Source organism: Actinobacillus vicugnae (assembly GCF_901687125.1).
Taxonomy (GTDB): domain Bacteria; phylum Pseudomonadota; class Gammaproteobacteria; order Enterobacterales; family Pasteurellaceae; genus Actinobacillus; species Actinobacillus vicugnae.
Window position 1 is genome coordinate 1 of record NZ_CABFJY010000007.1, and the last position, 57671, is coordinate 57671.

Genomic DNA, 57671 nt, shown 5'->3' on the forward strand with positions numbered 1-57671 from the left:
AACGCGGTAAAACGTCATATATTGCGCCGAATTTACTCAATCGTGATTTTAATGCGACGAAGCCGAATCAAAAATGGGTAACGGACGTCACCGAATTTCATCTTGGGCAAGCGAAGCTTTATTTTTCGGCGTTGATGGATTTGGCGAATCGCGAAATTATCGCTTATCAATTTGCCACACGTCCCAAATTCTCGATGGTAAAAAAGATGTTGGAACAAGGGCTTAGCCAATTAAGTGTGACGGATTGCCCGATTATTCACAGCGACCAGGGCGTACTTTACGGCACGAGCGAATGGCGGCAGATGCTGGAAGGCAAAGCGATACAGAGCATGAGCAGACGGGGGAACTGCTATGATAATGCGGTGATTGAAAGTTTCTTTGGCATTTTGAAATCAGAGTGTTTTTACAACCGCAACTATACGTCGATAGCGGAACTACAGGCTGAGTTGGAAGAATATGTGATGTATTACAACCAAAAGCGTATTAAAATGGATTTAAAAGGATTGAGCCCTGCACAATACAGAGCTCAATATTTATAGTGTACTAACCTGTCCAACTTTTGGGGGGCAGATCAAAAAGCGGTCGATTTTGGTTAATCTTTTGCAAAAGTTTGGGCAAATTTGACCGCTTGTAAAAAGAAAGGCAGGGAATTCCTACCTTTCATATTAACTTAACATCTAGATTATTCTGCTTCTTCTAAAAGAATCCAACCGCTATCTAACCAATCGCAAATTGTATCTAGTAATAGTTCCAACTCTTCTTGGCTTTTCACTTTTGAAGCGAGTTTATTCCATGAAATCGTATCTCCGTTGGCGATACGAATCAATAAATTTTGTTCCGCTTCATTTAATTCATCGATCCATTCACCGTTTACATAAATGCGCTGTGGATTTTCGGTGTAAAGCATTTTGGCATTCGCATCTTGCTGAATCCATCCTCCTTCTTCCAAGATACCTTGAACTTCGTCTGGGTAATATTCGTTATTTGTTTGCAATAAGTCATAACGGCGTGAACTTACCGCACTCGCAACGCTATGGGTAAAGATTTCATCAAATTGATCCGAATTTTGTAGCAAATCAATTAATTGATGTTTAAGCACCTTCACCATTTTTGGGTCAAGTAGCGCATTGGGCTGTTCATGCGGTGCAAGACGGAATGGAATATTAAATTCAGAGCCAGCAATCATTTCTGAGTGATGTTCTAAAGTTTTGCAGAAATTTTCGAGCAGATCTGCTGCATTTGGATAGCGTAAACCAAATGAGAAAGTTAGCCCATCGGTTTCTGAAACACCGTAGTGCGCCATACGAGAAGGCACATATAGCACATCACCTGGGTTCATAAATTCATCCAACACTAATTCACCCATATCATCGAAAATGCGGATCGGCTGGTTTGGTTTAAATTCGGTTGAAGGATCGCACCATTTACCAAGTTGCCAGCGGCGTTGACCATAGCCTTGCACAAGGAAGACATCATATTCATCATAATGTTTACCGACAGTGCCTCCTTTTGGGGAGCAAGATACCATAATGTCGTCGCGTTGCCATTGTGGTAAGAAACTAAACGCTTGCCATAATACACCGAGTTCTGGCGACCATTGTTCTAGGTTTTGTACCATAACAGAGAATTGAGCAGGTAGATTTTGCAAGTCTGCTTCGCTAAATGGACTTGTTTTTACCGACCATTGCTCGTTTTCACATTTGATTAAGCGAGCAGTGATTTCCTCTTCTAGCGCTAGCTCCATAATATCTTCTGGCTCAAATAAACCAACAATCTGTGGCAGGCCATTGCGGATTAGAAGCGGTCGTTTTTGCCAATAATCTCGCAAAAAGGTTTCTGGGGTAATGTTTTCAGGTAAGCAGAATGGAATGTTCATAGATGCTCCTCATGTATTTTCTCTTTGATTAAAACTATTCTACCTGATAAATGCTTGAATTTCTTGCCCTATATCAGCTAAATGCTCGTTAAAATGTATTGCTTTTGTGATGTAGATCACACAATTATGTAAATTCAATTAATAATTATTCGTATTTATTAAAAGTATACTAAAATAAATATTATTAATTTTGATTGATTGCATTTTTGAGGAAAGTTTATGTTACAAAAAACAAAATTAACTGCAGCTGCACTTGCAACATTATTTGCTTTTTCTGGATTAGCAAATGCTAAGCCAACGGAAATTACTGATGTGTTAGATCGTAAAGTAACGGTGGAATTACCCGCTAAACGAGTAGTATTAGCCTTTAATTATCAAGATTATATGGCGATTGGCGGTGATAAAGCGCTTGATAATGTAGTGGGCTTTTCGAAAGCCGTTTGGTCTGATTGGGCGCCAGCGAGTTGGGTTGAGTTTAGTAAAGTTGTGCCAAAACTTAATCAGTTAGAAGATATTGGTGAAGTTGAAGTAGGCACTTTTTCGGTTGAGAAAATTTTAGCACTGAAACCTGATTTTGTATTAATGGCAGACTGGCAATTTAAAGCATTGGATTCAGATTTAGAGCCACTAGAAACAGCAGGCATTCCTGTGGTAGTGGTGGATTATTTAGCTCAAACGGTGGATAAACACGTTAAATCAACCGAGATCATTGGTCAATTAACAGGGCAACAAGCGAAAGCGAAGCAGTTGAATGATGAATACAAAGCGGTGGTGAAAGATATTCAAGATCGTGTGGCAGCAGCCAATTTACCAAAGCCGAAAGTGTATGTGGAGTTTGGCAATAAGGGGCCAGCAGAGCATAGTTTTACCTTTGGTAAGAGTATGTGGGGGGCGATGCTTGATTTAGTCGGTGCAGAAAATATTGCCAAAAATGCAGTGGAATTTTATAGCCCGATCAATCCTGAATTAGTGGTTGCAGCGAAACCCGATGTGGTGATTATTTCAGGGCGAGAAACCGAACTGAATAAAAATCCTGATGCAATGGTGGCGGGTTTTAATATTGATAAAGCGGAAGCACAAAAACGCCTTGCTGGGTTTGCTAAACGGGCGGGCTGGTCTGAATTACCTGCAATTAAAAATCAACGCTTATATGGCGTGTATCATGCTAACTCTCGCACCCTCTCGGATAGTGCTTCAATTCAATTTGTGGCAAAAGCGGTGTATCCAGAGTTATTCAAAGATTTAGATCCAACTAAAACTTATCAAGAATTCTATCGTAAAAACTTACCTCTCGTACCGCAGGGTACGTTTTATCTCTACCCAGAGAGTAAATAGCTATGAATCAAGTAACGATTGAAAACATCGTTCAAAACCAACGTAAGCTGGAACGCAAGCGTTGGTTTGTTGTGTTAACTTTTCTGGTGATTAGTGCTGTGGGGGTGGTATTTGATATTGTCACAGGTCCGTCAATGCTACCGTTGGACGAAGTAGTTAAAGCACTGTTGCGCTTTGATGACGTAGAAACCACAACCAGCGTGATTGTGTATGACTTGCGTTTACCTATGGCGTTAATGGCATTGGTGGTGGGAGCAGCACTCGGCGTTGGCGGGGCAGAAATTCAAACCTTACTGAATAACCCAATGGCAAGCCCTTATACCTTAGGTTTAGCCGCCGCAGCGGGGCTTGGTGCTTCAACCGTTATTGCATTTGGTGGCTTTGGTTTACCTTCCGCTTTTGCTGTGCCATTTGGTGCATTTGTAATGACCATGCTCGCTTCTGGGGTTTTATTTTTATTTGCTTCAATGCGGCGTTTTAGTTCGGCAATGTTGGTGTTAGTTGGAATTGCATTACTGTTTTTATTTCAATCTTTGTTATCACTCATTCAATTTATTGCCTCCCCTGAAATTTCGCAGCAAATTCTATTTTGGCTGTTTGGTAGCTTAACCAAAGCAACTTGGCAAAATTTGCTGATTGCTACTGTTGTAACAGCGGTTTGTGTTACGTTACTTGCAAAAGATTTGTGGAAATTGACCGCTTTACGTTTGGGCGAAGCACGGGCGCTTAGCTTAGGAATCAATTTACAATCGCTACGTTTAAAAACATTGGTGATTGTGGCGATTATGACTGCAACAGCCATTAGTTTTGTTGGCATTATTGGTTTTATTGGTTTGGTTGCACCACACGTTGCACGTATGTTATTAGGCGAGGATCAACGCTTTTTCCTACCTGGAGCAATGCTAATTGGAGCAGCGTTTTTGTCGGTCGCCTCGGTATTATCTAAAGTGATTGTGCCTGGTGCACTGTTCCCTGTCGGGATTATCACTTCATTTGTTGGGGTGCCTTTCTTTTTCTGGATCGTGCTAACCAAGAAATAAAAAGCGGTAGAATTTATGTTAAAACTTACAAATTTGCATATTCAACGAGGATCGCGAGTGATTGCTGACCAGTTAAATTTATCGCTTGAAAAAGGCAAAATTTATACGGTGTTAGGCCCAAATGGCGTGGGGAAATCTTCGTTATTAAAAACGATTTTTGGTGAAATTAATGGGGTTGGGAACATTTCTTATGCTGATCAAAGCTTAACTAAACGCATGCTTTCGGCATGGCGTAAACGAATTGGGTATATGCCACAAGATACTCAAGTGGATGCCTCGCTTACCGCTTTAGAAGTAATTTTACTCGGCAGAGTGGAAGAACTAAGTATGCATGTTAGTGATGAATTACTGACAGAAGTTGCCTCGATTATGCAACAGCTTGGTATAGCCCACCTTGCGCATCAAGATGTGATGCAGCTAAGTGGCGGACAAAGGCAAATGGTAATGTTCGCTCAAGTGTTAGTGCGTCAGCCAGAAATTTTATTGTTAGACGAACCCGTCAGTGCTTTGGATATGCACCACCAAATCAATTTATTGGAACAGGTGTGTCAATATACGCAACAACATAATTTGATTACGTTGATGGTATTGCACGATCTGAGTCTTGCAGCGCAATTTTCGGATCGCTTGATTTTATTGGGTAATGGTAAATTGCAAGCTTTTGGCGAAGTAAAACAGGTGTTACAAGCTGATCTTATCCGTCAGCTGTATAACGTTGAAATTGAAATTTTATACGATAGCACTGGGCAACCAGTCATTCGCCCGTTGCGTCGTTCTCATAAGGAGTAATCAATGAAAAAATTATTATTTAGTACATTGCTAATATTCTCAGGCGGGCTGTTTGCTGCCGAGTATGAAGTGAAAATGTTAGATAACGGTAAAGACGGCGGTATGGTGTTTGAACCTGGCTTTTTAAAAGCGGAAGTCGGTGACACGGTGACTTTTGTACCGACACATAAAGGGCATTGGGTGCAAAGTAAAGTGGTGCCAGAAGGAGCTGAGAAATTTCTCTCCAAAGAGGATGAAAAATTTAGCCTTACTTTAACTCATGAGGGCGTTTACGTTTATGTGTGCCCACCACATCGAATGATGAATATGAGTGGTATTATTCAAGTTGGTCAGCCAACTAATTTAGACAATGCAACCAAAGAAGTAGAAAAAATTGAGAAACGCACCACTGAACATAAAGGGCGCTTATTTGAATATCTAGATCAAGTGAAATAAGGGTAAAAATGAAAAAGCAGTATTTTAAACACCTTATTGCAAGCTTGTTACTTTTGGCTGGCGTATCGGCACAAGCGGAAGTAACCGTGTTACAAGACGTATTGGATCGCCAAGTAAAAGTGAATGTGCCAGCTAAGCGTATTGTGCTTGGCTTTTACTATCCTGATTATATTGCAGCAACAGGCGCTGAAAATTTCCAAAACGTGGTGGGCATTTCTCGCGAGTTTTGGGAAACATTTAACCCAGGAAGTTGGGCGCTATTTAGTCAAGTACTACCCAATTTAACGGAAATGGCAGACATTGGGAATATTAATACTGGTACTTTCTCATTAGAAAAAACCTTAGCGTTAAAGCCAGATGTATTAGTGTTAGCTGATTGGCAATATCAAACGATTGCAAGCGATATTCCTCGCATTGAACAGGCAGGTATTCCGATTGTGGTTGTGGATTTTAATGCGCAAACTGTTGAGAAGCATACCAAAAGTATTCAACTTTTTGGGAAGTTAGCTGGCACAGAAACACGGGCAAATAAAATTGCTGATGAGTATGAACAAGGCATTAAAGAGATTCAAAAACGTGTGGCGGCAAGCGGTCTAAAACCACCAAAAATTTACATTGAATTCGGTAATAAAGGCCCTGCGGAATACAGTTTTACTTTCGGTAAAAATATGTGGGGGGCGATTGCCGATACTGTCGGTGGAGATAATATTGCAGCACCATTTATTGAAAACTGGGGACCAATTAATCCTGAGCAATTCTTGACTTCAAATCCAGAAGTGGTGATTATCTCTGGCACTGAAATGGGCGCAGATAAAAATGCTGAAATTATGGCAATGGGGATCAATATCAGTGAAATGGATGCCCAAAAACGCCTTGCAGGATTTACGCAACGTGCAGGGTGGTTGAATGTACAAGCGGTGAAAAAGGGCAATGTTTACGGCATTTACCATACTGCTTCTCGTTCTATTACCGATTTAGCCAGTGCGCAATTTATGGCGAAAGCATTGTATCCTGCACAATTCAAAGATATTGATCCAGAAAAAACCTATCTTGATTTTCATCGTCAATATTTACCTGTTATTCCACAAGGTACATTTTTTATTAAGTTAAAATAGCTAAAGGCAGTGATGGTAGATTAGTCATTGCAAAAATTCAGCAAATTTAACCGCTTACGGACGCACTTTAGCGTCCGTAATGCTTTAGGATTCACTGATTTTTTGTTGTAGCAGGTCGAGTAATAATTGGCTCAATACTTGGTAAAAGGTGGTAGTGCTTTTGATTTGGGCTAGCTTTTTAGCCCATTGTGGAAGCCAGCTCAGCAATTGCTGTTGAATAAATTGTTGCTGAATAGCGCAAGGTTGTTCCGTTTCAATTAATTTGATCAATACTTCCAAATAAACACAGAGATGATCGCTAGGCTCTTTCTGCAAGCGGTTGATTTTCAATTGAAATTTACTTAGCCATTGATCCATTTTTAACAAATTCTGCTCAAGATCTCGTTCATCTAAATAAGCTGAAGCGTAAGGCAATGCACTGAGTTTTCCTTCCAATAAAAAGCATTGCGCAAAATCGGCTGCCAGTTCTAATTGAGGTGTATCATAAGCGGTCAATTTTGCGATTTCATTTTGCAAATCCGCAACAGGTGCCTGAAAGCCCAGTTCCGTTAGTATGGCAAAAAATGGAGCAAATTGACCTGTTTGTAACGCTTGCAATTGAGGTGAAGTAAGCTCTTTTGCAAATGCGGAATGTAGCCAGCGATAACTAAATAGGCATTCTTCTTGGCTAAGCGGTACTGTTTTTTGCATTAGCGAGTTACCTCCGTTGCACCACTAAAACCATTCGGCGCAGGTGCATCGCCATGCCATTTTTCTACATTGACCAAGCAAGTACTCACGCAAGTCGCTTGCGATAAACTTGAAGCACCGATATCCAGTGTAAGAGTGTTTGGGCAACCGTAAGTATCAATCGCACCCACGCTTTCATCCAGCGGAGAATACCAAGCCCCCTCTTGTAAGCGTACTACGCCCATTGGAAAATCCTCAGATAGCACTGCACCAACTAACACTTGCCCACGTTCGTTATACACTCGTACTAAATCACCGTCTTTAATACCTAATTTTTCCGCATCTTGTGGATTCATATAAAACGGCTCTCGCCCTTGTACACTATAAGTTTCTCGTAGCGATTGGGCTTCGCATAATTGTGAATGTAAGCGCTTGTCTGGATGCACTGATTGTAGCCAGAATGGATATTTATCTGATTTTGGCCCGCCGTGTGAGCGCTCCGCTTTTTCAAACCACATTGGGTGACCTTTACAGTCAGCATAGCCGAAACTTGCAATTTTACGGCTGAAAATTTCGATAAAGCCAGAAGGTGTACCCAGTGCGTGTAATTCAGGATCTTCACGGAAATCAGCATGGCGCACCCAAGGCTTGCCTTCAGGGAATAATACATAACCTTTTTGCCAAAATTCAGCAAACGATGGCATTTCAAACTTACCACGGTTTTGATTGCGACAATCTTTGTATAAACGCTCTAACCACGCCATTTCGTCCATACCTCGGCAATATTCTTTTTCTTTGCCGAAACGGCGACATAAATCTTTGAAAATTTCAAAATCAGGACGAGATTCGTATAACGGCTCAACTAATTTTTGCATCGCTAAAATGCCTCGGTTACTGTACGAACCGTAGGCATCAATATCGTTACGTTCAAATGGCGTACAAGCTGGTAAAACAATATCTGAGAAACGGCAAGTAGCAGTCCAGCTATAATTGAGCGACACTACCGTTTCCAATTTTTGGAAGGCTCGTTTCATCTTATTTAAATCAGATTGGCGGCTCCATTGGTTACAGCCAGAGAAAATCGCCATTTTATACGGCGCATAGGTAATTTTTCTGCCATTGTAATCAATGGTTTCCCCTGCATGTAGTAACGAATCCGAAGTGCGAGCAACGGGAATCACATCGCTATAGCCTTGATAATCTTTATTGGTATATTTAGCGGTTTGCCCCTCATCTAAATTAGATGGGAAAGCACCTGGCATAGCTGCACCTGAGCTAGATACTCCAATTGAACTATAGTGGTGGGCATAACTGATACCACCACCCGCCAGCCCAATTTGTCCAAGCATCGCAGCCAGCACTGCGCCCATCCAATAAGGTTGTTCGCCGTGTTGTTGGCGTTGGATCGCCCAACCGAAAATCAACTGTGTCCGTTTGCCTGCAAGCATTCGAGCAAATTGACGAATTTCATCAGCGCTAATCCCACAAATGGCTGCCGCCCATTCTGGCGTTTTCTCGATTCGGTCTTCGGTTTTGCCGAGTAAGTAAGGGACAAATTGCTCAAAACCGAGCGTGTACATATCAATAAATGCTTTATCATATAAATTCTCACGATATAGCGTGTGAGCAATTGCCAACATAAATGGTACATCCGCTTGCGGATGAATATAAAGTTGTTTACAGCCAAGGAAGTTTTGCGTTTTACTTTTAACAGGATCAACACTAATCACATTGATTTTTTGTTCAGCTACTTTTTGTTTGAGTTGATCTAAATAAGTGTATGCTTCATGGGTTTCACAGTTCCAACCAACCTGTAAGTTTTTCACGGGATCGCTTGCCCAGAAAATTAAATTTTCGGTTTCCTTTAGGATTATTTCCCACGATGTGCCTTGTGAATAGACTTCAGTCGAACCCAATACATAAGGCAAAATAGTTTGTCCTGCACCTGTTGAGTAATCACTCACCGTACCAACACTCGATCCGTGCATCGCAATTGCACGGATCATATGATTACCACAACTGTGGAACTGACCAGAAGAGCGCCAACCAACATTGGCGGTATGCAAGGCCCAAGGTCCGTAATTTTGCTGAATACGTTCGAGTTCTTCATAGAACAGATCCAGCGCTTCATCCCAACTGACACGCACAAAACGGTTATCACCGCACTGATTTTTATTGCTATTGTGGCGCTGTTTTAGCCAGTCTAAGCGCACCATTGGATAACGAATACGAGCTTCACCGTACACCAAATCTTTGATGCCGTTAATCATTTCAGTGGGGTGCTTATCTAATTCAAACGGTTTAATTTCGGCAATTTTGCCATTTTTAATTTTGGCTCGAACTGCACCCCATTGCGCACCTGTAATTTTCCAATCATTTTCGACCGCTTGTGAGGATGTTTCTGCGTTAGCGCATGGCACTAGGAAATTTGGCATCGTAAATGAAGCTGCCATCAGCGACATATTTTTTAAGAATTGACGGCGTGAAGTTGAAAGTGATGATGACATACTAACTCCTTATTGAGCGGTTTTGAGTTGGCTATCTGAGGCGTGCATTTGCAAATAGCGCAACACTTGTTTACGGGTTGGTTCGTCCATATCCGTAAAGCCGACCATACCACTGAACACTGCAATCCACTCGTTCGCATCGTGCATTTTCGGATCTCGTTGTTTATGGCAAACGCTACATTCAGTTTTATAGGTTTGCTCCGTTTGCATCCAAAAATCAGTAAGGCTATCGGTGAATGGCGAATTTTCTACCCATGCCTGCAATTTAACTTTTTGCCAAATCAAACCTGTAAGTGGATCTTCTTTGCTTTCTAACACTTTAAAATGAGGCTTGTTCTGCATAAATTGCTTATCCATCACCGCATCAGTAATTTGCTTAGAAAATTGATTGTACCAAATACGCCCAAAGCCTTTAGTTTTGCGCCACATCGCTAATTCAACCTGTGAGGCATTTTGCTTGGTTTGTAACAGTTTAATCGGCACACCCGCTTCTAGCCGTCCAATGGATTGTGTTAAATCCTCATCAGCGAAAAGGTGTAATTCGGAGGGGGTATAAGCGGTCGGATTTTGGGCAAAACTTGCAGTACAAATTGCAAACAATGTTACGCCAAATAGCCAAGCAGATTTCATCGCAAACCTCGGATTTTATAGGAAATAATGTGATGATTTTAGCAAAAATAGCTTTAAAGCTATGTTGATATAAATCATAAAACAATAACTATTCTTATTAGCAAAGAAATTTGCAAAAAATTTCCAAAATTAGACCGCTTACAGGCTATAATAACAAGGGCTTGTTGATAATGGTTTCTTATTCGAACGAGAGATTATTATCAACAAACCCTAGCCTTTTTGAACGAATTTTTTAGGAATCGTAAAATGACAACAAAATTTAATGTAAAAACTTTCCAAGGCATGATTTTAGCCCTACAAGATTACTGGGCAAATGTAGGTTGTACCATTGTTCAGCCGTTTGATATGGAGGTAGGCGCAGGGACTTCGCACCCAATGACTGCGTTGCGTGCCTTAGGTCCAGAACCAATGGCATTTGCTTATGTGCAACCTTCACGTCGTCCGACAGACGGTCGTTATGGCGAAAATCCAAATCGCTTACAACACTACTACCAATTCCAAGTGGTGATTAAACCATCGCCAGATAACATTCAAGAACTCTATTTAGGCTCACTTAAAATGTTAGGTTTTGATCCAACGGAACACGATATTCGTTTTGTGGAAGATAACTGGGAAAACCCAACTTTAGGTGCGTGGGGCTTAGGCTGGGAAGTGTGGCTCAACGGCATGGAAGTAACTCAATTTACCTATTTCCAACAAGTTGGTGGCTTAGAATGTAAACCTGTTACAGGTGAAGTGACCTACGGTTTAGAGCGTTTAGCGATGTATATCCAAGGCGTGGATTCTGTGTACGACTTAGTTTGGTCTGACGGCCCGCTTGGCAAAACCACCTATGGCGATGTGTTCCACCAAAACGAAGTAGAGCAATCTACTTACAACTTTGAACACGCTGACGTAGATTTCTTATTCAAAGCGTTCGAACAATACGAAAAAGAAGCAACAGAATTATTAGCATTAGAAAAACCGCTCCCGTTGCCAGCCTACGAACGCATCTTAAAAGCGGCGCACAGTTTCAATATGCTTGATGCTCGCAAAGCAATTTCAGTGACCGAACGCCAACGCTATATTTTACGCATTCGTGCCTTAACCAAAGGTGTTGCCGAAGCCTATTATGCCAGCCGTGAAGCGTTGGGTTTCCCAGGGTGTAAATAATTTTAAATCTCCCCCAGCCCCTCTTTTTCAAAGAGAGGGGGGTAATAAGCGGTCAAATTTCCCCCATTTTTTGCAAAAGGAGAGACGATGAACACACTCGGCATTATCGGCGGAATGTCGCCAGCTAGCACCACAACTTATTACGATCAGATCAATCAGATCGTTAATCAAGCCAAAGGGGGCAATACTACCGCCCCTGTGATTGTGTATAGTGTCGAGTTTGGTGAAATCGTGGCGTGTCAGAAATCGGGCGATTGGCAAAAAGCGGCGGAAATTCTTGGTAATGCGGCTCAAAAATTAGAACAAATTGGGGCAAAAGCAGTGCTGATTGCGACTAACACAATGCACAAAGTGGCAGATGAAGTGCAACGTGCTGTGAACATTCCGCTTATTCATATTATCGACACCACCGCCACAGCGATTAAACAGCAAGGGTTGAGCAAAGTCGCCTTGCTCGGCACAGCTTTTGTGATACAACAAGATTTCTACAAAGATGGCTTGGCTAAACGTGGCGTGCAAGCGGTCGTGCCAAATGAAGCGGATCAAGCCGAAATTCACCGCATTATTTTTGATGAGTTATGTGTAGGCAAAGTGTTACCAGAATCGAAAGCGTTTTTCTTATCGGTGATTGAAAAATTACAACAGCAAGGCATTGAAGGCGTGATTTTAGGTTGCACCGAAATCGGCTTATTGATCCAACAAGCGGACAGTTCCCTGCCATTTTTCGATACCGCTGAACTGCATGCTAAGGCGGCTGCGGAGTTTGTGTTGGGGGTGGATAATTAGATTTTGCAATCAGTGATTGCAAATTTTAAATAGTCCACGCAGTGCGTGGGCAAGAAAGCGAGAGCGGTTTAGTGAGAAGTAGTTTTCCTCACTCTCTTTAAAAGCGTGGAGACATTGATGAACACAGAACTCACAACACTATCTAGCAATTTGTTTAGCCGAATTACTCACGTTATTCACCAAGCTCGCCAGCAGGTTCGCCAAACGATAAACAGTGCGATGGTGCAGAGCTATTGGGAAATCGGACGGTTAATTGTGGAAGATGAACAGCAAGGCAATAACCGTGCGGAGTATGGCAAAGCCGTGCTGAAAAATCTTTCCCAGCGTTTAACGGCTGAATTTGGCAAAGGGTTTGATGAACGAAATTTACGCAACATGCGTCAGTTTTATTTAGCGTTTCCAATTTGGAACACACTGTGTACCGAATTAAGTTGGTCGCATTATCGCCGTTTATTGAGTGTAGAAAACCCTCAGGCTCGAGAGTGGTATTTAAGAGAAGCAGTTGAAAATAACTGGTCGGTGCGAGCATTAGATCGCCAAATTTCGGTGTTATATTACGAGCGTTTGCTTGCCAGCCAAAATAAAGCATTGGTTGCCGAAGAAGCCGAAGAGAAAACCGCTCCGTTGCAAGAGACCATTCAGGATTATTTGCGAGATCCTTATATTTTAGATTTCTTGAATTTACAGGATAAAACCTATCAAGAAAGCAGTGTGGAAGCTGCGATAATCAGTAACTTGCAACAATTTTTGTTGGAATTAGGCAAAGGATTTGCTTTTGTCGAACGCCAAAAGCGAGTTCGGTTTGATGATGAAGATTTTTATATCGATTTGGTGTTTTATAACTTCAAACTGAAATGCTTTTTGCTGATCGATTTAAAAGTGGGCAAGCTCAAACATCAAGACATCGGACAAATGGACACTTATGTTCGCTTATATGACGAACAATTTAAAGGCGAAGATGATAATCCGACTATTGGTTTAGTGTTATGCAGTGAGCAGAGCGAAGCGATTGCGAAATACTCAGTGCTAGCGGATAGAAAACAGATTTTTAGTGCAAAATACCTGCCTTATTTGCCGACAGAATTGGAGTTGAAAGAGCAGGTGGAAAGGGCGAGAGATAAATGCACCCTTACTCAAAATCGTTAAAAGAGCTTTCACAAAAATTGCGTTCTGACCAAACAGATGCGGAGCGTAAGTTGTGGTATCGGATAAATCGAGATCAACTATTAGGTTTTCGATTTAATCGGCAAAAACCATTGCTTAATTACATTGTCGATTTTTATTGCCCAAAAGCAAAATTGGTAATTGAGCTTGACGGTAGTCAGCATTATGAACCAGAGTATCAGGAAAAAGATCGTTTGCGTGATGCCGAATTAAATTCGCTAGGTTTGACGGTGATGCGATTTAGTAATGATGAAGTCTATTTTGAGATTGAAGCCGTAGTGGAACAGATTTATCTGTTTTTGGAGAGTGTGGGAAAGGATGAATAGGTTATTTTCTCCGTAAATTTCTACTGCCAAATCTCCCCTAACCCCTCTTTTCCAAAGAGGGGGACGGCTTTTGAGCGTGATTTAAATTCAGCGGAAAAATTAGAATCTTATTATAGAAGATTTGATAAATATAGAAGGGACTAATAGACTATTTTCTCTGTGAATTTCTACTGTCAAATCTCCCCTAACCCCTCTTTTCTAAAGAGGGGGACGGCTTTTGAGCGTGATTTAAGTGCAGCGGAAAAATTAAAATCTTATTGAAGAACTTCGATATTCACTTTTCAGCTGAACTAATCCCCCTCTTTGGAAAAGAGGGGTTAGGGGAGATTTGGCAGAAGTGATTGGCGAAGTGAGAGAGTAGTACAAGCGGTTATATTTGAAAATATTTTTACAAAATATGAATAATTTACTTGAGAGAACAAAATGACAACACAAAACTTCCTAGCCGAGATCGGCACAGAAGAGCTGCCGCCGAAGGCGCTCAAAAAATTAGCGACTGCATTTGCAGAGAATATGGAAACCGAACTTAAACAGTCGGGTTTGGCTTATGATGAAGTGCAGTGGTTTGCAAGCCCACGCCGTTTGGCGGTGAAAGTGTTGGGCTTGGCGACTTCGCAACCATCGAAAGAGGTGGAAAAACGTGGGCCGGCGGTGTCGGCGGCGTTTGATGCGGAGGGTAAACCAACCAAAGCTGCCGAAGGGTGGGCGAGAGGTTGTGGCATTACCGTGGATCAAGCGGAGCGTGTGGCAACCGACAAAGGCGAATGGCTGGTTCATCGTGCAGTGATTGAAGGTCAGCCGACTAAAAATCTACTTGTGCCGATGGTAGCAAAAGCCTTAGCTGGTTTACCAATTCCAAAAACAATGCGTTGGGGCGATAAAACCGTGCAGTTCGTCCGCCCTGTACATACCGTAACCTTATTGCTCGGTGGCGAGTTAATCGAAGGTGAAATTTTAGGCATTGCCAGCGGTCGCACCATTCGTGGACACCGTTTCCTAGGTGAACCCGAATTCCAAATCGATCACGCCGATCAATACCCTGAATTGCTGAAAGAAAAAGGCTCAGTAATTGCCGATTTCAACGCACGCCGTGCGGAAATTCTTGCAAAATCACAAGCGAAAGCGACCGCTCTTGGTGGCGTAGCGGACATCGAAGACGATCTTTTAGACGAAGTAACCGCCCTTGTGGAATACCCGAACGTACTCACCGCGAAATTTGAAGAGCGTTTCCTTGCCGTGCCTGCGGAAGCCTTGGTTTACACGATGAAAGGCGACCAAAAATACTTCCCGATTTACGACAAAGAGGGCAAATTGCTACCGCACTTTATTTTCGTTTCCAACATCAACCCAGAAGATCCAACAGCGATCATCGAGGGTAACGAAAAAGTGGTGCGTCCACGTTTAACCGATGCGGAATTCTTTTTCAAAACCGACTTAAAACAGCGTTTGGAAGACCAACTGCCACGCCTTGAAACGGTGTTGTTCCAACAACAGCTTGGCACATTGCGTGATAAAACCGCACGCATTGAAGCGTTAAGCGGTGAGATTGCGAAACAAATCGGTGCGAACGAAACCCAAGCGAAACGTGCGGGCTTGCTCTCAAAATGCGATCTAATGACCAATATGGTGTTTGAATTTACCGACACCCAAGGCGTGATGGGTATGCACTACGCTCGCCACGATGGTGAAGATGAAGAAGTGGCGGTGGCGTTGAACGAGCAGTATATGCCACGTTTTGCTGGCGATGATTTGCCGAACTCGCTGGTGGCTTGCTCGGTGGCGTTGGCGGATAAAATCGACACGCTCACAGGGATTTTCGGTATCGGTCAGCACCCGAAAGGCGACAAAGACCCGTTTGCCCTCCGCCGTGCAGCACTCGGTGTGCTTCGCATTATCGTAGAGAAAAAATTACCGCTTGATCTTGCAGATTTAATCGAAAAATCGACCGCTTTATTTGGCGATAAATTGATCAATACTAACGTAGTTGCTGATGTGGTAGACTTTATGCTCGGGCGTTTCCGTGCATGGTATCAAGATGAAGGCATTGCTGTGGACGTAATCCAAGCGGTGCTGGCCCGTCGTCCAACCCGCCCATCTGATTTTGACGCACGTGTGCGTGCTGTGTCGCATTTCCGTACATTAGAGAGTGCCGAAGCCTTAGCCGCTGCGAATAAGCGTGTAAGCAACATTCTTGCCAAAGTAGATATTGCAATTGGTGAAGTAAATCAGGCCGCTTGTGTTGAAGAGGCTGAAAAAGTATTAGCGGAAGCTGTGCTGGCATTAAGGACAGAAATCCAACCGCTTATTGCGAAAGGTGAATATACCGAAGTATTGGATAGGCTAGCGAGTTTACGTCAGCCTGTGGATAATTTCTTCGACAATGTAATGGTGAATGCAGACGATGCCGTGTTACGTCAAAATCGTTTAGCGATTTTAAATACGTTACAAGGGCTATTCTTGCAAGTCGCTGATATTTCATTGTTACAATAAACTACATAGCCCTATGCATTGATATAGGGCTTTTTATTTTGAGAGCAAAACTAAGATAACGATAAATCCCTCTCACAATTTTAAATTTGCGTGTTTTACCAAATTGATAAAGGAGAACTAATATGAATACTGATTCAGGATTAGAATCTGCCTCCGCAGATAAGATTAAACATTATGAATCTTATGCAATTGCACAAAAGACGATAAATGAGAAACTACTTGCGTTATTGCAAGCTCATACACGAAACCATTTTGAAAAAGTGCTTGAAATTGGTTGTGGTACGGGGTTATTTACGGCAGCGTTTTTAACCAAATTTAGCACAGAGCAGTTAGTGCTAAATGATGTATCTGAAAACTATCAGCCTTATCTTACAGAGAAGCTACAACGCAATTTCACACTAATGAAAAGCCAATTTGTGGTGGGGGATGCACTTACTACTGAATTAGGCAGTGATTATGATTTATTGGTAGCGGCTTCGGTGGTGGAGTATTTAGCCTCGACTCAAACATTTATTCAACGTGCAGCAAGTCAATTAAAACAAGGTGGCTATTTGCTGTTTAACGGTGTTCATCCGCAAAATTTACCTGAAATTCGATCGCTTGTTGGTGAAGGTTCTTGTTCTCCGTCTATTTTAGATTGGATAAATCAGCTTGAACAAGCATTTGAGATTATTGCGATTGAGCAAGACGGTTTATGTTTTTTATTTGAATCGCCCCAAGAGGTGATGACACATTTGGCTTATACGGGTCTTTCTCCACTCAATACTGCGCAGTGGACCGAGGATTTCTATCAGGAATTTATTCGCCAATACCAAGAGCGATTTAGCCAAGAGGGCTATGTTTCTCTGACTTATCAGCCATTTTATTTATTGGCTCGTAAGCGCTAACAAAATTATGCTATGCTATTAATCATATAAACAAAATTGCCCGAAGACTTCTGCTATCGGGTAGCTTATTTAACACAACATATCGGCAAAGAGGTAACAAAATGTCAGTTAAAACCGAAATTTTATTTAGTAACCATTGGAATGTACGTGTCAGTGATCCAGGTGAAGAAGGTAATGTAAACCACTTTTTTGAAACGGTATTTCTTACCTTAGAAGCAAAAATTGAGGGTGATAGTATTCGTTATGAATTTACTCGTAAAGTGGAAGAAGATGTAAAAATCCAGCGTAGCTTTACCGATGTAAATGAACTCTTTGAGTTTTTAGGTGATTATTTAAGCCCAGTGGCATTAGGAAATGTTGGCATTCGTATTGGTCAGCTCAATCTTGCATAATTAAATAAGCGGTTAAATTTTTCGATATTATGTAGCAAGTGCAAAAGTGCGAATTTTTTCAATGATATAGGGGCGTGCCCCTACAAAAAATGCCTATGTAACTGCTTCATAATACCGAAATTTTTGTCAAATTTGACCGCTTACTGCTATTCTTTTTATCCTTCCTAGACTGCATTATGTTAAATTCACAGAATCCGCTTTATTTTCAAACCAAGCCGTATTGGGATTTTCTACGCATTGAAAAACAGGCAAGTGTGCATACACTCACTAATTATCAGCGTCAGCTGCTTGCAGCAAGTGAAATGTTTAGCCATGCAGGGATTACTTCGTGGCAAGATGTGAATGCGGCAGCAGTGCGTTGGATGCTTACTCAAAGCCATAAACAAGGGCTAAGTGCAAAAAGTATTGGCTTGCGTTTGGTTGCGTTACGCCAATGGTTTAACTATTTGGTTCAGCAGCAACAAATTAGGGTGAATCCTGCCTTAGGGGTAAAAGCGCCAAAAGCGAGCAAACATTTGCCCAAGAATATTGATGCGGAACAAGTTGGGCAATTATTGAATAGTGAAGCAAATGAGCCGTCTGATTTGCGAGATCTTGCGATGATGGAGCTAATGTATAGCTCTGGGTTACGTTTATCAGAGTTACAAGGTTTAGATGTAGGCGATATGGATTTAGCTAGCCGAGAAGTACGTGTGCTAGGTAAAGGGAATAAGGAACGAATTTTGCCAATAGGTTCGAAAGCCTTACAAGCGTTGAATGCGTGGTTGGCTGTTCGTCCGCAGTTTAATCCACAGAATAATGCGGTGTTTTTAAATAAACGTGGCGGACGGTTATCGCACCGTTCTATTCAGCTCGTGATGCAAAAATGGGGACAAAAGCAGGGGCTAGAAACGCATTTACATCCGCATAAATTGCGCCATTCTTTTGCAACGCATATGTTGGAAGCAAGTGGTGATTTGCGTGCTGTGCAAGAGTTATTGGGGCATAGTAGTTTATCTACTACGCAAATTTATACCAATTTAGATTTTCAACATCTTGCACAAATTTATGATGCGACTCACCCGAGAGCGAGACGCAAAGAAGAAGAGGAATAATTAAGCGTTTGAGCGTGTTTGCGTTTGGCTTTCGGCGGGAAGTGTTTCCATTTTGCAGAAGAAATACCAATACTGGCAAATAACCACTGCAACTAGTGCCAGTTTGCCCCAAATATTCGGCAACACGAAAAATGACATCAAGCAAAATGGTGCTGAAATCATTAAAATTGTGATTTTTTGTTTCATAGTCATCGCACGTTTTTCATCGTAATCTTTTAAATATTTTTGATAGATTTTTGTGTGCATAAACCATTGCTGTAGGCGGGGAGAGCTTTTGCTAAAGCAAAATAATGCAAGCAAAAGAAAAGGTGTGGTGGGTAAGCCTGGCAAGATAGCACCTAAAATACCAAGCCCAATACATAAAAATCCTAGTGAAATATAAAGTAGTTTCATTGTAATAGTATCTGCATTTGATAATTAATCTCAAACGCAAATACTAGACCTATTTTTAGTAATTTTCAACTAATTATACTAAAAGGCTAATTCCACTGAATATTTAACGGTTTAATACCGATTTTTTTGGTTTCAAGACACTGTTTTAATTGTGTAATCTGTTGGCAAATTTTATTGGTTACCGCTTGCGCTTCAGCCATTTTTTCTGGCGTTACTCCTTCTGGCATTTGATTAAATAAAATCGCATTCAATAAACGCTCTGCGTGCATTCCTGCACGACAATAATGCAACACGCCTGCATCCTTAAAGGCAGTGGCAACTGTACTAATTTGAGTGGTTGCGATGCCTAATGCGCCATCTTCTCCGCCTAATTCACGAAAGAGTTGATGTTGTGGAAAGCCTCCGCAAGCAAGAAAAAAAGCACGACGAAAAACGGTATTGCCACCACATGTCATACGCATATGTTGCCAAGCGTAATCAAAATTAGGGTGGCTACTGTAACGTTCATCTATATCAACGGGTTTGAGTGCTAAACGCACCACGCTGATTTCAGGACGAAAGGTGAAAATGCCTTCTGCAATTTGTAGCGCGCGTGCTTCATAGGCGTCGTCTGCATCCAAAAACGCAATAAAATCCGCTTCGCTTTGTAATGCCCCCCAGTTCCGAGCCTTAGCTACGCCACCATTTTTCGGCATTTGTTCCACGCGAATTTTATTTGGCAGTTGCGCCTGTAGGTGTTGAGCAAGCGACAAAGTGTTGTCGGTTGAACCATCATCAATTAACCACAAGGTGCCAAGTTCTGGCTGATTTAATGCACTTTGTACCGCTCGCACGAGGGTTTGCTCTGCGTTATGGCAAGGGATAATCACATCTATCATACAAACTCAAATCCTTGTTGATCAAATTTCAAAACAGAAGCGTAGTCTTCTTTCCAATCGCCTAACACAATACGGGTAAATTCTGGCTCAAAATGCACCGCTTGGCGGTGGGTGTGTCCATGAATTAAATAAGTTGCACCAAAGCGTTGCACCGTTTCAGCGGTAAACGCTTGATTCACATCCATAATTTCCGCTGCTTTGGATTTTTTGTCTTGCTTACTTTTGGCTCGAATTTTTTGCGCAATGCGAATGCGTAATGCAAGTGGTAAACGTAAAAATAGCCATTGGCGCCATTTTTGATGCACTTTACGGCGAAATTGCTGATATTTCACATCATCAATACAAAGCGTATCACCGTGGCACAGCAAGGTTTTATGACCGTATAAATCCAGCACATAATAATCGGGCAGAAGTTCGATCCCTGTTTGTTGAGCAAAGCGTTTGCCGAGTAAAAAATCACGATTACCGCAAATAAAATAGCATTTTACGCCACTGGTGGTGAGAGTCGTTAAGGCGGTTTTGACCTGAGTAATCAGCGGAGATTGTTCATCATCGCCAATCCAAAAATCGAAGAAGTCGCCTAAGATATAAACACTTTCTGCAAGCGGTGCTTTTTCTCGCATAAATTGCAAAAAGTGTTCAGTGATCTTAGGCTGAGCCTCGTTAAGGTGTAGATCTGCAATAAAATAAATCATTTTGGAAATAAAAAACGGTTCAATTTGCAAAATTTTAGCAAAATTGAACCGCTTGTAGTAGGTTATTCGTTGCGGAAAATGCCACGAATCAGTTGTACAGAAAGGAAGAATAATAGCGCTAATACTGCATATAAAATATAACTAAAGATTGGCATTGAACTACTTTCACCTTCTGATAGTGGTTTGATTGAAACAATGTTTCTAAACTCATTTAAGAAGTTGATACGCCAGCCGTAATATTTGATTTGCACTAGTTGTTTTTCATTTGCATAGGCTTGCGCTTTGGCTTGAATATCAGCAGAACCAAATTTGAAATACGGAGGTAAACCCCAGCCTGTGTCTTCGTTACGATAAACCATCACTTTTTTGGTTTCTGGATTTTCAGTAAATAAGAAATATACATCACGTACTTCACCGTCAGCAGGGTTCGCTTTACTGATAATACCATCTTTATCCATACGACGAACTTCCATACCTGTTACCATGGTGGTTTCGTAGCTTGGCATCGCATAATTCACTGCTCCACCCAATACAATAAAGAATGAGAGGGAGACAAGAATGAGAAAATATTTGAACATTGCTTTCATTTGTTTAACCTTTTAATATTTGGATTTTGAATAAGTTTTGCACATTTTGTGTAGTAATGCGAGCTAATTCTTCTGTTGAAACCCCTTTTAATGCCGCAAGATATTCACAGGTTTCGCGCACATAAGCGGGTTGATTCGGTTTACCACGGTATGGAATCGGCGCCAAATAAGGCGAATCGGTTTCAACTAATAAACGGTCGAGAGGCACTTTGCGCACTACATCACGTAATTCCTCCGCATTGCGGAAGGTAATAATGCCAGAAATTGAAATATAAAAGCCAATATCTAGTGCACGTTTTGCCATATCCCAATCTTCAGTAAAGCAATGTAATACGCCACCGCAATTTTCTGCTTTGCCTTCAATCAGCATATCCATAGTATCTTGGCGAGCTGAACGGGTGTGGATAATCAACGGCTTATTCACTTTATTCGCAATCTCAATTTGTTGGCTAAAAATGGTTTGTTGGAGCGCTTTTGTTTCAGGTGTGTAGTGATAATCTAACCCTGTTTCACCAATTGCCACCACTTTTTCATCTTGCGCAAAGCCAAGTAATTTTGCGTAATCAAACGCCTCTTCTTCCACATTCAATGGGTGAACGCCGCACGAAAGTGATACATCGTTACGATGAGCGGTAAGCGCTTTCATCGCCTCAAAGCGCCCGACAGTCGTACAAATTGAAATAAAATGATGCACACCGCGTACTTTCGCATTTTCAATTACCTCATCCACATTTTTATGGCGTGTTTCATAATCTAAAGCATCTAAATGACAATGTGAGTCAATAATAAATAAATCGTTCAAAGTTTTTTCCTACATGTAATGTTTGTGATTCATTCTATTGTTTAGAATACGAACCACGAAAATATAATTTGATTTAATTTGGTAATAAATAGTATGAGATTGGCAAACAAAACTAAAAATATTTAGCCCAATATCCATTAGTGAAATGCCCATTTTGGGAAAAGAAGCGATATTTTCTATGGTATTTTTTAAATGGTTTAAGTATTCGTCTGATTGCTTACGTCCAAATTGCTCTGTGGTATAGTGGGTAATAGCTGTTAAGTCTTGTTTAGCTTTTACCGAGAACTTATACATTTTCTATTCCTCTTGCCTGGGTAATGATTTCATCAAAAGAATCGTTACATTCTCCACTATCAATACCTTCTTGAATGGAATGGCGCAATTGTACTAAATATTGTTCTTTTTCTTCTAACAAACGTAAGGCTGTACGAACAACCTCACTTGTTGAACCATAACGTCCGCTTTCTACCATTTGATTAACGAAATCATTTAACGGCTCGCCTAATGTTACACTTGTTGTTCTTGCCATAATAAATCCCTCTTGTGTGAACTATTCATACAATAGCAGTTCCTAGACAATAAGTAAAACAAAAGGCGATAGATTGTTATCGCCTTACTTAAATATTTATTTTATGTTTACTTTATAGGTAACTTCTTTCGTACAACCGATAGATTTTATATAGGAAATAGGGTTTTGAATTTCCTCGATTTCTCCTTGTTTGTTTTCTAAATCAGTTATTCTAATCAAATAAATAAAAGCATTATCCTCTTTACTTTCTAAAACGTTCCATTCATTTTCTGAAAGGTAAAATACACTATTTTTAGAGCGTAAATTAGATTTAACTTCTATAAACCGTTCTCCATCTTCTGATTTAGAATATAAAACATAACCAGCTACAACATCATCTAAATTATATCTTCAGGGTACACTTCTAGAAAATTAATTTCATCGACTTTATCTAATAGCTTGTTTAGGTTGGTATTCTCTTCAATCCACTTTTAAATTGTTTGATAATCTCTTTGTCAATAGTTTTACCTGGTTTCCACCCTCTACTTAGTACTTTCTTAATTAGTTCCTGGGTATCGATTTCATTATGATTACGATAGTGATCTTTCCGATATGTTGAAAAAATGTTGTTTTAAAAAGCAGAGAATTTTGAAACTGCAAAATAATACTTTTCACCTATTTCAGTATAGAGAAAATATGCGGGATCCTTTCCTAATAAAGTTTGAATTTCATCCGATGATTAAGGAAAATTAATAACATTCTGATAAATATCATTTCCTGATTCTACAAATAAATTTTTCATTACTCAAAAACCTCTAAAACTAATTTTGTTAAACAATCCAGCACCATCAATTCTATATTTACCGCATTCACTTGCTGTAAGTCTTGGCGGGTTTGTTGCAGAATTTGATGACCTTTCAGCAGCGCTTGAGCAGAAAGTTGTTGGCAAAATGGCAAAATGCCCGCCTGCAAATCAGGGTTTATCCAATGACTTGCGATATTCATTTTGGCTTTTAACGCATCGCCAAAAAAGCTATCCAGCCATTCTAATTGCTGTAAAACGTATTCTTTTTCTGTATCAAAGGCAGAAAACAGTAAATACACATCACGGCTTTTAAAAAAGCGCCAAAAGGTTTGCAAGAAGGTTTTGCGTGCTTGCAAGCGGTCATTTTCTAAGAAAATTTTGCAAGTGAGCGGACGCTGATGGCATAAGCGCATCGCAATTTCGCAAGACGCAAAATCAAACTGTGGGGTGTTTGCTTGAAGCCAATCTAGCGCAAGATCGGTTTCTGGCGGATGAATGAGCCAAGTTTGGCAACGACTCTGAATTGTTGGCAACATGGCACTTTGTAATGGGGCTTCAAGCAAAAAGTACACTCGATCGTGTGGTTCTTCGAGTGTTTTGAGTAATGCATTGCTACTTGCTTCGGTTAGCCGTTCAGCACCACGAATATAAACTACCGCATTGCCACCTTGTTGGGCAAAGTTTTGCAATTTAGCATTGGTTTCACGTACTTGATCAATACCAATATCTTTACCATCAATGGGTGTTAACAGATGAAAATCTGGGTGGTTACCGCTTGCAGCTAATAAACAGCTTTTGCATTGTTGGCAGGCTTGCTCTGCTTGTGGGTTTTGGCAGAGTAGCCAATCGGCAAAATGCTGAATCAGATTTTCTGTACCTAACCCTGAATCGGTTTTAAACAATAAGGCGTGATGTCCACGCTCGTGTAAAAACGATTCTGTCAGTTGTTGATAAGTCTGTTGAAGCCAAGGATATAACATAGTTTATTTTGCAATTTTTAGGAAATTTTCGACCGCTTGTTGAATATCTGCACTTACTTGTTCGATAGATTGTTCAGCATTGATAATCACCGCTTTTTCGTTATTTTGAGTTAATTCTAAATAACGTTGGCGGGTGCGATAAAAGAAATCAAGACTTTGTTGTTCAATACGATCTAATTCGCCACGACCTCTTGCACGTGCCAAACCAATAGCAGGATCGATATCAAGGTAAATAGTGAGATCTGGCTCAAATTTACCCAACACCGTTTCTTTTAGGGTTTCAAGCAAATGGCGATCGATTTGACGTCCACCACCTTGATAAGCCTGAGACGACATATCATGGCGATCCCCTAATACCCATTTTCCTTCAGCAAGCGCAGGCTTGATTACATTTTCGACTAATTGAATACGAGCCGCATACAGCATCAACAATTCTGCTTTATCAGAAACGGCTTCTTCTGTTTCGTGCTTAATTAAATAACGTAATTTCTCAGCTAATGGTGTACCGCCTGGTTCACGGGTTTGTACAACATTTTTGCCCGCTTTTGCCAATTGCGACAAAATAATTTGATGAGCGGTGGTTTTCCCCGCACCTTCTAAACCTTCAAGGACAATAAATTTTCCACGCATATTATTTTTTCTCAAGCTTTCTGTTTCGTTCAATTTTGATCCATTCACGAACCGCTTGGTTGTGTTCGTCTAAAGTTTTACTAAATTTATGCCCGCCCGTACCGTCTGCGACAAAGTAGAGGTAAGGCGTGTTAGCAGGTTGTGATACTGCTTTTAATGCCGCTTCACTTGGCATTGCAATCGGTGTTGGTGGTAAGCCATCGATCACATAAGTATTATAAGGCGTTGCTTCTTCCAAATCTTTTTTACGAATATTGCCGTTATAGCGCTCACCCATACCGTAAATTACCGTTGGGTCGGTTTGTAAGCGCATTTTTAAACGAAGGCGATTAATAAATACCGAAGCAACTTGTGGGCGTTCGCTTGCTAGTGCAGTTTCTTTCTCAACAATAGAAGCAAGAATTAACATTTCATATGGATTAGCAAGCGGTAGATTTTCGGCACGGTTTTGCCAAGCATTTTCTAGCGCTTTTTGCTGTTTTTGGTAAGCTCGTTTGAGGAGCGCTAAATCCGTTGAGTTTGGCACATAGCTATAAGTATCTGGTGCAATCCAGCCTTCAAGCTTTGCATGGGCAATGCCAAGCAATTGAGCAATTTCTGCTTCTGATTTACCTTTGAGAGTATGTTGCATATAGCTTGCGTTAGCGAGTTGTTCACGCCATACTTTAAAGGTTTTTCCTTCAATAAATTGCACATTAAGTTGCACTTCTTTTCCCGAGCTAAAATGTTTAAGCAAATCTTCAACGGTCTTTAAGCCGTTGAGAGAGTAAGTTCCCGCTTTAAATTTGCTGAATTCAGGCTGAAAGCGCATCAGATAAGGTAATAGGCTAACATCGTTGTGGTTTACAATCCCTTGTTCTTCTAATAATTGCGCCAGTTTTTGGCTGGATATGCCTTTCTCTAAAAGGAAAAATTGATCAGCCTTAGCTGTGATTGGATGTTTAGCTAAGTCGGACAGTTTGTGATAAGCATAGAAAGCACCGCCTAAAGTGACAACGCCAAGTAGCCCTAACGAGATAAGAAGTTTTTTGATCATTAAATAAAATTCGCTGTAAATGATATGTGAATAATTGCAGTAAAAATGTTATGAATTTTACACTATAAACACAAGATAAGCGGTGATTTTTTCAAGAAAATTTGCAAGTGAATAGATAAGTGGTGGGTCGTGAAGGATTCGAACCTTCGACCAACGGATTAAAAGTCCGCTGCTCTACCGACTGAGCTAACGACCCATTTCAGATTTAACTGATTTGGAAAGTTCTAAAGTGGTGGGTCGTGAAGGATTCGAACCTTCGACCAACGGATTAAAAGTCCGCTGCTCTACCGACTGAGCTAACGACCCTTTAGAAGAGGTTGCAAGTTAAATGGTGGGTCGTGAAGGATTCGAACCTTCGACCAACGGATTAAAAGTCCGCTGCTCTACCGACTGAGCTAACGACCCTTAACGTTGCGTAACAGGCGCATATAATACGGATTTAAAAAAAATGGTCAAGCGATTTTTGGCAAAATTATCTTGTTTGAATGGTTTGTAAACGATTTTGATTATTTTTGAACAGAAGCGTAGCAAATAGGGATTTTTACGGAGGGTTTAGATAAAAAATAAAGCGGTCATTTGACCGCCTCATCTGAAATTATGCGTTAGCTTTTGTCACGTAGTCAATCGCTGATTGAACTGTTGTGATTTTTTCAGCTTCTTCATCTGGAATTTCGATATCGAATTCTTCTTCTAAAGCCATCACTAACTCAACTGTGTCTAAAGAGTCTGCACCTAAATCTTCAATGAATGAAGCTTCTGGTTTAACGTCTTCAGCTTTAACACCTAATTGATCAACGATGATTTTTTTTACGCGTTCTTCAATGCTCATTTTGTTTTTCCTATGTGAAATTCGCCTAAGTGCGAGAGTTAAATAGTGTAAAGAAAAAAACGCTAAATTCAACGCTTTTCAAGTAAGGTCAAACCAGCCTCAATTTCTCACACAAGAATTAAAATAGTTTATCCTGCTTAATCGGACAAAAAAGTGGTTGATATTCTAACACTATGAATAGCCTTTATCCATAGCGTATTATGGTTTGTGAGTGAATTTATCACCAACAGGCGGTCGATTTTGGTCATTTTTTTGCAAAATTACACCGCTTATTCGCCTACATTTGCGCTAATTCCGCACGCATTTGATCGATAACCGCTTTGTAGTCAGGTTGATCAAAAATGGCTGAACCCGCCACAAAAGTATCTGCACCAGCCTGTGCAATCTCTGCGATATTTTCGATTTTTACACCACCATCAATTTCTAAACGGATTGGATAACCACTTTTATCAATACGACGGCGTGCTTCTTGTAGTTTCTCTAAGGTTGCTGGAATAAATTTTTGCCCGCCAAAACCTGGATTTACGCCCATTAACAAAATCATATCCACTTTATCCATCACATAATCTAAGTAACTGAGTGGTGTTGCTGGATTGAATACTAAGCCTGCTTTACAGCCCAAATCGCGGATCATTTGTAATGTGCGATCAATATGATCGGTCGCCTCTGGGTGGAAAGTAATGTAATTTGCGCCAGCTTTGGCAAAATCAGGAATTAAGCGTTCGACTGGTTTTACCATTAAATGTACATCAATTTCAGCGGTAATTCCGTAATCACGCAACGCTTTACAAATGGCAGGACCAAAAGTGAGATTTGGTACAAAATGGTTATCCATTACGTCAAAATGAATAATATCGCCACCTGCTTTTAAGACTTCTGCCACGTCGTCGCCCAAACGAGCAAGATCCGCAGAAAGGATTGAAGGTGCGATTAAAAATGGTTGTTGAGCCATGTTTGTATCCTTAATAAATATAGTCAATCAAAATTGGTGGCTAGCCTATCATAAAATCGTTTAAGAAAAGGCGATCTAAGTCGCAGTTTTGCTATTTAGCTTAAAAAATCGACAAAAAATAAATATCCATAAAAAAATTATAGAAATAACAATAATTCTCAGCTAATATATAACCACTTTTTATTTATGGGAATAAATAAGCCTCTGGAGGATTTAACAATGAAAAAAGGGATTCACCCTGAAAATTACCGCGAAGTATTGTTCTATGATAGTTCGGTGCAAATGGGCTGGATTATTCGTTCTTGTGCAGCAACGAATAAAACGATGGTTTGGGAAGATGGTAAAGAATATCCGTTCTATCCATTAGATACTTCATCTGCTTCGCATCCTGTTTATACGGGTAAACGCCGTGAAGTGAATAACGAAGGTCGTGCAAGCAAATTTAATGAGCGCTTCAAAGGTATGGTTGGTTTAACGACTAAAAAATAAGGATAAAGAAATGAAAATCTTAAATTCATTAAAAACGGCAAAAACAAGACATCCAGATTGTCAAATTGTACGCCGTAAAGGCAAACTTTATGTAATTTGCAAAAGCAACCCTCGTTTTAAAGCGCGTCAGCGTTAATGATTAGCTAAATTTATTCGCGAGATTACTTGAAAAGAAAAACGCATATTCGTTATTGAATATGCGTTTTTTGTTGGAAGGCATAAAGCAAAATTCACTTGCAAAAAATTGCTGAAATTTACTCACAATCCTTATCAGGATTGTTTACGGTTTTACCACCGTTGGTAAAGCCAACGTTCAAAAAGCGTTGCTTTTTGTGACCGCTTGTTGGAAAAGCTATTCAGTTGGTGCAATTTCTTCGATTGGAAGTGATTGCTGATCTTCTGCCACTTCGGCTTTCGTATTTTCTGTTTTGGTTTTTTCTAACGAAATTGCTTCTAACACAGTTGGTTTACTTGCTTCAACCACATTACCTGCGCCTGTACAATAATGTTGTCCACGATCACGCCACATTGGAATCTGGCGGTTTGGATCACAATTAATCATACCGTAGCCATTAATCCCTACCCACTGTAAATTATTCGATTTCGGTAATTTAAATGCAGTAGGTAAAGCACGTTCTAAATATTGCTTATAAACAAATAAAGCTCCACTAGAACCTGTTAAATTGGTATCAGTATTATTATCTTTACCGAGCCATACGGTCGTCACATTTTCGCCATCAATCCCAACAAACCAGGTATCACGTGCGTTATTGGTTGTGCCTGTTTTACCTGCTAGACGCAAATGCGCAAAATCAGCTTGTAAGCTACGTGCTGTACCGCGTTCCACCACCTGTTGCATTGCATATAAGGTTTGAATCGCTGCCTCTGGTGCTAATACTTGCTGGCTAATTTCTTCCACGTTACGTTGATAAAGCGGACTACCGTCATGCGAGGTAATTGACTCTATCGTGGTCAGTGGGGTTTTTAATCCGCTATTGGCTAATACCTGATAAGACTTGGTTACATCGTACGGAGAAATAGAGTAAGAGCCTAATAACATAGACGGGTAAGCTGGAATATCCACTTTATCCCAGCCCATCTCTTTTTGCTTCGCAATTACTTTTTTCAAGCCAACTTTCATTCCGATATTCACCGTTGGAATATTTAATGAACGTACTAATGCATCCATTAACATCACTGAGCCACTGAAGCGTTTATCATAGTTTTTCGGCGTCCAAGGTGGCGAGCCTTTGGTATAAATCGTAATCGGTTGGTTTTGCACAGGGGTATTTAAACGGAAGTTTTTAGGATCCGATAGTGCAATCGCATAAATTGAAGGTTTGACCAATGAGCCAATTTGGCGTTTAGTTTGAATTGCACGGTTAAAACCTGCAAATTGAGTTAAACGGTCACCGACAATTGCACGCACTTTACCTGTTTTATACTCCGCAACCACAATAGCAGATTGCAAATCTTTGATTTTACTATTGGATTCTTCAAGCTTTTCTAAACCATCAATCACAGCTTGTTCTGCCGAACGTTGTTGCTTTCTATCTAAGGTAGTAAAAATTCTTGCACCTGAAAGCTGGGTGTACTTGGTTTCCCCCAGTTCTGCTTTTAGATCGAGAGTCAATGCCTGCATAAATGCAGGTTGTTGGCGATAAATACTACCTTTTTCTTTCACGCCCAGCGGTTGCTTTACCAGTAATTCATATTCTGGTTGGGTAATTGCCTCGTTTTCAAGCAATAATTTCAATACCACATTACGGCGTTCTAGTGCTGCTTGTGGATGACGCCACGGGTTATACAGCGAGGGTCCTTTTACCATACCGACTAACAGCGCCATTTGTGAGGGAGTGATTTCTTGAATCGGGCGCCCAAAATAGAACTGGCTGGCTAATGCAAAACCGTGTACTTGATAGCTACCATTTTGTCCTAAATAGATTTCATTTAGGTAGGTTTCTAAAATGCGGTTTTTTTCATAGCGAAAATCTAAAATCAGTGACATCAATGCTTCATTCACTTTACGCACAATGGTTTTTTCGCTGGTTAAAAACAGATTTTTCACTAGTTGCTGAGTAAGTGTACTCGCACCCTGTACCGTTCTCCCTGCTTGATAGTTCGCCAGTAGCGCACGCGCAATCCCAACAGGGCTAATGCCGTCGTGCTGATAAAAACGCTTATCTTCAGTAAGAATTAACGCTTGAATGAGAAAATAAGGATACTGCTGTAAGCGCAATGCTTGACGCTCTTCATCATTATCTGAATGGAGCATTGCAATTAATTTTGGATCTAATCGGAAGCGGTTAATTAATTTATGTTGAACTAAGTCTTCGATATATGCCAATTTGTCATTTTCAAAGCGCAAACGTAGTACACGTTGTGCCTCTGGTGTTTCAGGGAATGGAAAAGCACGTCGCAATAACACAAGCGTATTATTTTCTATTTTGAAATCGCCTGGTGTCGCAATTTGAGAGACTTGGCGATAGCCATTATCAAGCAACGCCTGTTTGGTTGCTTCAAGCGATAATTTGTCTTCAACGCTAATGCTTTCAATACGGCTATACACTTCTGCAGGCAATTGCCACACCTGACCGTCCATTTTGGCACGAATACGCCCGTCGAGATAAATTCCGTAGAATGCGGCAAAGCAAGCGCCGATCAAGCCTAATTTTAGGCAAGTCGGAATCAAGAACGATTTTTTCTTAGCTTGTATATTTTCTTGTTCTGGCGTTTGAGGTTCGGTTTGGGTATTTGACATAGAAAATTATTTGCAAAAAAGTCAGCGATTTTGACCGCTTGTTAGAGCCTCCCCATTGAGGGAGGCAACAGAAGGCGTAATTATGGATTACGTTTAAATTTACTGAAATCAGGTTCACGTTTTTCGTTGAAAGCGTTGCGACCTTCTTGACCTTCTTCCGTCATATAGAACAACATGGTTGCATTGCCTGCAAGCTCTTGTAAGCCTGCTTGACCGTCACAGTCCGCATTTAATGCGGCTTTTAAGCAACGTAATGCGATTGGGCTGTTTTGTAACATTTCACGACACCAACGCACAGTTTCTTTTTCAAGATCCGCATAAGGTACAACGGTATTTACTAGGCCCATATTTAATGCTTCTTGTGCATCGTACATACGGCATAAGAACCAGATTTCACGCGCTTTTTTCTGACCAACGATGCGAGCCATATAGCTTGCGCCCCAGCCACCGTCAAATGAGCCTACTTTCGGGCCTGTTTGACCAAATTTTGCATTATCAGCTGCGATAGTTAAGTCGCACATCATATGTAACACATGACCGCCACCTACTGCGTAACCAGCTACCATTGCCACCACTGGTTTCGGGCAAGTACGAATATCACGTTGGAACTCCAACACGTTTAAGTGATGTACACCGCTATCGTCTTTATAACCGCCGTAGTCACCACGAATTTTTTGGTCGCCGCCTGCACAGAATGCGTATTCGCCTTCGCCAGTTAATACGATCACACCAATTTTCTCGTCGAAACGTGCATCAGCAAAAGCGTGTATCATCTCTTTAACCGTTTGTGGACGGAATGCATTACGCACTTCAGGACGATTAATAGTAATTTTTGCAATACCGTCGGTTGATTTGTGGTAACGAATATCAGTATAGCCTTCGCTATGATCTACCCATGTAACGGGTGCATAAAGAAATTCTTCGCTTGGATATAACATTGGAGTTCCTTTTAGTATGTATAAAAAATTCGGGCAATTATAGCCGAATTGAGAGGGATTAACGAGAAAATAAGCGGTCAAATTTTGTAAAAAATTTACAAAAATCCACCGCTTATGTTGAGAGATGATTAAGCTTTTGCCACTCGGATAACACCGTTTACTTTGGTCAGCTTCTGAATCACGACGTAAAGATGTGCATTATCAGCAACGGAAATACGCATTTTCACTTGATAATTACCTGTACTATTTGGACGGCTTTCTACCGTACCGATATTGCTATTCATTGAAGCAATTGCATTGGTTAAACTCGCAAGCACACCTGGTTGGTCTTTGATTTCTAACTCAATATCAATATCCAAATGCTCTGGTTTTGCAACTTCATCCGTAGCGTTTTCTACATTTTCTGGATGTTTGAGTGCTGCACGAATTTTAGAACGGGCTTTAGCACTCACAACAAAAGTGAGCCAAGAGCTACTCGGACGTTTAGCAGAATCCGTTAAAATTTCAACGGTTTGTCCAGATTGTAACGGTTGTGAAATTGGGTAAGGGTTACGATCAACAATCGCCCCAACACAGTGGTCACCAATATCAGAATGCACCGCATATGCAAAGTCAATAGCGGTCGCTTTTGCTGGTAATTCTACAATTCGACCTTTTGGCGTAAACACATAAATATCATCTGAGAACAGATCTGATTTAACATTCTCAATAAATTCATCAGAGTTACCCGCACTTTGTTGTAGCTCAATAATACTGTGTAGCCACTGTTGCGCTTTTTGTTGCACGCTGGTTGCAGTGGTTTGATCTTCGGTATAACGCCAGTGGGCAGCCACACCAAGTTCTGCCATCAAATCCATATCTTCGGTACGAATCTGCACTTCAATCGGCACGCCTTTATGCCCGATCATTGAAGTGTGTAATGATTGATAACCGTTGCTTTTTGGTACGGCAATATAATCACGAATTTTATTCGGGCGAGGCTTATACAACGCATGCATTTGCCCCAACACACGGTAACAATTATCCAGATTCTCAACCACTACTCTAAATGCATAAATATCTAAAATGGAGTGGAAATGTTGGTCACGCTGCCGCATTTTTTCGTAAAGTGAATAGAGGTGCTTTTCACGACCGTAAACACGTCCTTTTATTCCCGCTTCGTCTAAGCGTGATTGAATCTCGTGTGAAATAGTTGAAATAAGATCCTGACGAGTACCACGTGCCATATCAATCGCCATACGCAGTACACGATAACGATGCGGGTGCATCGCCTGAAAGCACAAGTCTTCTAACTCATTTTTAAGGTGTTCAATGCCTAAACGATGGGCTAATGGACTATAAATCTCGAGTGTTTCTTTGGCAATACGGCGACGCTTGTCTGGACGTAATGCCCCTAGCGTACGCATATTATGGGTACGGTCGGCAAGTTTGATCAGTACCACTCGAATATCTTTGGTCATCGCCAAAATCATCTTACGGAAATTCTCAACTTGCGCTTCTTGGCGGGTGCGGAATTTCAATTTATCAAGCTTGGAAACGCCTTGCACAATCTCCGCCACACTTGCTCCAAATTCAGTAGCAAGCTGTTCTTCTGTATAAGGTGTGTCTTCAATCACATCATGTAACAGCGCAGCCATGACCGCTTCGTGATCAAGTTTCATCTCAGCAATAATTGATGCCACCGCCACAGGGTGCGTGATATAAGGCTCTCCGCTTGAGCGAGTTTGCCCTTCGTGCGCATCACGCGCAACCACAAAGGCACGTTTTACCAGCTCGATTTTATCAGCAGGTAAATAGCCTTGAATAATGCTATCTAACGGTTGAAAAAGATACACGGTACACCTCAAAATAGAATCAAAAAATGGATAACTGATAATAGATAGTACTACTATTTATTTTCAATTATCCATCAAAATTTTAAATAAAACTGATCTTAAGCGTTCGCTTGAACGTCGGCTAAGAAAGAGATCGCTTCTTGTTCAGCAACTTCTTGTTGGATCGCATCATTATTTTCTAATTGATCCATAATCTGACCGTTGATTAAACCTTTCTCGATCTCACGTAATGCGATAACCGTTGGTTTATCATTTTCTTCAGGCACAAGTGGTTCACGAACGTGAAGTTGTAATTGTCTTGCACGGCGCGCCGCGGTCAAAATTAAGTCGAAACGGTTACCGATTCTATCTGCTGCTTCTTGTACTGTTACACGAGCCATTTTGTTACTCCAGAGTTTTGCGAATTTTGTGTATAAAAAGACGATGGATTATACAGAAATTAGCACCTGCTTACAATGAATAAAAAAGTTGAACTTTTTTATTCAAGCAGTGTCGCTAGCACCTTGTTTTTTAAATTTGAATAGGGAATAGCCTATACTCTATATTGCTCATCCGACCTTAAACATTTAATTAACTGGAGTGCTTATGAAAAGTTCAACGATTGAACTAGCTTTTTCAGTGTTATATCACTATTTAAAAGTAGCTTTCGAACGGCAAAACTTACTTCTTCCTGACTTCCCTATTTCTTCCCAAGAAATTGATAAATCATTATTAGAGAAGGCAGAAAAAATGGCTTTAGGCAGAATGCCCGAAGATAACGGTAATTCGCTTAATTTACTTAGCCTATTTGAAGGGATTGAAAATAATAATAATCCGAAACAATTTTATTATGAATTTTCTTCACTTTCTCCACAAAGCATTTTTCCACAAAGTCAAAATCCAACTAAACGAGTTGTAGAGCATTTACAGGATTTTATTAAGGAAATCAATAAAAATAGAAAGTTAAAAGGAAATTATAAAATATCTATTGAGTTAGATAACGTTAATTTCTCTAGTATTCAGCAGGAACTATTAGCTCTACATTTGAAATAGACAAACCGCCCTCGGGCGGTTTTCTTTTTTAGAATACAAATTTGTATTTCCTTTTACTTATTTTCCCTCTCTCTATAATACGTCTCACCAAGCAAGCAGTCAGATTTAAATAGTATTTTGCAAAATGCTACAAATTTGTAATCTGCCGACAAGCAAATAAAAATTTCCTAAACTACATTTCAACAAATAAGGAGAACGCCATGCTAGAAAGTTTATTCTTAGCCATTTTAGCGGAAGCTCTCGAAGATATGTTCGAGGAATAGCGGAAGCGGGCGTGGTTGATGCCTTAAAATCAACCGCTTAATACAAATTTGCAAATTAAACCAAAAATATAGAAACAGCGTAATATTCACCACCATTAAAACAGTATAGGAGCAACAGAATGATTAAAGCCGAGAATTTTTACGACAACCTTGTTTTTTTACCGCCAGTGCGATTTTAAAGCAAGCAGTTACCCGACTGTAAAAAGGGCGTTGGCGAACGTAAACGCAAATCAGGCAATAACAACAGAGAGGAAAGCGCATGGATGAGTTAATTATCAAAATTTTAGAAATCGTCGTGGACGAGATGAAGAAGAAATAATTCTTCCCGCTGGTTGTGGCGGAAATCACAACCGAAGTAGAACATTAACCCAAATAGAGGAGCAAAAAAATGTGGGAGCGTATTGCAGAAGTAGTAGTGGGGGGGGCAGTAACAGAAATGGTGGATAAGCTAATGGAAGACTAATCCAACGGCTAGGCAAGTGCCGAAAACTTGCCAAAGACAAATCTAAGAGTAATAAGGAGAAAGCTATGTTAGAACGTTTAGCCATTGTGGCGATTGCTACAGCGGTGTCGAGAGTAATAAAGAACACTGCTTCCCGTTAATCGGGCGTTAGGTAGAGCCGCAAATCTGCCATATTTTGATTAACCATATAATAAGAGGAAAAAGCAATGGATGATTTTTTATTAAAAGTATTAGAAGCAATTCTTGATGAATTGAAGAAATAATGCTTCCCGCTCGCTGTGGCGGTTATCACAGTACACGAATATAAACAAAGTAGAGGAGTAAAATATGTTTATGCCACGTCCACCAAAATTACCTTTTCCTTTCCCATTTCTGTAGGGATGGTAGGGCTGCCTGCCGTAGCAGTGATACGGCATAAAAAAGGCTTAGAAAATATGTTCTAAGCCTTTTGTTTTACTGAAAAATCTCGGCAATGTGTTTAACTAAAGCCTTTTGTATCGCTTGCTCTTTTAAAAACGTAAATTCTTTGAGTAATTTATTGCCTATCACGCCATTATTTTGCAATACACTTCGAATAATGCGATCTGCATAATGATTTGGCATATCCACAAGATTTTTAATCGCTTCTCTTGCTTGCTCGTGTTGGCGGAGATATTGGGATTCTTCTCGCATATCGCTTTCAATAACCTTTTGAATTAAACCTGCTAAATAAATTACGTGTTTTGTTAAATTTGGATAACGCCACAGCGGTTCAGCAAGTGAGTATTCATTAAAATTAAGGTTAGATTGAATGCCATCAGCATAAGTATGGTGATGTTTGGTAAAAGTATATCGCCCTTGTAAATTTTCCATCAGAGGTTTAGAAAGTTCATCTAGCACATTGGCATAATTTAGGCGCTCGCTGGCGGATTCCGCAATCACACCTGAAATAGGTAGAATAACGGTGTCAGGTAAAACGCCATCGCGAACCAAAATATCATTAAATAAGAAACGATGTAGACGCCCATTACCATCTGCTAACGGATGTAAATAGACAAATCCAAATGCGATCACGGCACTACGTATAATCGGTGATTGCCCAGCTGTTTTTTGCCAAAACTGCAAAATACCTGACAATTTTTGTTCAAGCGTATCAAATGGTGGTGCAATATAATGCACGATTTCCTTGAAGCGGTAAGTTTGCCCAACAAATACAGGCGATTGCCGAATACCATAATGCTGAATCGCTTTACTTTCACCTAAAATATCTTGTTGTAAATGAGCCAACTTGATTTGTGTAAGCGGTAGATTCCCTTTACCTGTATGCCGAGCAATGACATCAGCAAAACGCTCAATACGGCTTACTTGGTTGCCCTCGCCTTCAATCGCAAAACTTGCCTTACTTTCTCGCAATGTGAGCCAAACGGACGAACGTAACAGCAAATCTTCGCCAAACTCGGTAACCAGCTCATTTAATAATGCACGAATATCAAGCGATGCGCTTTTTAAAAAGCGCTCGTTTTTTAATAACATCGGACAAAAATCAGGCGTGCCCGCTAAATTATTATTGACCCGCCAACGACTATTTTTTTCGATTTTTTCAGCACTTGCCGTAACCACAAACTGATCATTCAGCACATCAACATAATTTCCACCTACATTTTCAGGTACTTGCAATGGATTCCCCGTGAGCCATTCATATAAAAAGGCGGCTCGGCGTGCGTATTGTCCTGTTGGTTCCGCCACTACCCACTGCTGAATTTCTTGTTTCCCCACTTTTTCAAATAGTCGAGCTAAAAATTCTAAATGCGGGATCTCATGTTTTAAATGAAATTGCAAATGGGCAATAAAATCAGGGGATGGGCGAGTTTTTTCTAGGTAAAGCTCAACCCGAAAGCCTGTATCATTATTTTTTTCGGTTGAACGACGAGTTGCAATCCCACTTTTTACCATTAGTGGCAAAAAGGGAGAGACTTGATATTTTTGCATTAGCCATAATGCACCAATAGGATCGAAAATTTCACTCATTTTTGCCTCTCTTTTTGATTTTTTCTCATTGATTCTGGCAAAAAAGGATTTTTATTGCAACTTTTTAATTATTTTTAGTGGTTTTTGTAACTTTTTGATTATGAGTTTACAAATTTGTATTTCCTTCTACTTATTTTCCCTTTCTCTATAATACGCCTCATCAAGCAAGCGGTAGATTTGAATAACCTTTTGCAAAAGGTTACAAATTAAAGTAATAAATAGAGGAAATATATGTGTATATTAATTGGTGAAATTATTGTGGTATGGGGATTCATTGAGCTTTTTTATTATTTTAAAACAAATTGGAAAAATTGGTTTTCATAAATAACGTCATATCTAATTTGCCAGAACGATCCATCGAAAGATTCCGCCCTGCCTAAAAGGGATTTTGCCTTATACAAATTTGTATTTTGTTCTTTTATATCTTCCGCCGTTTATACTGCAAATCATAAAAATAATGGCTAACAAAGGAGGGTATCGTGGAGCTTATTTTGCAATTTTTAGATGCTTTATATAAAAGCCATGACTAGTGAAAACTAGCGGTTCGCAATCCGTAAAATTGCCACGTTATATGTAATATAAGGGAATTTTTATGGGGCAAGCTCGAATTCGTTATTTGGTGGCGTACGATATTGTTTGTTCGAAACGTCGCTATCGCATACATAAAAAATTATCAGCGTATGCGGTAGGTGGGCAAAAATCATTTAATGCTATGTTATCGCTAGGTTATACGTTGCTACATTCGGAAACAGTATTAGCACTTTATGGTGTGGGGCTAGATCCTTATGTTGGCTTTTATCATAGTTTAGATTATGGGCGAGAATCACTAGCCTGTGATGTAATGGAAATTTTACGACCGTAATTTGATGAATGGGTTGTTAGATGCTTTTCAACAGAATGTTTTTTCTGCGAAAGATTTTACGATTCATGAAACGGAAGGCTGTCATCTTAATAAAGCACAGCGGGTAATTTTTTTATAATGAGTTTGAAAAAATAGCAGAAAAATTGCGAAAAGTGCTCAAACTTCAATGCGCTGAGTTGGCTAAAATGATCAGAGAATATGAACTTGGTTATAAACCACAACAAAAAGAACACTCTGCAGTTGAAATATCTGCAGTAGCTTCAAAACATTTTGAAGATAATTATTTTAAACAAACATTATAACGGAGTAATTATGCAATGTTTAATCGGCGATGATATTAGCGATGAAAAACGCTTACAGCGTGCTTATCGCATAATGATAGAATTTGCGATGCCGTTACAATATAGTTTGTTTTTATTTGATGGCGCTAAAGAAGGCTTAGATGACGGTATTAAATTATTATTGAAGGTTATTAATTTAAAAGAGGATGATTTACGAATTTATCCACTTAGCAATCAAAAAGATAAATATTGGAATTTAGGTAAGCCAGTACTCCCAGAAGAAATATTTTTTAGTGCAGTTAAACTCTAGTTTAGCTGATGTTTTACAGGATAAGTAAGCGCTCAAAATTGCAAAAAAATTCGCAAATTTGACCGCTTGTTTGGTTAAGAAGCGTTTACAGCCAAGAGTAATGATTTTGCCTAAAACCTGCGCTTTAATTTGCAAGCTTGCATAATTGCCACAGCGAGTTCTTCGACCGATTGATGGGTGGTGTTGGTGTAGGGAATGTTGTATCGGCGGAACATAGCTTGTGCTTCCAATATTTCACTACGACAGGTTTTAATGTCGGCGTAATTGGAGTCAGGGCGGCGTTCTTGGCGAATATCGTGCAAGCGGTCGGGTTTAATGGTCAGCCCGTATAATTTATTGCGATAAGGTTTGATCATTTTCGGCAAGTCGGTACTAGCTAAATCTTCTGGTGTAAGCGGGTAATTTGCGGCACGAATACCATATTGTAAGGCGAGATAGAGGCAAGTAGGGGTTTTGCCACTGCGTGATACGCCGAGTAGAATGACATCTGCTTGTTTGAGTTCTTTATCTGAGACACCATCGTCATGATTGAGGGCAAAATTGACCGCTTCCATTCGTTCGTCATATTGGGCGACATTATGCACTCGGCTCACAATTTGGTGGCTGGCGTGCATCTCGAGTTCTTGTTCTAATACCGTTAAAAAAGTATCGAAAAAGTTAAGCAACACGCCTTTGCTGGTTTTAAGAATCTCTCGAATTTGTTCATTTACCACGCTCATAAATAGGATCGGCGGATGCGGTTGTTTTTCGGCAACCGTATTAATTTCTGCCACTAATTGATGTGCTTTTTCAGCAGTGTCGATAAATGGGCAAGTGGTACGTTTAAATGACACTTCAGCAAATTGTTCTAATAACGCATTACCAAGGTTTTCAGCGGTAATACCTGTGCGGTCAGAAATAAAAAAAGCATGGCGAGTATTTGGCATTGTTTATCCTTAGTGAGGAAAAACAAGCGGACTAAAAAAGCCGATTTTTTGCAAAGTTTTCGGTATTATGGCGTTGCTACCTCATTGAAACAAATTCGCACATTTGTTACATAATTTCGAAAGTTTTGGCAAAATTAGCCCGCTTGTTTGGCTTATGAGTGTTTAACGTTTTCGGCTAGATACAACCAAGTTTCAATGACGGTATCTGGGTTGAGCGAGATGGTTTCAATACCTTGTTCAACCAACCATTGTGCAAAATCAGGGTGGTCGCTCGGGCCTTGTCCGCAAATGCCAACGTATTTTCCTTGCTTGCGACAAGCTTGGATCGCTAAGCTTAGCATTGCTTTTACCGCTTCATTTCGTTCATCAAAAGTCGCGGCAATAGCACCACCGCTATCACGATCGACTCCAAGCGTGAGCTGGGTCATATCGTTTGAACCAATTGAGAAACCATCAAAATAGGCTAAGAATTGTTCAGCTAATAGTGCATTGCTTGGTACTTCGCACATCATAATCAGACGTAAGCCATTTTTGCCTCGCTCTAAACCGTTCGCTTTTAAGGTTTCAATCACTTGGTGGGCTTCTTGCAAGGTACGCACAAACGGAATCATCACTTCTACATTGGTTAGCCCCATTTCATCTCGTACACGTTTAATCGCTTGGCATTCAAGGGCGAATGCTTGGCTGAATTCTGGCGAAACATAACGTGCTGCACCACGGAAGCCGATCATTGGGTTTTCCTCATGTGGTTCGTATAAATCACCACCGATAAGCCCAGCGTATTCATTAGATTTAAAATCAGACATTCGTACAATCGCTTTACGTGGATAAACCGAAGCGGCAAGCGTTGCTACCCCTTCAGCAATTTTATCGACATAGAATGCAATCGGCGACGCGTAACCGCTTATCCGTTCTTCGATTTCAGCTTGCAAGTCGCTATCTAAGCGGTCAAATTCAAGCAACGCTTGTGGATGCATTCCAATTTGGCGGTTGATAATAAATTCCATACGAGCTAAGCCAATTCCTTCACTTGGCAATTTTGCGAACGAGAACGCTAGCTCTGGATTGCCAACATTCATCATAATTTTTACAGGTGCTGTTGGCATATTATCAAGCGCAATTTCATCGCGTTGTACATCTAGTAGCCCTTGGTAAATCAAGCCTGTATCACCTTCGGCGCAAGAAACCGTAACTTTTTGCCCGCTTGTCAGTATTTCAGTCGCATTACCACAGCCTACCACCGCAGGAATGCCGAGTTCACGCGCAATAATTGCCGCATGACAAGTGCGCCCGCCACGGTTGGTGATAATTGCCGAAGCACGTTTCATCACAGGCTCCCAATCTGGATCGGTAATATCCGCTACTAACACATCGCCCGCTTGTACTTGATCCATTTCTGAGACATCTTTGACTAAGCGCACCGTACCTTGCCCAATTTTTTGTCCGATTGCTCTACCTTTAATCAGTACTTGGCGATCACCTGAAAGGGTATAGCGTTGTAACATATTGCCTTGTGCTTTTTCTTGCGATTTCACTGTTTCAGGGCGGGCTTGCAGAATGTAAAGCTTGCCGTCAACACCATCACGCCCCCATTCAATATCCATTGGCTGACCGTAATGTTGTTCAATAATTACGGCGTATTTTGCCAGCTCGGTGATTTCTGCATCAGTAATAGCAAATTGGCGACGTTCTGCAACAGGCACATCTACCACCTGTACTGATTTACCCGCTTGCGCTTGCTGGCTGAAAATCATTTTGATCTGTTTTGCACCTAATGTTTTGCGTAAGATAGCAAGGCGGTTTGCGTTAAGTGTCGGCTTATGTACATAGAATTCATCAGGGTTTACCGCACCTTGTACCACTGTTTCACCCAAACCGTATGAAGCGGTGATAAAGACCACATCTTCAAAACCACTTTCGGTATCAATGGAGAACATCACGCCTGCGGCACCACTGTCAGAGCGTACCATTCGTTGTACCCCTGCTGAAAGTGCTACTACATCGTGTGCAAAACCTTTGTGTACACGGTAAGAAATGGCACGATCATTATAGAGCGAAGCGAATACGTGTTTCATTGCTTCTTTTACATTTTCTAATCCATTGATATTTAAGAAAGTTTCTTGTTGTCCTGCAAACGAAGCGTCAGGTAAATCTTCCGCTGTTGCAGAAGAACGCACTGCGACTGAAATTTGATCAGAGCCTGCTTGCTCGACCATGGTTTGCCATGCTTGATTGATCTCCGTATCCAATTCCGCAGGAAACGGCGTATCTAAAATCCATTGTCGAATATTTTTCCCAACCTGCGCAAGCGCTACCACATCATCAACATCAAGTTGTGCCAGCGCATCCGAAATTCGTTTATTTAAATCATTATGCGCTAAAAATTTACGATATGCGCTCGCTGTGGTCGCGAAGCCATTTGGCACTCGCACGCCTTTTTCGGTGAGCTGGCTAATCATTTCACCTAATGAAGCATTTTTACCCCCGACGATTTCAACGTCAGTCATACGTAAATTTTCGAACCAGATAATGTTGTTGTTTGACATGGCAATTTCCCTTTAGAAAGTTATTTAATTGTTAATTTAAAGTGAACATAAAGTAAACTTAAAGTGAAGAATAGCACCATTCTAGGAAGCAAAAATTTAAAAGTCATCAGTTTTTTGGCGTAAAATAATAATTTATTTTTTTAATAAAATATCAATTGGAGGAGTAAAAAGAAGCGTGTTGATCTATAAAGGAAAATTATAATTTTAAAAATTCTCCATTTAATCGTTTGCAAAGAAGAAAAATAGCCATTTTTGAATATAAAATATACTTTTGTTGGTTTTTTGTTCTCTAACTTTTGAAAAGCTTTTACATTTTTTTTCAAGTGAAAAATATGGAGTAAAAATTCAAATGTGAAGAGTTTTCGATTACATTTTTTGACAAGGGCGGACACATCAGTCCGTCCCTACCGATCAAATTGGCATTGGGTTGTATCAGATCCCTTCTTTTGCAAAGAGAGGGGAGATTTGATGGCGATAGCGATTAGGTACAAGCGGTTAGATTTCCCGAAATTTTTGACCGCTTATAACATTGCTTTTAATGCTTCGGTAAGTTGTTGATAACGCTTATATTTGTGTTGATATGCCTCGAAAGTATCAGGATTTGGGTTGATTTTTTTCATTTCGGCATTCAGGGCTTGGACTTGGGCTATTTCTGCTCCTGTGCCTTGCATTGCCATCAGCGCTGCACCTAAACAGCCTGTTTCTTCCACCTGTGGGATTTCTAATTGCATTCCCGTCAGATCTGCAAGCATTTGTAACCAAATCGGCGATTTTGTCGGCCCACCTGTAACACGCAATACGTTAGCCTTCGGGAAACGTTGTTTCATTCGGTTTAAGTGGTGCATAAGGCTGAATAACACCCCTTCATAAATTGCTTGTAACAAATGTGCTTGGCTGTGGTGGGCTTGTAAGCCATAAAAACCTGCTTGCATACCTAAACCCGCATTTGAGCCGTATAAAAACGGCACAAATAGTACCGAGCTTGTGGCAGGGGCTAGGCTTGCTACTTGCTGATTGATTTGGGCGTAATCTAAATTCCACTGCTTTACAAACCACTCTAAATTGCCTGCGGAAGTTGGGCTTGCCTCGTGGACGATAAATTTGCCAGCATCCGCATAACGGCCATACACGAAAGGCAAGGTTTGGTTTGAATCAATCGTATCAGTAATGCCACTTACCACCGACCAAGTACCAAGCACTGCATTCAATTTACTTTCATCATCCAAATTAGCACAACGGGCGGTTGAGACCACATCAAATAGCCCCCCGACCACTGGCGTACCTTTTGCTAATCCTGTGAGTTTAGCGGCGACTTCGGTAACATAACCTGCGATTTGATTTGGCTGAATTACAGGCGGTAATTTTTCCAAAATATCGGGCAAACCGAGTAAATCCGCCAGTGTCTGATCGTATTGGCCCGTCGCCATATTGTAGAGATTACTCTCAGAAATATTCGTTTCTTCCGCAAATAATTTGCCCGTCAGGCAAAAGCGCAAATAGTCGTGCGACATCAACACTGAACTCATTTGTGCATAACGCTCAGGTTCATTTTGTTGTAGCCATTTTAAGATCGAAACAGGATGCCCAGTCCACAATGTTTGGCGGGTAATCGGATAAAGCTTTTCAGGAATACCATTCGCTTGCCATTGCTTCACAATCGAAAGCGAACGTTGATCAGAAGATAAAATCGCACGCCCAAGTGGCTGATTTTGTTTATCAAGTAAAAATGCGCCCTTACCCTGTGCAGAAATCCCCACTCCTTTGATAGCGGTCGAATGTATACCACTTTTCGCAATTGTCTGGCGTACTACCTCAGCGCACACTTGCCAAAGCTCTGACATATCTCGCTCGGCATAGCCTGCCTGCTCACTAATCACCGCCACATTTTCACGATGAATGCCATGCAGTTCGCCTGTTTGATCAAAGAGTGCGGCTTTAACAAAAGTACCGCCACAGTCTATGCCTAGGTAGTAGTTCATTTTTTGCTCCAATAATTCAAAATTCCTCGGTAGGATGGAGTTTAACCCATCCTACGTTCTACATTTGTAAATAAATTCATCTTTAGGGTCGGACGAATATGCTCGATCATGCTGTCTCAATACATTTACGGGCACATTGATCTGGATTCTTCAACAGCTCATAATTGCAAAATTTTCTGCAAATCTGACCGCTTGTGGTTAGTTTGCTAATGCATCAATTTGATTGATTAGGCTGTCGCCGTTTTTCTCAATAAATGCTTTACGAGTTTCAGCTTCCACCGCTGCTTTAAATGGGGCTGTGTCGAGGGTTTCGACAAATTCAACGCCCGCTTTTTTCATTTTTTCGATAATACCTTGTTCATTATCTAAATTAAGTTGGCGTTGATATTTACCTGCCTCAATCGCAGCTTCACGAATCGCAGTTTGTTGTTCTGCGCTTAATGCATAAAATTTAGCTTTGTTCATCACTACAATCAGCGGAGTGTAGCCATGGTTAGTCGGACTGAAATATTTTTGTACTTCGTAGAGTTTTGCCGACCAAACAATGCCAATCGGATGTTCTTGCGCATCTACCGCTTTAGTTTCTAATGCGGTATAAAGCTCAGAAAGTGGCATTGGCACTGGGTTCGCACCTAAAATGGAGAACGCTTTGATATACATTGGGTTTTGGTTGGTGCGCACTTTCAAGCCTTTAATATCGTCGGGCTTGGTAACAGGATGTTTAGAATTGGTAAAACCACGGAAACCCACTTCCCAAAATGCTAAGCCTTTTAAACTGTGCGCTTCAAGTTGATCTAGCAGTTTTTGTCCAATTTCGCCATCAAGCACTTGGTAAGCGTGTGTTCGATCTTTAAAGATAAACGGAATATCAATCACGTTCAGTTCTGAGGCAAGCCCTGTAAAATTAGATGAACTCGACATTGCCAAATCAATTGTACCACCCCGCACACCACTAATTGCGGTTTGAGCGTTGCCAAGAGTACTGTCAGGGAAGAGGCTCAGGTTCAGCGCTTTGTTTGATTTTTCTTGCAAGAGCTCATTAAATTTTTTAGCAGCAATATGCTGGCTGTCGGAACGCGGTGCTTCGTAGCCAAAGCGGAAAGTCGTTTGTGCCTGAGTTGTGGCGGTGAATAATGAAAAACTGGCGATCAATATCGCAAGCGTTTTAAGAGTTAAACATTTCATAAAGTTCTCCTAATTTTTTACCTAGTGCAAACGTGCTGGTGCTGGTTACGTTACACCCTCGCTCCTTGTAAGAGAAAGGAAGCGGTCAAATTTGCAAAATTGCTTGCAAATCCAACCGCTTGTTGATTACTGCGCTAACGCATCTACTTTTTCGACTAATTCTTTGCCGTGTTTTTCGATAAAGTTTTTGCGAACTTCCGCTTCAATGACTGCTTTAAACGGTGCGTTGTCCACTTGTTCGATTACTTCTACGCCCGCTTTACGAAGTTTTTCGATAATCTCTTTTTCATTTTTTACATTGAGATCACGTTGGAATTGCCCCGCTTCTTTTGCTGCTTCTAATATGGCTGTTTGTAATGCTGGGCTTAAGCTATCAAATTTCGCTTTGTTCATCACTACGATTAACGGTGTATAGCCATGGTTAGTTAAGCTTAAATGTTTTTGTACTTCGTAAAGTTTTGCCGACCAGAAAATCCCGATTGGGTGTTCTTGCGCATCCACTGCTCGGGTTTCAAGTGCGGTATAGAGTTCTGACAGTGGCATAGGCACTGGGTTAGCACCCAATAAGCTAAATGCTTTGATATACATTGGATTTTGGTTGGTACGTACTTTCAAACCTTTGATATCTTCAGGCTTGTTTACTGCATGTTTGGAATTAGAGAATGCACGGAAGCCAACGTCCCAGAACGCCAAGCCTTTTAAGCCTTGTTTTTCAAGGTCGGCAAGCAAGCCTTGCCCAATTTCGCCATCGAGTACTTTGTAAACGTGTTCACGATCTTTGAAGATAAATGGAATATCGATTACGTTTAATTTTGGTTCTAAGCCTGTGAAGTTTGGTGAACCAGACATCTCAATATCAATCGTACCGCCACGCACACCGCTGATCATCGTTTGTGCGTTACCGAGCGTGCTATCCGGGAATAATTTAAGTTTAATTTCCCCTTTGGTTTTATCTTTTAATAAGTCATTAAATTTTTTCGCTGCCACGTGTTGGCTGTCTGAACGAGGTGCTTCATAACCAAAACGAAGTGAGATTTCTGCACTTGCTACGCCTGAAAATGCCACTGCACTCGCCACAAAAGTCGATAAAGTTTTGAGATTAAAAAATTTCATAGGATTCTCCTAAGTAGGTTGGGAATTTGTTTTCTAGTTCCCCTCTTTAGTGAAGAGGGACGTTATGATTTACTGCATCCAGCTTAACGGTACTAAAATTAAATCTGGCACGAATACGAACAGTAGTAATAAGCTAATCATCATAAATAGATACGGCATAATGCCTTTTGCAGCTTGGTCAAACGGCAATCTTGATACACCCGTAATTACATTTAACACATTGCCCACAGGTGGGGTAATTAAGCCGATTGAAGTGTTAAGAATAAATAGCACGCCGAAGTAAACAGGGTCGATACCAGCTTCTTCTACCAATGGCATTAACACAGGGGTTAAGATTAAAACTGTTGGGGTTAGGTCCATTACCATTCCGATCACAAACACCGCGAACATAATTACGATCAATAGCGTCGTTGGGCTGCTGATGAGTGGCTCAAGTAATTCAGTCAGCATGGTTGGTAACTCCGCCACAGTAATTAACCAGCCTGTTACGTTTGCTGCCGCCACTAAGAACATTACCACTGCAGTCGTTTTTGCTGCAGCTAGAATCACTTTGTAGAGATCTTTGAATTTCATTTCACGGTAAACAAACAGTGATACCACTAATGCATAGAAGGTTGCCACCGCCCCTGCTTCAGTTGGGGTGAACATGCCTGAACGGAAACCGCCAATAATGATCACAGGTAGCATTAACGCCCAAACACTGTTTTTGAACGAAATGCAAAGTTCTTCTTTGGTTGCTTTTGAGAAGGTCATTAAATCAAGGCGCTTTGCCTGCCACCACCAAAGTGTGGCTAAACAGATCCCCATCATAATGCCAGGGAAAATCCCTGCTAAGAATAACTTGGTAATGGATACGCCACTTGCCACGCCGAACACAATAAACGGAATACTTGGCGGGATAATTGGCGCAATAATACCCGCTGTACCAATTAAACCTGCAGATTTATCAATTGGGTAGCCAGTGGTTTTCATCATCGGTAACAACATCGCTGCCACCGCTGCCGTATCGGCAACAGCAGAGCCAGAAAGGCTAGCCATAATCATTGCTGCAAGAATCGCCACAAAGCCTAAGCCACCACGTTTATGACCGACCAATTTCATCGGTAAATCAATAATACGTTTAGAAAGCCCGCCTTCATTCATAATTTCGCCTGCAAGAATAAAGAACGGAATCGCCATTAGCGAGAAACTGTCCGCACCACTGACAATTTGTTGGGCAAGAATTTGCGCATCGAATAAATCAAGATGAAGCATTAACGCCACGCCACAAATCAGTAACGCAAACGCTACGGGCACACCGAGAATAATTGCGCCGAGTAATACAGAAAGGAAAATTACGACAGTCATTGGATTTCTCCTTTAACTAAAGCGGTCAGATTTGCGCCGATTCTTGCAATAATTAAAATGCCGATAAGCGCGCCAGCTACTGTGCTTGCAAGGAAGGTAATCCCTTGTGGTAAGCCTGAAATTGGTGCGAGGTTGGCGAGGTTAAGTTGGAATTGAATCCAGCTACCATCGACAATTAAATAGCAACAAAATAACATAGCGGCATCGGTGAAGAGTTTAAGAATATGACGACCGATAGGCGAGAGTTTATCCGTTAAAACAGTGACGCTAACGTGTTGATTCTCGCTAAAAGCGAGTATTGCGCCTAAAAACGCCAGCCAAACAAACATATAGCGAGACACTTCTTCGGTTACGCTGATACTGCTATTAAAGCCGTAGCGCAACACCACATTCAGGAAAACCAAAATCGACATTGCCGAGAGAATAAGCACAACAACAGCTTCAATCGCTTTTCCAACATATTGGGCTAGAGTTTTCATTGTTCACCTCAAATTTCACTCATTGCAATTTTTACCACCACTTTGCGAATAGTTGGTGTACCGTGAAAAATCGCTGTTCGATGGCAGTCTTCAGGGAGGAATACGGCAAAATTGCCTGCCTCACAGGTAAAAATTTGCTCATTTTCGACCGCTTGATAGTACTGAATATCTCGTTCAGGCAGATAGGCTGTGTGAACAGGGTAATGACCGTTATCTACGGCAAATGCCATTTTCTCTTTACCTTGGTGAAGGTATTGCACATCTAAGTAATTGTGATGTACTTCGGGTTGAAAGGCTGAAATGTCTTTAGTTTCCAAATCCAACACTTGGACGTAAATCTTTTTCCCTTTTAACTCGTAAACGCCCGCTTGCATTGCATCAAAATCTGTGCTCTTTAAATACTCCAATGCAAACGCAATTGCGGGTGGATACTGTTTGGGGTTGTAGTTTGAAATGTGTCCGAAAAACATCGTTTGTTCCTCGTAAAATTTTTGAAAAATTTGACCGCTTGTAAATCGTTACGTAGGGACATGTTGCTTCGTATCCGATTAGGATGCTAAGCGTGGCGTCCCTACAATGGCTTTACAACGATTTCAGCTTCGCCCAAACGGTGTCATCAACTGGAATACCGTTAGCTTTGTTGTCGGCAAGAATTTGAGTAAATTCGTGACCTGGTAAACGAACTGCAACCTCTGGATCAGCACGCTCCGCAGTGCGAACGTAATCCATAATGCGATTGAGTTTTTCATCTTTAGTTTTACCATCGATTAAGCGATCTACTTCAATTGCGATAAACACTTGTGAAACGCAGTATTCATCATCTTTGTCTTCGGTTACTGCTACAGTAGATTCACCGTTAGAAAGAAGGGTGGCGATCATATCTAACACGATAGATAAACCTGAACCTTTCCAGAATCCCATTGGCATTAAACGGCGGTTTTTCTCAACGGTTGCAGGATCACGTGTTGGATTACCGTCATCATCAAAACCTGCATCGACAAAGGTTTGGCGACCTTGTAAGCGGTGTACTTCAAGCATTCCGTAGGAATACATTGAGCAAGACATATCCACCATAGTGATGGGGTTAGTTGGCACCGCAATAATTAGTGGGTTTGTCCCCACACGGCATTCTTTCGCCCCCCAAGGTGGCATTACCGCTAGCGCATTTGTCCAGCAAATACCGATATAGCCTTTTTCTGCTGCTTGCCAGCCGTACGAGCCACCTCGCATCCAGTGATTTGCATTGCGCAATGCCACTACCCCAATACCATTTTGTGAAGCAAGTTCCATGGCTCTGTCCATCATTTTTTTCGCAGTGAGATTACCAATGGCTTGATGAGCATCCCATTGCTCAATCGCCCCCAATGAAAGTACTTTAGTTGGTACAGCTTCTGGTACAATATCGCCATTTTCTAGCTGCTGAATAAAACGCGGAAAGCGATTTACTCCATGTGAATAAGCTCCCGCTTGAGTAGTATCCGCAAATACGGTTGCACACTCTTCGGCAATTTCTTCACGTACGTTACGCGCTAATAAAACACGCTTAAATTCAGCTTTTAGATCTTGATAAGAAACTCTCATTGGACACCTCTCGTTGCTAGCGTTTCAAATAGTAAAATGATGTTTCATAAGTTACGCTTCACGACGGAGGATGTCAATCAAACCATAAAAATAAAAGTGTTTTACAATCAATAGGTTATAAAGTTTTTTGTCAATTTGTGACAGAGATCTCACTTTAAAAAGTGTATTTTTTAGGCTAAATTAGCTAGTACGCAAACGTTTTCTATATAAAGGAGAATGTATGAAAAAGATTTATATTACACATGGCTATACTGCCAATCCCACACGAAATTGGTTTCCGTGGCTTCAAAATGAATTGGCAAAGCTGGGGATTGCATCGGAATGTTTAGCTATGCCAGATCCTCATCACCCTACCCCGCAAGATTGGCTAGCGCACCATCAAAAAGCACTAAAATTGGACGAAAATACGATTTTTGTAGGGCATAGTTTGGGGTGTATTGCGTTACTTAATTATTTAGCGGTTACGCAACAAACAGTGAATACAGCGATTTTTGTTTCTGGTTTTTATGAAAAATTGCCGACTTTACCAGAACTTGATCCATTTGCAGATTTTTACTCAAATCAGACCGCTTGTTTACCACGTAAGTCTTATGTGATTTCTGCGTTAGATGATGAAATTGTGCCGCATTTATTTAGTGAGAGCTTTGCACAATATTTGCAGGCAGATTATATTCGTTTGAATGAAGGCGGGCATTTTATTGATCGAAATGGGGTAACCGAATTACCGATCTTACTGATGCTATTAAAGCAAATTTTAGCTGAATAGAAAGGTAAAATGGCACAAGCAGAAACTTGTGCCACAGCATTGCCAATTATTGGCTAACAGAGAAAATTTTATGATTTAGGGCATTATCTTTAAGCACAAATTGCACCGCATTTGCCAATGCTTTACGGCTCATATAAGTTGTGGGCAATTCTGTCGTATTTTCAGCTAAACGGAAAGTATTGCCTTCGCTCGTGTTTAGCCCGCATGGACGAAGAATGGTCCAATTCAGTGCTGTTTTACGCAATAAATTTTCTGCTTGCGTTTTTTCTTGTAATGCTTCACCTAGTACTTGTTTTACTGGCTCTGGCAAAAACGTCCACTGTTCACCACACCCCATACTGGTAATAAAAATAAAGCGAGCTTCGGGAGCGTGTTTCTCTAATGCTCGAATAAGATTGATATTACCCTGCGCATCACTACGCACACCGTCTTTCTTGCCACCAATATAACTGATCACCACTTGTGGTGAGTATTGCTGAATCACCGCCTCACAAGCTGCTAATGACATCACGTCCGCCACTGCGGTTGGGCGTGTAGCAAAAAACGGATCTTCTGATGGCTGGCGTAATACTGAAATCATCGGTTGATCAGTCACTTCAAGTAACGCACGTCCCGCTAAACCATTGGCTCCGAATAGTAAAATCATTATTCACCCTTCACTAATTGGCGCATAAAATCAATTTGGTTTTGACGTAAGTTGCGTGCTTCATCACGTCCAACAAAGATTTTAAACATTGCACCACCTTGCTGGTTAATAAAGTTAAGTGATACGGTTTGTTTGCCCATAAATGGACGTTCAAGTAAGTAAATTGCCGCACAGTTTTCATAACGTAAATGACCGTGTACGCCACCTTCATGGCCGTGATCGAAATTGTAAAAACCTCTACCAATTTGACCGCTTGGTAACTTACCTGTCACTTCAACGACGGCATCTGGTGTATGGACGATAAAGGTTACCGCATCCTCTAAAGTTGCTAATGCTTGCATAATTTCAACAAAGCGTGCACCGTCGGTTTTGGTTACCATTTCGGTAGGTAAACAACTAATCACTTCTTCAAGGCTACATTGTTTCATACCTGCTACCATTTCTAAAATTTGTCCTGGGTTTTCCGCAAGTGATTGACGTAATTCAGCTAATTGTTGTTCACTTAATTTAACCATATTGTTCTCCTTTTGATCTTCTGTTGGTAAGGTGAGCATTAATTTTCGGATCAAAATTGGTGACCAATAGCGACCACTAATATTTAGTCGGGCTATGCCATCTTGATCAATGTTTAGTAGCGATAATTGCTGCCATTGCATCAGCAATTTCATTGCTTTTGGGTTGTTTTTGAATAATGTAATATCCAAATAACCTAATTCTAAATCGTGTTGAACCACGCCAAGTAATGGCTTGTTTGGGCCATGTTTACTTAAAAAAGATAACGCTTTTTGATCAGCTGGCGTATCTAAATAGGTTTGTAGCGTGGAATGTACTTGGAAGCTATAGCCGCCAAAATTGCCACCCGCACCAGAACCAAATGCCAAACATGGCATATTGGATTTTACTAAGCTGTTATAGCGATTGCGTTCGCCTCGATTTGGGAAGGCAAAGTGATTGTTACTCACTTGATTCCAGCCAGCGTGGAGTAAATTTTCTACCGCATACGCATAATGTTGCGCTTGCACTTCAAAACTAGCTGGCGCTGGCAAAGCGCCGTGTTCGATCATTTTATTGATTGGTAAAAACGGATAATTATTAAATGCGTAAATATCTAAACCAGATAACGGCAAACTGCTTGCAACTTTAATATCATTCGCCCAAATTTCATCGGTTTGATTCGGCAAGCCAAAAATTAAATCAGCAACGATTACCGCATCTAATTCACATAGCGCTTTGAGATATTCATAAGCTTCTTCACCGCTGTGTTTGCGTCCTAAACGTTTACGAATTTTAGAATTAAAGGTTTGAATCCCGATTGAAATACGGTTCACGCCCGCTTCTACACAAGCGTGTGCTTTTTCAATATCAAAATGGCTAATACGCCCTTCAAGGGTAAATTCGCAATCATCCGCCAGTGGTAAATATTGGTAGCAAGCTTTGATTAAGCGCACCAAATCTTCGGTATCAAGTGCGGTAGGCGTACCGCCACCAAAATAAACCGCTTGGATTTTACCGTTGCCTTGACGAATACTCGCTTCATAAGCCAGTTCGTCAATTAATTTATCGGTATAAATTTTGCTGTAGTTTTGTTTCCACGCATTGCGATAAAACCCGCAGAAAATACAGTGGCTAGCACAAAAAGGAATATGGAAATAAGCTAAACCATCTTCTTTAAGTGCGTGAATGACAGCCTGTCTCCACAAATGCTGCCATTCTGGTTGTGGCACTGACTCACCGCCCCAAATTGGCATTAGTGCCTGACGTTCAGGAAATGCTTTGGGTGCGGCTTGAGTTGCTTGCCAAGCTGTTGTTGTAATCATAATCACTCTCTCAATCTGTCACAGAATAAGGGAGGATTTATACCGAATTTAATTGTGAATGATATTGATTTTTATCAATTTTTGTCAAGTTAATGAAAGTTACTCGCATAAAAAAAGCAGAGATAAACTCTGCTTTTGGACAGACTAATTAGAAAGGATTAGCCTTTTAAGCCTTCTGTAATACGCACAGCATCCACACCTGCATTTGCTTCGACACGTTGCATAAACGGTGAAAGTTGTTCAAGGTGTGAGAAATCTAACCCTAAAATGCGGCACCAATTTAACATGATATAAAGATACACATCTGCCACTGAAATATTCTCACCAAAGAAAATATGGCTTTCTAAATGTTCGTTTGCCACGGCTAATTGATCTAATAGCTGTTCTGCAGCTTGTTGGCGAATCACTTTCGTCAGCTCCTCATTACCTTCTGCATAGCTCGGTAGGCGGAACAATGGCGTAAATGACTTATGTACATCACTATTGAAAAACGCTAACCAGCGAGAAGCTCTTGCTTTATCACACAATGTTTTGCTACCGAATAATTTAGCTTCTGGGTACTTCTCATCTAAATAATGCAAAATCGCTTGGTTTTGTGAAAGCACCAAATCGCCATCCACTAATAATGGCACTGCACCACGAGGGTTTAATGCTAAAAATTCTGCTGATTTGATAAATTCACGGCTTACTAATTCTGCTTGATATTCTGCGCCAGTCCATTCTAATGCCACGTGTGGTACAAACGAACAAGCACCTTTTAAACCATAAAGTTTCATTACTTTCTCCATTAATATTTGCGGTTAAGGCAATAATTTTTCTAAACGCCATAAATCGGCAAAACTTGCACGTGCTTTAATTAGATGTGCTTGGTTGCCGTCCACCATAATTTCGACCGCTTGTGGGCGGGAATTGTAAGTCGAAGACATTGTCGCACCATAAGCCCCCGCTGAGCGCATTGCAATTAAATCACCTTGCGCAATCGCTAATTCTCTGCCTTTGCCTAGAAAGTCTGAGGTCTCACAAATTGGGCCTACCACATCATAAATCGCTTTTTCACGGGTAAGCGACTGATCTACTTCGATAATTTGCATATAGGCTTCATATAGCGCAGGGCGGATCATATCGTTCATACCTGTGTCCACAATCGCAAAATTACGATCTTCATTTGCTTTCAGGTATTCTACTTTTGTGACTAAGATTCCTGCATTGGCGGTGATCGCACGACCTGGCTCTAAAATTATCTCAAGATCTGGATAATCGCTTAATTTTGCTAATAACGCTTGTGCATATTCAGTTGGGTGTGGTGGCTGCTCACCGTTGTATGTCACACCTAAACCACCGCCTAAATCTAAATGATGAAGCTCAATACCGTCTTCTTTAAGCTGTTCCATTAATACGATTAAACGATCAGTTGCGTCTAAAAACGGTTGTAATTCAGTTAATTGTGAGCCGATATGACAATCCATACCTGTGATTTTTACGTTCGGTAAACTTTTTGCTAAGCCATAGACCTCACGTGCTTGAGTGACGCTCACACCAAATTTATTTTCTTTTAAACCTGTTGAAATATAAGGGTGAGTGTGTGCATCTACGTCTGGGTTTACGCGCAATGAAATAGGCGCAATTTTGCCTAATTGACCTGCGACTTCATTAATGCGATGTAATTCCGCAATTGACTCAATATTAAAGCAACGAATGCCAACTTCTAGCGCACGCTGGATCTCGGTGTGTGATTTTGCTACGCCTGAAAAGACGATTTTGCTCGCTTCACCGCCCGCGGCAAGCACACGTTCTAGCTCACCTTGAGAAACAATATCAAACCCCGAGCCAAGACGAGCCATCACATTTAATAATGCAATATTTGAATTTGATTTTACTGCAAAGCAGATAAGGTGTGGGTGTGTGCCGAACGCTTTATCAAAAGCGTGCCAGTGGCGCTCAAGTGTTGCACGAGAGTAGATATAAGCAGGTGTACCGTACTGATTAATAATGTCTGAAACAGAAACATCTTCTGCGAAAAGTTGTTGATTTTTATAGTCGAAATGATTCATTTAGTTATCCGTTGTGTTTGAAAATCACATTCGCAAAATATTTGCAAAAAAGCACTCAAATTTGACCGCTTGCAATACTTATTTTGCTTTATTGTGGCGAAAGCTTATTTTGATTGTTGTTGAGCAGGCGCTTGCTCAGGGAAATAAAGTGGGCCTTTCACGCCACAAGCGGTTAAGCCTAATGCTGCAATAAATGCCACCAAAAATAATTTTTTCATCATAAATCCTTGCGAGTAAATACAGTCTGCTGATTCTAAAACAAATCGCTGTCCTGAAAAAGCAAAAAAGCCATTTCTCCGCTTTTTAGAGAAATGACTTTTGCAAAATATTAGGTAAATTTGACCTCTTGTGGTGGCTTTATTAGGTTAATGCCGCTTCTGCTGTGACATAAGGAAGCCCGAAAGCATCACTCACGCCTTTGAAAGTACAATTGCCGTTATAAGTATTTAAGCCTTGTAGCAATGCGCTGTTATTTAAACACGCTTGACGTACCCCATATTGCGCAATCAACAGACCATATTCAAGGGTAGAATCGGTTAGGCCAAGTGTGGCAGTGCGAGCAACGCAACCTGGCATATTTGCCACACAGTAATGAATAATGCCATCTATTTCATAGATTGGGTCATTGTGTGTGGTTGCTTTTGACGTTTCAAAACAGCCGCCTTGGTCTATCGCCACATCCACCAACACTGCACCTTTTTTCATCAGTTTAAGATCTGCACGACGTAATAAATGTGGCGCTTTAGCACCAGGAATGAGTACTGCACCAATCACAACATCTGCTTGCGATAAGAGATTGAGAAGATTGCCTCTTGAGCTGGTGAGCGTTGTGATTTGCATACCAAACATTTGGTCAATATAAGCTAAACGAGTGGCATTAATATCTAAGATGGTTACATCTGCACCAATCCCCATTGCAATTTGTGCGGCATTTAACCCTACTACACCTGCGCCTAAAATCACCACTTTGGCTTTTGGTGTACCCGCAGTACCGCTTAATAACGTGCCTGTGCCACCAAAGGTTTTTTGGCTAAATTTTGCTGCTTCTAATACGGACAAACGCCCTGCAATCGCACTCATTGGCGCTAAGCAAGGTAAACCTGCTGGTGTTTTAATGGTTTCATAGGCAATGGATTGAATCTTTTTAGCTAATAACATTTCGGTGAGCGGTTTATCTGCCGCTAAATGTAGATAGGTATAGAGGATTTGATTTTCACGGAAGTAGTGGTATTCACTTTCAATCGGCTCTTTCACTTTTATAATCATCTCACTGTTAGCAAACAGTGTCGCTTTATCCGTTAGCGTAGCACCAGCCATCTGATAAGCTTCATCACTAAAGCCAATTTCTGCACCTGCACCATATTCAATATACACCGTATGACCCGCCTCTACATAAGATTGGACATTAGCAGGTGTTAAGCCAACACGATATTCTTGGACTTTCACTTCTTTTGGGCAACCAATAATCATAATGTTCTCCTTAAACACAAGGTTTTGCTCGACAACATCCAAAGTGCAATTTTAACAAAATTATAACTTTGTTGATTATTATGCAATCTCTACGCAAAAATTTATGTGAAGCCTCTCACAGTTTTACAAAATTTTGCTTTTTTGCACGGACATTCACACCAAGGATTCAGACTTGCAAAATGGCATGCAAATTTAACCGCTTGTTAGCGTTCGGATGAGGAGAATGCCTAAGAGCGTGCAAATAATTCCACCAAGTAAGTGAAGGCTAATGATGCTTAGTGCTTGCCAATATTTATCAGCGAGTAGCTTTTCGCTTACTTCTAAAGAAAAACTCGAAAAAGTGGTAAAACTGCCTAAAAAGCCCGTGATAAATAATAATTTCTGGCTATCATTCAAGTTTAGCCCAACAGCGACACCAATTAACAAGCAGCCGATCCAATTTGCTAGCAAAGTGCCGAAAGCGAATTGGCTTAACCAACCATTAAACCATACGCCCAATTGCCAGCGAGAAATAGCACCGAGTACCGCTCCTATCGTAATCAATAATAGCTTCATCACTACACCAAAAATAAATGTGGAATCAGATTCATCACCACCACGGTCGCAACCGAAAGTAGCAAACGTGAAGCACCAAAAATAAAGCCCCGATTTGTGCCATTATCAAATTTCACCAATAAATTCGCCATTGCTGTTAACGCATACACTTCAATCACGGTAAAAATCACCAAGTACAAATAAGCAG

At 40.8% G+C, this 57671-nt stretch carries 59 protein-coding genes, 3 tRNA genes and 1 pseudogene (1 of these 63 running past the window's edge); 21 read left to right on the forward strand and 42 right to left on the reverse strand.

Features of this window, described 5'->3' with window-relative positions; translation table 11 throughout:
* Positions 1–539 (forward strand): IS3 family transposase (locus F8M47_RS02070; RefSeq protein ID WP_150538569.1); only part of this gene is annotated, 539 nt, incomplete at its 5' end.
* 143 nt (positions 540–682) lie between these two features.
* On the opposite strand, the gene F8M47_RS02075 is transcribed toward F8M47_RS02070, so the two are convergent.
* Positions 683–1876 carry a ribosomal protein uL16 3-hydroxylase gene (locus F8M47_RS02075; protein ID WP_150538570.1) on the reverse strand — a complete coding sequence of 398 codons (1194 nt, stop codon included), beginning with the start codon at positions 1874–1876 and terminating at the stop codon, positions 683–685.
* Positions 1877–2095: 219 nt separating this feature from the next.
* On the opposite strand from F8M47_RS02075, the gene F8M47_RS02080 reads away from it, so the two are divergent.
* Genes F8M47_RS02080 through F8M47_RS02100 form a run of 5 tightly spaced genes read left to right on the forward strand, consistent with a single transcriptional unit; the run spans position 2096 to position 6590 of the window.
* Positions 2096–3211 carry an ABC transporter substrate-binding protein gene (locus F8M47_RS02080; RefSeq protein ID WP_150538571.1) on the forward strand — a complete coding sequence of 372 codons (1116 nt, stop codon included), beginning with the start codon at positions 2096–2098 and terminating at the stop codon, positions 3209–3211.
* 2 nt (positions 3212–3213) lie between these two features.
* A complete protein-coding gene (locus F8M47_RS02085) occupies positions 3214–4251 on the forward strand; it encodes a FecCD family ABC transporter permease (protein ID WP_150538572.1) in 1038 nt (345 codons plus the stop codon).
* A gap of 15 nt (positions 4252–4266) precedes the next feature.
* The gene (locus tag F8M47_RS02090; protein ID WP_150538573.1) at positions 4267–5040 is read left to right on the forward strand and encodes an ABC transporter ATP-binding protein; all 774 of its coding nucleotides are present in this window, start codon (positions 4267–4269) and stop codon (positions 5038–5040) included.
* A 3-nt stretch (positions 5041–5043) separates the two neighbouring features.
* Entirely contained in the window at positions 5044–5475 is a 432-nt protein-coding gene (locus tag F8M47_RS02095) for a pseudoazurin (protein ID WP_150538574.1), read from the forward strand.
* Positions 5476–5483: 8 nt separating this feature from the next.
* On the forward strand, positions 5484–6590 hold the full coding sequence (locus F8M47_RS02100; protein WP_150538575.1) for an ABC transporter substrate-binding protein: 1107 nt from the start codon (positions 5484–5486) through the stop codon (positions 6588–6590).
* A gap of 84 nt (positions 6591–6674) precedes the next feature.
* Here F8M47_RS02100 and torD read toward each other — a convergent pair whose 3' ends face one another.
* Genes torD through F8M47_RS02115 form a run of 3 tightly spaced genes read right to left on the reverse strand, consistent with a single transcriptional unit; the run spans position 6675 to position 10396 of the window.
* Positions 6675–7280 (reverse strand): molecular chaperone TorD, encoded by a 606-nt coding sequence (gene torD, locus F8M47_RS02105; RefSeq protein ID WP_150538576.1) that lies wholly within the window; start codon positions 7278–7280, stop codon positions 6675–6677.
* On the reverse strand, positions 7280–9766 hold the full coding sequence (gene torA / locus F8M47_RS02110; protein WP_150538577.1) for a trimethylamine-N-oxide reductase TorA: 2487 nt from the start codon (positions 9764–9766) through the stop codon (positions 7280–7282). The genes torD and torA overlap by 1 nt, the downstream gene beginning before the upstream one ends.
* 9 nt (positions 9767–9775) lie before the next feature.
* On the reverse strand, positions 9776–10396 hold the full coding sequence (locus F8M47_RS02115) for a pentahemic C cytochrome (RefSeq protein ID WP_150538578.1): 621 nt from the start codon (positions 10394–10396) through the stop codon (positions 9776–9778).
* A 246-nt stretch (positions 10397–10642) separates the two neighbouring features.
* Here F8M47_RS02115 and glyQ point away from each other — a divergent pair, with 246 nt between their 5' ends.
* The 8 genes from glyQ to xerC all read left to right on the forward strand — a co-directional run bounded on the left by glyQ (position 10643) and on the right by xerC (position 18687).
* Entirely contained in the window at positions 10643–11548 is a 906-nt protein-coding gene (gene glyQ, locus F8M47_RS02120) for a glycine--tRNA ligase subunit alpha (protein WP_150538579.1), read from the forward strand.
* A gap of 87 nt (positions 11549–11635) precedes the next feature.
* Positions 11636–12334, forward strand: coding sequence for an aspartate/glutamate racemase family protein (locus F8M47_RS02125; RefSeq protein ID WP_150538580.1), 699 nt, complete (start codon positions 11636–11638; stop codon positions 12332–12334).
* A 117-nt stretch (positions 12335–12451) separates the two neighbouring features.
* Entirely contained in the window at positions 12452–13480 is a 1029-nt protein-coding gene (locus F8M47_RS02130) for a PDDEXK nuclease domain-containing protein (protein WP_150538581.1), read from the forward strand.
* The gene (locus tag F8M47_RS02135; RefSeq protein WP_150538582.1) at positions 13456–13824 is read left to right on the forward strand and encodes an endonuclease domain-containing protein; all 369 of its coding nucleotides are present in this window, start codon (positions 13456–13458) and stop codon (positions 13822–13824) included. The genes F8M47_RS02130 and F8M47_RS02135 overlap by 25 nt, the downstream gene beginning before the upstream one ends.
* A 423-nt stretch (positions 13825–14247) precedes the next feature.
* Complete coding sequence (gene glyS, locus F8M47_RS02140; RefSeq protein ID WP_150538583.1) at positions 14248–16314, forward strand: glycine--tRNA ligase subunit beta; 2067 nt, start codon at positions 14248–14250, stop codon at positions 16312–16314.
* Between the two features lie 122 nt (positions 16315–16436).
* On the forward strand, positions 16437–17201 hold the full coding sequence (locus F8M47_RS02145) for a methyltransferase (RefSeq protein ID WP_150538584.1): 765 nt from the start codon (positions 16437–16439) through the stop codon (positions 17199–17201).
* 101 nt (positions 17202–17302) lie between these two features.
* On the forward strand, positions 17303–17593 hold the full coding sequence (locus F8M47_RS02150; RefSeq protein ID WP_150538585.1) for a DUF5377 family protein: 291 nt from the start codon (positions 17303–17305) through the stop codon (positions 17591–17593).
* Between the two features lie 176 nt (positions 17594–17769).
* Positions 17770–18687: a tyrosine recombinase XerC gene (gene xerC, locus F8M47_RS02155; RefSeq protein ID WP_150538586.1), complete on the forward strand. Its 918-nt coding sequence runs from the start codon at positions 17770–17772 to the stop codon at positions 18685–18687.
* Here xerC and F8M47_RS02160 read toward each other — a convergent pair whose 3' ends face one another.
* The 16 genes and pseudogenes from F8M47_RS02160 to rpe form a co-directional block, all read right to left on the reverse strand.
* Positions 18688–19080 (reverse strand): YbaN family protein, encoded by a 393-nt coding sequence (locus tag F8M47_RS02160; RefSeq protein WP_150538587.1) that lies wholly within the window; start codon positions 19078–19080, stop codon positions 18688–18690. It abuts the gene before it with no gap.
* Positions 19081–19166: 86 nt separating this feature from the next.
* Entirely contained in the window at positions 19167–19958 is a 792-nt protein-coding gene (locus F8M47_RS02165) for a glycosyltransferase family 2 protein (protein ID WP_150538588.1), read from the reverse strand.
* The gene (gene lpxH, locus F8M47_RS02170) at positions 19955–20653 is read right to left on the reverse strand and encodes a UDP-2,3-diacylglucosamine diphosphatase (protein ID WP_425292556.1); all 699 of its coding nucleotides are present in this window, start codon (positions 20651–20653) and stop codon (positions 19955–19957) included. The genes F8M47_RS02165 and lpxH overlap by 4 nt, the downstream gene beginning before the upstream one ends.
* Positions 20654–20715: 62 nt before the next feature.
* On the reverse strand, positions 20716–21240 hold the full coding sequence (locus F8M47_RS02175; protein WP_150538590.1) for a DUF1523 family protein: 525 nt from the start codon (positions 21238–21240) through the stop codon (positions 20716–20718).
* 4 nt (positions 21241–21244) lie between these two features.
* Positions 21245–22042: a TatD family hydrolase gene (locus tag F8M47_RS02180; RefSeq protein ID WP_150538591.1), complete on the reverse strand. Its 798-nt coding sequence runs from the start codon at positions 22040–22042 to the stop codon at positions 21245–21247.
* 9 nt (positions 22043–22051) lie between these two features.
* Entirely contained in the window at positions 22052–22336 is a 285-nt protein-coding gene (locus tag F8M47_RS02185; RefSeq protein ID WP_150538592.1) for a type II toxin-antitoxin system RelE/ParE family toxin, read from the reverse strand.
* Positions 22329–22571, reverse strand: a complete 243-nt coding sequence (locus F8M47_RS02190) for a type II toxin-antitoxin system ParD family antitoxin (RefSeq protein WP_150538593.1) — start codon at positions 22569–22571, stop codon at positions 22329–22331. The genes F8M47_RS02185 and F8M47_RS02190 overlap by 8 nt, the downstream gene beginning before the upstream one ends.
* Positions 22572–22667: 96 nt before the next feature.
* Positions 22668–22922, reverse strand: a pseudogene (locus tag F8M47_RS12420) (protein NO VEIN domain-containing protein); the annotation flags it as partial.
* 429 nt (positions 22923–23351) lie between these two features.
* Complete coding sequence (locus F8M47_RS02200) at positions 23352–24335, reverse strand: DNA polymerase III subunit delta' (RefSeq protein ID WP_150538594.1); 984 nt, start codon at positions 24333–24335, stop codon at positions 23352–23354.
* A 3-nt stretch (positions 24336–24338) separates the two neighbouring features.
* The gene (tmk, locus tag F8M47_RS02205; RefSeq protein ID WP_150538595.1) at positions 24339–24965 is read right to left on the reverse strand and encodes a dTMP kinase; all 627 of its coding nucleotides are present in this window, start codon (positions 24963–24965) and stop codon (positions 24339–24341) included.
* A gap of 1 nt (position 24966) precedes the next feature.
* On the reverse strand, positions 24967–26001 hold the full coding sequence (gene mltG / locus F8M47_RS02210; RefSeq protein WP_150538596.1) for an endolytic transglycosylase MltG: 1035 nt from the start codon (positions 25999–26001) through the stop codon (positions 24967–24969).
* 120 nt (positions 26002–26121) lie between these two features.
* Positions 26122–26197, reverse strand: a tRNA-Lys gene (locus F8M47_RS02215).
* Positions 26198–26231: 34 nt separating this feature from the next.
* A tRNA-Lys gene (locus F8M47_RS02220) sits at positions 26232–26307 on the reverse strand.
* A 23-nt stretch (positions 26308–26330) separates the two neighbouring features.
* Positions 26331–26406, reverse strand: a tRNA-Lys gene (locus tag F8M47_RS02225).
* A 190-nt stretch (positions 26407–26596) separates the two neighbouring features.
* Complete coding sequence (gene acpP / locus F8M47_RS02230) at positions 26597–26830, reverse strand: acyl carrier protein (protein WP_005599419.1); 234 nt, start codon at positions 26828–26830, stop codon at positions 26597–26599.
* A 277-nt stretch (positions 26831–27107) separates the two neighbouring features.
* A complete protein-coding gene (rpe, locus tag F8M47_RS02235) occupies positions 27108–27782 on the reverse strand; it encodes a ribulose-phosphate 3-epimerase (RefSeq protein WP_150538597.1) in 675 nt (224 codons plus the stop codon).
* 219 nt (positions 27783–28001) lie between these two features.
* Between rpe and F8M47_RS02240 the strand changes: the two genes are divergently transcribed.
* Positions 28002–28271, forward strand: coding sequence for a type B 50S ribosomal protein L31 (locus tag F8M47_RS02240; RefSeq protein ID WP_150538598.1), 270 nt, complete (start codon positions 28002–28004; stop codon positions 28269–28271).
* A gap of 10 nt (positions 28272–28281) precedes the next feature.
* Entirely contained in the window at positions 28282–28407 is a 126-nt protein-coding gene (gene ykgO, locus F8M47_RS02245) for a type B 50S ribosomal protein L36 (RefSeq protein ID WP_005599425.1), read from the forward strand.
* 216 nt (positions 28408–28623) lie between these two features.
* On the opposite strand, the gene mrcB is transcribed toward ykgO, so the two are convergent.
* From mrcB to rpoZ, 4 genes are all read right to left on the reverse strand, one after another.
* Positions 28624–31032 carry a penicillin-binding protein 1B gene (gene mrcB, locus F8M47_RS02250; RefSeq protein ID WP_150538599.1) on the reverse strand — a complete coding sequence of 803 codons (2409 nt, stop codon included), beginning with the start codon at positions 31030–31032 and terminating at the stop codon, positions 28624–28626.
* Positions 31033–31112: 80 nt separating this feature from the next.
* Positions 31113–31970, reverse strand: coding sequence for a 1,4-dihydroxy-2-naphthoyl-CoA synthase (menB, locus tag F8M47_RS02255; RefSeq protein WP_005625049.1), 858 nt, complete (start codon positions 31968–31970; stop codon positions 31113–31115).
* A gap of 128 nt (positions 31971–32098) precedes the next feature.
* Positions 32099–33805, reverse strand: coding sequence for a RelA/SpoT family protein (locus F8M47_RS02260; protein ID WP_150538600.1), 1707 nt, complete (start codon positions 33803–33805; stop codon positions 32099–32101).
* Positions 33806–33903: 98 nt separating this feature from the next.
* Positions 33904–34185, reverse strand: coding sequence for a DNA-directed RNA polymerase subunit omega (gene rpoZ / locus F8M47_RS02265; RefSeq protein WP_150538601.1), 282 nt, complete (start codon positions 34183–34185; stop codon positions 33904–33906).
* A gap of 205 nt (positions 34186–34390) precedes the next feature.
* On the opposite strand from rpoZ, the gene F8M47_RS02270 reads away from it, so the two are divergent.
* Entirely contained in the window at positions 34391–34837 is a 447-nt protein-coding gene (locus F8M47_RS02270; RefSeq protein ID WP_150538602.1) for a hypothetical protein, read from the forward strand.
* Between the two features lie 1179 nt (positions 34838–36016).
* Here F8M47_RS02270 and F8M47_RS02275 read toward each other — a convergent pair.
* Complete coding sequence (locus F8M47_RS02275) at positions 36017–37570, reverse strand: Fic family protein (protein WP_150538603.1); 1554 nt, start codon at positions 37568–37570, stop codon at positions 36017–36019.
* Positions 37571–38162: 592 nt separating this feature from the next.
* Here F8M47_RS02275 and F8M47_RS02280 point away from each other — a divergent pair.
* The 3 genes from F8M47_RS02280 (at position 38163) to F8M47_RS02285 (ending at position 39023) form a co-directional block, all read left to right on the forward strand.
* Entirely contained in the window at positions 38163–38432 is a 270-nt protein-coding gene (locus F8M47_RS02280) for a CRISPR-associated endonuclease Cas2 (protein WP_150538604.1), read from the forward strand.
* Between the two features lie 143 nt (positions 38433–38575).
* Positions 38576–38734, forward strand: a complete 159-nt coding sequence (locus F8M47_RS12035; RefSeq protein ID WP_167509591.1) for a hypothetical protein — start codon at positions 38576–38578, stop codon at positions 38732–38734.
* Positions 38735–38744: 10 nt separating this feature from the next.
* Positions 38745–39023 (forward strand): CRISPR-associated endonuclease Cas2, encoded by a 279-nt coding sequence (locus F8M47_RS02285; protein WP_150538605.1) that lies wholly within the window; start codon positions 38745–38747, stop codon positions 39021–39023.
* Positions 39024–39133: 110 nt separating this feature from the next.
* Here F8M47_RS02285 and ppsR read toward each other — a convergent pair whose 3' ends face one another.
* The 9 genes from ppsR to yiaK all read right to left on the reverse strand — a co-directional run bounded on the left by ppsR (position 39134) and on the right by yiaK (position 50179).
* Positions 39134–39949: a posphoenolpyruvate synthetase regulatory kinase/phosphorylase PpsR gene (gene ppsR / locus F8M47_RS02290; RefSeq protein WP_150538606.1), complete on the reverse strand. Its 816-nt coding sequence runs from the start codon at positions 39947–39949 to the stop codon at positions 39134–39136.
* A gap of 152 nt (positions 39950–40101) precedes the next feature.
* The gene (ppsA, locus tag F8M47_RS02295; protein ID WP_150538607.1) at positions 40102–42495 is read right to left on the reverse strand and encodes a phosphoenolpyruvate synthase; all 2394 of its coding nucleotides are present in this window, start codon (positions 42493–42495) and stop codon (positions 40102–40104) included.
* Between the two features lie 521 nt (positions 42496–43016).
* On the reverse strand, positions 43017–44474 hold the full coding sequence (locus F8M47_RS02300) for an FGGY-family carbohydrate kinase (protein WP_150538608.1): 1458 nt from the start codon (positions 44472–44474) through the stop codon (positions 43017–43019).
* Between the two features lie 198 nt (positions 44475–44672).
* Positions 44673–45659 carry a TRAP transporter substrate-binding protein gene (locus F8M47_RS02305; RefSeq protein ID WP_150538609.1) on the reverse strand — a complete coding sequence of 329 codons (987 nt, stop codon included), beginning with the start codon at positions 45657–45659 and terminating at the stop codon, positions 44673–44675.
* Between the two features lie 126 nt (positions 45660–45785).
* The gene (locus tag F8M47_RS02310) at positions 45786–46772 is read right to left on the reverse strand and encodes a TRAP transporter substrate-binding protein (protein ID WP_150538610.1); all 987 of its coding nucleotides are present in this window, start codon (positions 46770–46772) and stop codon (positions 45786–45788) included.
* 69 nt (positions 46773–46841) lie between these two features.
* Complete coding sequence (locus F8M47_RS02315; RefSeq protein ID WP_150538611.1) at positions 46842–48119, reverse strand: TRAP transporter large permease subunit; 1278 nt, start codon at positions 48117–48119, stop codon at positions 46842–46844.
* Entirely contained in the window at positions 48116–48598 is a 483-nt protein-coding gene (locus F8M47_RS02320; RefSeq protein WP_150538612.1) for a TRAP transporter small permease, read from the reverse strand. The genes F8M47_RS02315 and F8M47_RS02320 overlap by 4 nt, the downstream gene beginning before the upstream one ends.
* 8 nt (positions 48599–48606) lie before the next feature.
* Positions 48607–49068 (reverse strand): NanQ anomerase/TabA/YiaL family protein, encoded by a 462-nt coding sequence (locus F8M47_RS02325; RefSeq protein ID WP_150538613.1) that lies wholly within the window; start codon positions 49066–49068, stop codon positions 48607–48609.
* 112 nt (positions 49069–49180) lie between these two features.
* Positions 49181–50179, reverse strand: a complete 999-nt coding sequence (gene yiaK, locus F8M47_RS02330; RefSeq protein WP_150538614.1) for a 3-dehydro-L-gulonate 2-dehydrogenase — start codon at positions 50177–50179, stop codon at positions 49181–49183.
* Positions 50180–50399: 220 nt separating this feature from the next.
* Between yiaK and F8M47_RS02335 the strand changes: the two genes are divergently transcribed.
* Positions 50400–50945, forward strand: a complete 546-nt coding sequence (locus tag F8M47_RS02335; protein WP_150538615.1) for an RBBP9/YdeN family alpha/beta hydrolase — start codon at positions 50400–50402, stop codon at positions 50943–50945.
* A gap of 46 nt (positions 50946–50991) precedes the next feature.
* Here F8M47_RS02335 and F8M47_RS02340 read toward each other — a convergent pair whose 3' ends face one another.
* The 8 genes from F8M47_RS02340 to F8M47_RS02375 all read right to left on the reverse strand — a co-directional run.
* On the reverse strand, positions 50992–51591 hold the full coding sequence (locus tag F8M47_RS02340) for an NAD(P)-dependent oxidoreductase (protein WP_150538616.1): 600 nt from the start codon (positions 51589–51591) through the stop codon (positions 50992–50994).
* Entirely contained in the window at positions 51591–53408 is a 1818-nt protein-coding gene (gene hutW / locus F8M47_RS02345) for a heme anaerobic degradation radical SAM methyltransferase ChuW/HutW (protein WP_150538617.1), read from the reverse strand. The genes F8M47_RS02340 and hutW overlap by 1 nt, the downstream gene beginning before the upstream one ends.
* A 158-nt stretch (positions 53409–53566) precedes the next feature.
* Positions 53567–54184 carry a glutathione S-transferase family protein gene (locus F8M47_RS02350; protein ID WP_150538618.1) on the reverse strand — a complete coding sequence of 206 codons (618 nt, stop codon included), beginning with the start codon at positions 54182–54184 and terminating at the stop codon, positions 53567–53569.
* Between the two features lie 24 nt (positions 54185–54208).
* The gene (gene lysA / locus F8M47_RS02355; RefSeq protein WP_150538619.1) at positions 54209–55459 is read right to left on the reverse strand and encodes a diaminopimelate decarboxylase; all 1251 of its coding nucleotides are present in this window, start codon (positions 55457–55459) and stop codon (positions 54209–54211) included.
* Positions 55460–55563: 104 nt separating this feature from the next.
* Entirely contained in the window at positions 55564–55677 is a 114-nt protein-coding gene (lptM, locus tag F8M47_RS02360; protein WP_208790022.1) for an LPS translocon maturation chaperone LptM, read from the reverse strand.
* A gap of 142 nt (positions 55678–55819) precedes the next feature.
* Positions 55820–56929: an alanine dehydrogenase gene (gene ald, locus F8M47_RS02365; RefSeq protein WP_150538621.1), complete on the reverse strand. Its 1110-nt coding sequence runs from the start codon at positions 56927–56929 to the stop codon at positions 55820–55822.
* 192 nt (positions 56930–57121) lie between these two features.
* Positions 57122–57484: a fluoride efflux transporter FluC gene (locus F8M47_RS02370; protein WP_150538622.1), complete on the reverse strand. Its 363-nt coding sequence runs from the start codon at positions 57482–57484 to the stop codon at positions 57122–57124.
* 2 nt (positions 57485–57486) lie between these two features.
* Positions 57487–57671, reverse strand: the 3' portion of a protein-coding gene (locus F8M47_RS02375; RefSeq protein WP_150538623.1) for an MFS transporter. Its footprint extends 880 nt past the window's final position; 185 of the gene's 1065 nt are visible here — the last part of the coding sequence; its start codon lies beyond the right edge, outside the window; its stop codon occupies positions 57487–57489.

What these genes read in the sequence shown, in the direction of transcription:
- F8M47_RS02240 (WP_150538598.1), top strand. Translation starts at nt 28,002, where the DNA reads ATGAAAAAAGGGATTCACCCTGAAAATTACCGCGAAGTATTGTTCTAT.
- F8M47_RS02100 (WP_150538575.1), top strand. Translation starts at nt 5,484, where the DNA reads ATGAAAAAGCAGTATTTTAAACACCTTATTGCAAGCTTGTTACTTTTG.
- F8M47_RS02200 (WP_150538594.1), bottom strand. Translation starts at nt 24,335, where the DNA reads ATGTTATATCCTTGGCTTCAACAGACTTATCAACAACTGACAGAATCG.
- acpP (WP_005599419.1), bottom strand. Translation starts at nt 26,830, where the DNA reads ATGAGCATTGAAGAACGCGTAAAAAAAATCATCGTTGATCAATTAGGT.
- F8M47_RS02165 (WP_150538588.1), bottom strand. Translation starts at nt 19,958, where the DNA reads ATGATAGATGTGATTATCCCTTGCCATAACGCAGAGCAAACCCTCGTG.
- F8M47_RS02320 (WP_150538612.1), bottom strand. Translation starts at nt 48,598, where the DNA reads ATGAAAACTCTAGCCCAATATGTTGGAAAAGCGATTGAAGCTGTTGTT.
- lpxH (WP_425292556.1), bottom strand. Translation starts at nt 20,653, where the DNA reads ATGATTTATTTTATTGCAGATCTACACCTTAACGAGGCTCAGCCTAAG.
- torA (WP_150538577.1), bottom strand. Translation starts at nt 9,766, where the DNA reads ATGTCATCATCACTTTCAACTTCACGCCGTCAATTCTTAAAAAATATG.
- F8M47_RS02325 (WP_150538613.1), bottom strand. Translation starts at nt 49,068, where the DNA reads ATGTTTTTCGGACACATTTCAAACTACAACCCCAAACAGTATCCACCC.
- ppsA (WP_150538607.1), bottom strand. Translation starts at nt 42,495, where the DNA reads ATGTCAAACAACAACATTATCTGGTTCGAAAATTTACGTATGACTGAC.
- ppsR (WP_150538606.1), bottom strand. Translation starts at nt 39,949, where the DNA reads ATGCCAAATACTCGCCATGCTTTTTTTATTTCTGACCGCACAGGTATT.
- glyQ (WP_150538579.1), top strand. Translation starts at nt 10,643, where the DNA reads ATGACAACAAAATTTAATGTAAAAACTTTCCAAGGCATGATTTTAGCC.
- menB (WP_005625049.1), bottom strand. Translation starts at nt 31,970, where the DNA reads ATGTTATATCCAAGCGAAGAATTTCTTTATGCACCCGTTACATGGGTA.
- mrcB (WP_150538599.1), bottom strand. Translation starts at nt 31,032, where the DNA reads ATGTCAAATACCCAAACCGAACCTCAAACGCCAGAACAAGAAAATATA.
- F8M47_RS02090 (WP_150538573.1), top strand. Translation starts at nt 4,267, where the DNA reads ATGTTAAAACTTACAAATTTGCATATTCAACGAGGATCGCGAGTGATT.
- yiaK (WP_150538614.1), bottom strand. Translation starts at nt 50,179, where the DNA reads ATGAGAGTTTCTTATCAAGATCTAAAAGCTGAATTTAAGCGTGTTTTA.
- F8M47_RS02350 (WP_150538618.1), bottom strand. Translation starts at nt 54,184, where the DNA reads ATGAAACTTTATGGTTTAAAAGGTGCTTGTTCGTTTGTACCACACGTG.
- F8M47_RS02335 (WP_150538615.1), top strand. Translation starts at nt 50,400, where the DNA reads ATGAAAAAGATTTATATTACACATGGCTATACTGCCAATCCCACACGA.
- F8M47_RS02080 (WP_150538571.1), top strand. Translation starts at nt 2,096, where the DNA reads ATGTTACAAAAAACAAAATTAACTGCAGCTGCACTTGCAACATTATTT.
- glyS (WP_150538583.1), top strand. Translation starts at nt 14,248, where the DNA reads ATGACAACACAAAACTTCCTAGCCGAGATCGGCACAGAAGAGCTGCCG.
- F8M47_RS02095 (WP_150538574.1), top strand. Translation starts at nt 5,044, where the DNA reads ATGAAAAAATTATTATTTAGTACATTGCTAATATTCTCAGGCGGGCTG.
- lptM (WP_208790022.1), bottom strand. Translation starts at nt 55,677, where the DNA reads ATGAAAAAATTATTTTTGGTGGCATTTATTGCAGCATTAGGCTTAACC.
- F8M47_RS02285 (WP_150538605.1), top strand. Translation starts at nt 38,745, where the DNA reads ATGCAATGTTTAATCGGCGATGATATTAGCGATGAAAAACGCTTACAG.
- F8M47_RS02340 (WP_150538616.1), bottom strand. Translation starts at nt 51,591, where the DNA reads ATGATTTTACTATTCGGAGCCAATGGTTTAGCGGGACGTGCGTTACTT.
- F8M47_RS02145 (WP_150538584.1), top strand. Translation starts at nt 16,437, where the DNA reads ATGAATACTGATTCAGGATTAGAATCTGCCTCCGCAGATAAGATTAAA.
- hutW (WP_150538617.1), bottom strand. Translation starts at nt 53,408, where the DNA reads ATGATTACAACAACAGCTTGGCAAGCAACTCAAGCCGCACCCAAAGCA.
- F8M47_RS02115 (WP_150538578.1), bottom strand. Translation starts at nt 10,396, where the DNA reads ATGAAATCTGCTTGGCTATTTGGCGTAACATTGTTTGCAATTTGTACT.
- ykgO (WP_005599425.1), top strand. Translation starts at nt 28,282, where the DNA reads ATGAAAATCTTAAATTCATTAAAAACGGCAAAAACAAGACATCCAGAT.
- F8M47_RS02150 (WP_150538585.1), top strand. Translation starts at nt 17,303, where the DNA reads ATGTCAGTTAAAACCGAAATTTTATTTAGTAACCATTGGAATGTACGT.
- xerC (WP_150538586.1), top strand. Translation starts at nt 17,770, where the DNA reads ATGTTAAATTCACAGAATCCGCTTTATTTTCAAACCAAGCCGTATTGG.
- F8M47_RS02315 (WP_150538611.1), bottom strand. Translation starts at nt 48,119, where the DNA reads ATGACTGTCGTAATTTTCCTTTCTGTATTACTCGGCGCAATTATTCTC.
- mltG (WP_150538596.1), bottom strand. Translation starts at nt 26,001, where the DNA reads ATGATCAAAAAACTTCTTATCTCGTTAGGGCTACTTGGCGTTGTCACT.
- F8M47_RS02275 (WP_150538603.1), bottom strand. Translation starts at nt 37,570, where the DNA reads ATGAGTGAAATTTTCGATCCTATTGGTGCATTATGGCTAATGCAAAAA.
- F8M47_RS02130 (WP_150538581.1), top strand. Translation starts at nt 12,452, where the DNA reads ATGAACACAGAACTCACAACACTATCTAGCAATTTGTTTAGCCGAATT.
- F8M47_RS02370 (WP_150538622.1), bottom strand. Translation starts at nt 57,484, where the DNA reads ATGAAGCTATTATTGATTACGATAGGAGCGGTACTCGGTGCTATTTCT.
- rpe (WP_150538597.1), bottom strand. Translation starts at nt 27,782, where the DNA reads ATGGCTCAACAACCATTTTTAATCGCACCTTCAATCCTTTCTGCGGAT.
- F8M47_RS02135 (WP_150538582.1), top strand. Translation starts at nt 13,456, where the DNA reads ATGCACCCTTACTCAAAATCGTTAAAAGAGCTTTCACAAAAATTGCGT.
- F8M47_RS02075 (WP_150538570.1), bottom strand. Translation starts at nt 1,876, where the DNA reads ATGAACATTCCATTCTGCTTACCTGAAAACATTACCCCAGAAACCTTT.
- F8M47_RS02310 (WP_150538610.1), bottom strand. Translation starts at nt 46,772, where the DNA reads ATGAAATTTTTTAATCTCAAAACTTTATCGACTTTTGTGGCGAGTGCA.
- F8M47_RS02175 (WP_150538590.1), bottom strand. Translation starts at nt 21,240, where the DNA reads ATGAAAGCAATGTTCAAATATTTTCTCATTCTTGTCTCCCTCTCATTC.
- ald (WP_150538621.1), bottom strand. Translation starts at nt 56,929, where the DNA reads ATGATTATTGGTTGCCCAAAAGAAGTGAAAGTCCAAGAATATCGTGTT.
- F8M47_RS02085 (WP_150538572.1), top strand. Translation starts at nt 3,214, where the DNA reads ATGAATCAAGTAACGATTGAAAACATCGTTCAAAACCAACGTAAGCTG.
- F8M47_RS02300 (WP_150538608.1), bottom strand. Translation starts at nt 44,474, where the DNA reads ATGAACTACTACCTAGGCATAGACTGTGGCGGTACTTTTGTTAAAGCC.
- torD (WP_150538576.1), bottom strand. Translation starts at nt 7,280, where the DNA reads ATGCAAAAAACAGTACCGCTTAGCCAAGAAGAATGCCTATTTAGTTAT.
- F8M47_RS02125 (WP_150538580.1), top strand. Translation starts at nt 11,636, where the DNA reads ATGAACACACTCGGCATTATCGGCGGAATGTCGCCAGCTAGCACCACA.
- F8M47_RS02190 (WP_150538593.1), bottom strand. Translation starts at nt 22,571, where the DNA reads ATGGCAAGAACAACAAGTGTAACATTAGGCGAGCCGTTAAATGATTTC.
- tmk (WP_150538595.1), bottom strand. Translation starts at nt 24,965, where the DNA reads ATGCGTGGAAAATTTATTGTCCTTGAAGGTTTAGAAGGTGCGGGGAAA.
- rpoZ (WP_150538601.1), bottom strand. Translation starts at nt 34,185, where the DNA reads ATGGCTCGTGTAACAGTACAAGAAGCAGCAGATAGAATCGGTAACCGT.
- F8M47_RS02185 (WP_150538592.1), bottom strand. Translation starts at nt 22,336, where the DNA reads ATGTATAAGTTCTCGGTAAAAGCTAAACAAGACTTAACAGCTATTACC.
- F8M47_RS02160 (WP_150538587.1), bottom strand. Translation starts at nt 19,080, where the DNA reads ATGAAACTACTTTATATTTCACTAGGATTTTTATGTATTGGGCTTGGT.
- lysA (WP_150538619.1), bottom strand. Translation starts at nt 55,459, where the DNA reads ATGAATCATTTCGACTATAAAAATCAACAACTTTTCGCAGAAGATGTT.
- F8M47_RS02270 (WP_150538602.1), top strand. Translation starts at nt 34,391, where the DNA reads ATGAAAAGTTCAACGATTGAACTAGCTTTTTCAGTGTTATATCACTAT.
- F8M47_RS02305 (WP_150538609.1), bottom strand. Translation starts at nt 45,659, where the DNA reads ATGAAATGTTTAACTCTTAAAACGCTTGCGATATTGATCGCCAGTTTT.
- F8M47_RS02280 (WP_150538604.1), top strand. Translation starts at nt 38,163, where the DNA reads ATGGGGCAAGCTCGAATTCGTTATTTGGTGGCGTACGATATTGTTTGT.